Annotated in this window: 47 protein-coding genes, 1 tRNA gene and 1 pseudogene (1 of these 49 running past the window's edge); 13 read left to right on the top strand and 36 right to left on the bottom strand. The window is 64.0% G+C overall.

The features are described 5' to 3' along the window. The 5 genes in view from ureE to AC07OK_RS20890 are tightly spaced (at most 20 nt apart) and all read right to left on the bottom strand, a layout consistent with a single transcriptional unit that may run on beyond the window. Positions 1 to 346, bottom strand: the 5' portion of a protein-coding gene (ureE, locus tag AC07OK_RS20910; RefSeq protein ID WP_494692091.1) for an urease accessory protein UreE. It extends 155 nt beyond the left edge of the window; only the first 346 of its 501 coding nucleotides appear in the window; the start codon lies at positions 344 to 346; its stop codon lies off the left edge, out of view. 6 nt (positions 347 to 352) lie between these two features. Beyond that, on the bottom strand, positions 353 to 2,053 hold the full coding sequence (ureC, locus tag AC07OK_RS20905) for an urease subunit alpha (protein WP_494692090.1): 1,701 nt from the start codon (positions 2,051 to 2,053) through the stop codon (positions 353 to 355). A 1-nt stretch (position 2,054) separates the two neighbouring features. Then, complete coding sequence (locus AC07OK_RS20900) at positions 2,055 to 2,381, bottom strand: urease subunit beta (protein ID WP_217943353.1); 327 nt, start codon at positions 2,379 to 2,381, stop codon at positions 2,055 to 2,057. Between the two features lie 11 nt (positions 2,382 to 2,392). Further along, complete coding sequence (locus AC07OK_RS20895) at positions 2,393 to 2,695, bottom strand: urease subunit gamma (RefSeq protein ID WP_117010090.1); 303 nt, start codon at positions 2,693 to 2,695, stop codon at positions 2,393 to 2,395. 20 nt (positions 2,696 to 2,715) lie between these two features. Next, entirely contained in the window at positions 2,716 to 3,573 is an 858-nt protein-coding gene (locus AC07OK_RS20890; protein WP_494692089.1) for an urease accessory protein UreD, read from the bottom strand. Between the two features lie 185 nt (positions 3,574 to 3,758). Between AC07OK_RS20890 and AC07OK_RS20885 the strand changes: the two genes are divergently transcribed. Together AC07OK_RS20885 and AC07OK_RS20880 are read left to right on the top strand one after the other, a co-directional pair. Continuing rightward, positions 3,759 to 4,454 (top strand): PEP-CTERM sorting domain-containing protein, encoded by a 696-nt coding sequence (locus tag AC07OK_RS20885; protein ID WP_494692088.1) that lies wholly within the window; start codon positions 3,759 to 3,761, stop codon positions 4,452 to 4,454. Positions 4,455 to 4,556: 102 nt separating this feature from the next. After that, positions 4,557 to 5,453, top strand: a complete 897-nt coding sequence (locus AC07OK_RS20880; RefSeq protein WP_494692087.1) for an NAD-dependent epimerase/dehydratase family protein — start codon at positions 4,557 to 4,559, stop codon at positions 5,451 to 5,453. Positions 5,454 to 5,456: 3 nt separating this feature from the next. On the opposite strand, the gene AC07OK_RS20875 is transcribed toward AC07OK_RS20880, so the two are convergent. Then, a complete protein-coding gene (locus AC07OK_RS20875; RefSeq protein ID WP_494692086.1) occupies positions 5,457 to 6,830 on the bottom strand; it encodes a DUF945 family protein in 1,374 nt (457 codons plus the stop codon). 326 nt (positions 6,831 to 7,156) lie between these two features. On the opposite strand from AC07OK_RS20875, the gene AC07OK_RS20870 reads away from it, so the two are divergent. Beyond that, on the top strand, positions 7,157 to 8,290 hold the full coding sequence (locus AC07OK_RS20870) for a reverse transcriptase family protein (protein WP_494692085.1): 1,134 nt from the start codon (positions 7,157 to 7,159) through the stop codon (positions 8,288 to 8,290). 270 nt (positions 8,291 to 8,560) lie between these two features. Here AC07OK_RS20870 and AC07OK_RS20865 read toward each other — a convergent pair. The 5 genes and pseudogenes from AC07OK_RS20865 to AC07OK_RS20845 form a co-directional block, all read right to left on the bottom strand. Further along, a pseudogene (locus tag AC07OK_RS20865) lies at positions 8,561 to 8,719 on the bottom strand (nucleotidyltransferase family protein); the annotation flags it as partial. Between the two features lie 92 nt (positions 8,720 to 8,811). Continuing rightward, on the bottom strand, positions 8,812 to 10,599 hold the full coding sequence (locus tag AC07OK_RS20860) for a DUF885 domain-containing protein (protein WP_494692084.1): 1,788 nt from the start codon (positions 10,597 to 10,599) through the stop codon (positions 8,812 to 8,814). A gap of 22 nt (positions 10,600 to 10,621) precedes the next feature. Then, positions 10,622 to 12,826 (bottom strand): two-component system response regulator, encoded by a 2,205-nt coding sequence (locus AC07OK_RS20855; RefSeq protein WP_494692083.1) that lies wholly within the window; start codon positions 12,824 to 12,826, stop codon positions 10,622 to 10,624. 56 nt (positions 12,827 to 12,882) lie between these two features. Further along, positions 12,883 to 15,417 carry an ATP-binding protein gene (locus tag AC07OK_RS20850; protein WP_494692082.1) on the bottom strand — a complete coding sequence of 845 codons (2,535 nt, stop codon included), beginning with the start codon at positions 15,415 to 15,417 and terminating at the stop codon, positions 12,883 to 12,885. A gap of 184 nt (positions 15,418 to 15,601) precedes the next feature. Further along, positions 15,602 to 17,248: a SulP family inorganic anion transporter gene (locus tag AC07OK_RS20845; RefSeq protein ID WP_494692081.1), complete on the bottom strand. Its 1,647-nt coding sequence runs from the start codon at positions 17,246 to 17,248 to the stop codon at positions 15,602 to 15,604. A 283-nt stretch (positions 17,249 to 17,531) separates the two neighbouring features. Here AC07OK_RS20845 and AC07OK_RS20840 point away from each other — a divergent pair, with 283 nt between their 5' ends. Continuing rightward, on the top strand, positions 17,532 to 18,827 hold the full coding sequence (locus tag AC07OK_RS20840) for a porin (protein WP_494692080.1): 1,296 nt from the start codon (positions 17,532 to 17,534) through the stop codon (positions 18,825 to 18,827). A gap of 29 nt (positions 18,828 to 18,856) precedes the next feature. Here AC07OK_RS20840 and AC07OK_RS20835 read toward each other — a convergent pair whose 3' ends face one another. Beyond that, complete coding sequence (locus AC07OK_RS20835) at positions 18,857 to 19,429, bottom strand: TetR/AcrR family transcriptional regulator (protein ID WP_494692079.1); 573 nt, start codon at positions 19,427 to 19,429, stop codon at positions 18,857 to 18,859. 88 nt (positions 19,430 to 19,517) lie between these two features. Here AC07OK_RS20835 and AC07OK_RS20830 point away from each other — a divergent pair, with 88 nt between their 5' ends. Together AC07OK_RS20830 and AC07OK_RS20825 are read left to right on the top strand one after the other, a co-directional pair. Then, a complete protein-coding gene (locus tag AC07OK_RS20830; RefSeq protein WP_494692078.1) occupies positions 19,518 to 20,666 on the top strand; it encodes a thiolase family protein in 1,149 nt (382 codons plus the stop codon). A gap of 225 nt (positions 20,667 to 20,891) precedes the next feature. Further along, positions 20,892 to 22,382, top strand: a complete 1,491-nt coding sequence (locus AC07OK_RS20825) for an FAD-dependent monooxygenase (protein ID WP_494692077.1) — start codon at positions 20,892 to 20,894, stop codon at positions 22,380 to 22,382. 2 nt (positions 22,383 to 22,384) lie between these two features. Here AC07OK_RS20825 and AC07OK_RS20820 read toward each other — a convergent pair whose 3' ends face one another. After that, positions 22,385 to 23,854: a GGDEF domain-containing protein gene (locus AC07OK_RS20820; protein ID WP_494692076.1), complete on the bottom strand. Its 1,470-nt coding sequence runs from the start codon at positions 23,852 to 23,854 to the stop codon at positions 22,385 to 22,387. A 209-nt stretch (positions 23,855 to 24,063) separates the two neighbouring features. Between AC07OK_RS20820 and AC07OK_RS20815 the strand changes: the two genes are divergently transcribed. After that, positions 24,064 to 25,068 carry an SDR family oxidoreductase gene (locus AC07OK_RS20815; protein ID WP_494692075.1) on the top strand — a complete coding sequence of 335 codons (1,005 nt, stop codon included), beginning with the start codon at positions 24,064 to 24,066 and terminating at the stop codon, positions 25,066 to 25,068. Positions 25,069 to 25,071: 3 nt separating this feature from the next. Continuing rightward, the gene (gene ku / locus AC07OK_RS20810) at positions 25,072 to 25,965 is read left to right on the top strand and encodes a non-homologous end joining protein Ku (protein ID WP_494692074.1); all 894 of its coding nucleotides are present in this window, start codon (positions 25,072 to 25,074) and stop codon (positions 25,963 to 25,965) included. On the opposite strand, the gene AC07OK_RS20805 is transcribed toward ku, so the two are convergent. Together AC07OK_RS20805 and ligD are read right to left on the bottom strand one after the other, a co-directional pair. Next, positions 25,962 to 26,651, bottom strand: coding sequence for a PEP-CTERM sorting domain-containing protein (locus AC07OK_RS20805; RefSeq protein ID WP_494692073.1), 690 nt, complete (start codon positions 26,649 to 26,651; stop codon positions 25,962 to 25,964). The two genes, ku and AC07OK_RS20805, sit on opposite strands and share 4 nt — an antisense overlap. An 89-nt stretch (positions 26,652 to 26,740) precedes the next feature. Continuing rightward, complete coding sequence (gene ligD, locus AC07OK_RS20800) at positions 26,741 to 29,176, bottom strand: DNA ligase D (protein WP_494692072.1); 2,436 nt, start codon at positions 29,174 to 29,176, stop codon at positions 26,741 to 26,743. A 176-nt stretch (positions 29,177 to 29,352) separates the two neighbouring features. Between ligD and AC07OK_RS20795 the strand changes: the two genes are divergently transcribed. Continuing rightward, entirely contained in the window at positions 29,353 to 29,709 is a 357-nt protein-coding gene (locus tag AC07OK_RS20795; RefSeq protein WP_494692071.1) for a hypothetical protein, read from the top strand. Between the two features lie 112 nt (positions 29,710 to 29,821). Here the strand turns inward: AC07OK_RS20795 and AC07OK_RS20790 are convergent, their stop codons facing one another. The 5 genes from AC07OK_RS20790 to AC07OK_RS20770 all read right to left on the bottom strand — a co-directional run bounded on the left by AC07OK_RS20790 (position 29,822) and on the right by AC07OK_RS20770 (position 36,973). Beyond that, positions 29,822 to 31,315 carry an efflux transporter outer membrane subunit gene (locus AC07OK_RS20790; RefSeq protein WP_494692070.1) on the bottom strand — a complete coding sequence of 498 codons (1,494 nt, stop codon included), beginning with the start codon at positions 31,313 to 31,315 and terminating at the stop codon, positions 29,822 to 29,824. 1 nt (position 31,316) lies between these two features. Further along, on the bottom strand, positions 31,317 to 34,505 hold the full coding sequence (locus tag AC07OK_RS20785; protein ID WP_494692069.1) for an efflux RND transporter permease subunit: 3,189 nt from the start codon (positions 34,503 to 34,505) through the stop codon (positions 31,317 to 31,319). A 6-nt stretch (positions 34,506 to 34,511) separates the two neighbouring features. Continuing rightward, entirely contained in the window at positions 34,512 to 35,756 is a 1,245-nt protein-coding gene (locus tag AC07OK_RS20780) for an efflux RND transporter periplasmic adaptor subunit (RefSeq protein WP_494692068.1), read from the bottom strand. Between the two features lie 144 nt (positions 35,757 to 35,900). After that, positions 35,901 to 36,767, bottom strand: coding sequence for an alpha/beta hydrolase (locus AC07OK_RS20775; RefSeq protein WP_494692067.1), 867 nt, complete (start codon positions 36,765 to 36,767; stop codon positions 35,901 to 35,903). Further along, the gene (locus AC07OK_RS20770; RefSeq protein WP_494692066.1) at positions 36,764 to 36,973 is read right to left on the bottom strand and encodes a hypothetical protein; all 210 of its coding nucleotides are present in this window, start codon (positions 36,971 to 36,973) and stop codon (positions 36,764 to 36,766) included. Before AC07OK_RS20770 ends, AC07OK_RS20775 begins: the two co-directional genes overlap by 4 nt. A 125-nt stretch (positions 36,974 to 37,098) precedes the next feature. On the opposite strand from AC07OK_RS20770, the gene AC07OK_RS20765 reads away from it, so the two are divergent. Both AC07OK_RS20765 and AC07OK_RS20760 read left to right on the top strand, forming a co-directional pair. Continuing rightward, complete coding sequence (locus tag AC07OK_RS20765; protein ID WP_494692065.1) at positions 37,099 to 38,055, top strand: LysR family transcriptional regulator; 957 nt, start codon at positions 37,099 to 37,101, stop codon at positions 38,053 to 38,055. Beyond that, a complete protein-coding gene (locus tag AC07OK_RS20760; protein WP_494692064.1) occupies positions 38,052 to 39,023 on the top strand; it encodes a D-2-hydroxyacid dehydrogenase in 972 nt (323 codons plus the stop codon). The genes AC07OK_RS20765 and AC07OK_RS20760 overlap by 4 nt, the downstream gene beginning before the upstream one ends. A 3-nt stretch (positions 39,024 to 39,026) precedes the next feature. On the opposite strand, the gene AC07OK_RS20755 is transcribed toward AC07OK_RS20760, so the two are convergent. Further along, on the bottom strand, positions 39,027 to 39,713 hold the full coding sequence (locus tag AC07OK_RS20755) for an SDR family NAD(P)-dependent oxidoreductase (RefSeq protein ID WP_494692063.1): 687 nt from the start codon (positions 39,711 to 39,713) through the stop codon (positions 39,027 to 39,029). A 489-nt stretch (positions 39,714 to 40,202) separates the two neighbouring features. Here AC07OK_RS20755 and AC07OK_RS20750 point away from each other — a divergent pair, with 489 nt between their 5' ends. Further along, complete coding sequence (locus AC07OK_RS20750) at positions 40,203 to 42,866, top strand: hypothetical protein (protein ID WP_494692062.1); 2,664 nt, start codon at positions 40,203 to 40,205, stop codon at positions 42,864 to 42,866. A gap of 50 nt (positions 42,867 to 42,916) precedes the next feature. Here the strand turns inward: AC07OK_RS20750 and AC07OK_RS20745 are convergent, their stop codons facing one another. From AC07OK_RS20745 to AC07OK_RS20685, 13 genes are all read right to left on the bottom strand, one after another. Further along, positions 42,917 to 44,152: a hypothetical protein gene (locus AC07OK_RS20745; RefSeq protein WP_494692061.1), complete on the bottom strand. Its 1,236-nt coding sequence runs from the start codon at positions 44,150 to 44,152 to the stop codon at positions 42,917 to 42,919. Continuing rightward, positions 44,149 to 44,883, bottom strand: coding sequence for an outer membrane lipoprotein-sorting protein (locus AC07OK_RS20740; RefSeq protein ID WP_494692060.1), 735 nt, complete (start codon positions 44,881 to 44,883; stop codon positions 44,149 to 44,151). The genes AC07OK_RS20745 and AC07OK_RS20740 overlap by 4 nt, the downstream gene beginning before the upstream one ends. A 9-nt stretch (positions 44,884 to 44,892) precedes the next feature. Then, a complete protein-coding gene (locus AC07OK_RS20735; RefSeq protein ID WP_494692059.1) occupies positions 44,893 to 46,125 on the bottom strand; it encodes an ABC transporter permease in 1,233 nt (410 codons plus the stop codon). Continuing rightward, positions 46,122 to 46,796 carry an ABC transporter ATP-binding protein gene (locus AC07OK_RS20730; RefSeq protein ID WP_494692058.1) on the bottom strand — a complete coding sequence of 225 codons (675 nt, stop codon included), beginning with the start codon at positions 46,794 to 46,796 and terminating at the stop codon, positions 46,122 to 46,124. Before AC07OK_RS20730 ends, AC07OK_RS20735 begins: the two co-directional genes overlap by 4 nt. Beyond that, positions 46,796 to 47,323, bottom strand: a complete 528-nt coding sequence (locus AC07OK_RS20725; RefSeq protein WP_494692057.1) for a DUF2141 domain-containing protein — start codon at positions 47,321 to 47,323, stop codon at positions 46,796 to 46,798. Before AC07OK_RS20725 ends, AC07OK_RS20730 begins: the two co-directional genes overlap by 1 nt. Positions 47,324 to 47,338: 15 nt before the next feature. After that, positions 47,339 to 48,451: an ABC transporter permease gene (locus tag AC07OK_RS20720; protein WP_494692056.1), complete on the bottom strand. Its 1,113-nt coding sequence runs from the start codon at positions 48,449 to 48,451 to the stop codon at positions 47,339 to 47,341. Further along, on the bottom strand, positions 48,448 to 50,799 hold the full coding sequence (locus AC07OK_RS20715) for an ATP-binding cassette domain-containing protein (protein ID WP_494692055.1): 2,352 nt from the start codon (positions 50,797 to 50,799) through the stop codon (positions 48,448 to 48,450). The genes AC07OK_RS20720 and AC07OK_RS20715 overlap by 4 nt, the downstream gene beginning before the upstream one ends. Next, positions 50,796 to 51,644, bottom strand: coding sequence for a SagB/ThcOx family dehydrogenase (locus AC07OK_RS20710; RefSeq protein WP_494692054.1), 849 nt, complete (start codon positions 51,642 to 51,644; stop codon positions 50,796 to 50,798). Before AC07OK_RS20710 ends, AC07OK_RS20715 begins: the two co-directional genes overlap by 4 nt. Before the next feature lie 12 nt (positions 51,645 to 51,656). Beyond that, positions 51,657 to 52,988, bottom strand: a complete 1,332-nt coding sequence (locus AC07OK_RS20705; RefSeq protein ID WP_494692053.1) for a YcaO-like family protein — start codon at positions 52,986 to 52,988, stop codon at positions 51,657 to 51,659. A gap of 3 nt (positions 52,989 to 52,991) precedes the next feature. Beyond that, positions 52,992 to 53,975 carry a TOMM precursor leader peptide-binding protein gene (locus AC07OK_RS20700; RefSeq protein WP_494692052.1) on the bottom strand — a complete coding sequence of 328 codons (984 nt, stop codon included), beginning with the start codon at positions 53,973 to 53,975 and terminating at the stop codon, positions 52,992 to 52,994. Between the two features lie 92 nt (positions 53,976 to 54,067). After that, positions 54,068 to 54,205 (bottom strand): hypothetical protein, encoded by a 138-nt coding sequence (locus tag AC07OK_RS20695; RefSeq protein ID WP_158567992.1) that lies wholly within the window; start codon positions 54,203 to 54,205, stop codon positions 54,068 to 54,070. Between the two features lie 158 nt (positions 54,206 to 54,363). Continuing rightward, the gene (locus AC07OK_RS20690; protein ID WP_494692051.1) at positions 54,364 to 55,242 is read right to left on the bottom strand and encodes a class I SAM-dependent methyltransferase; all 879 of its coding nucleotides are present in this window, start codon (positions 55,240 to 55,242) and stop codon (positions 54,364 to 54,366) included. Continuing rightward, positions 55,239 to 56,387 (bottom strand): alpha-hydroxy acid oxidase, encoded by a 1,149-nt coding sequence (locus AC07OK_RS20685; RefSeq protein WP_494692050.1) that lies wholly within the window; start codon positions 56,385 to 56,387, stop codon positions 55,239 to 55,241. The genes AC07OK_RS20690 and AC07OK_RS20685 overlap by 4 nt, the downstream gene beginning before the upstream one ends. An 84-nt stretch (positions 56,388 to 56,471) precedes the next feature. Here AC07OK_RS20685 and AC07OK_RS20680 point away from each other — a divergent pair, with 84 nt between their 5' ends. Continuing rightward, positions 56,472 to 56,672 carry an entry exclusion lipoprotein TrbK gene (locus AC07OK_RS20680; RefSeq protein WP_494692049.1) on the top strand — a complete coding sequence of 67 codons (201 nt, stop codon included), beginning with the start codon at positions 56,472 to 56,474 and terminating at the stop codon, positions 56,670 to 56,672. Positions 56,673 to 56,719: 47 nt separating this feature from the next. Here the strand turns inward: AC07OK_RS20680 and AC07OK_RS20675 are convergent. Further along, positions 56,720 to 56,796: transfer RNA gene (locus AC07OK_RS20675), tRNA-Arg, on the bottom strand. A gap of 70 nt (positions 56,797 to 56,866) precedes the next feature. Next, positions 56,867 to 57,118 (bottom strand): hypothetical protein, encoded by a 252-nt coding sequence (locus tag AC07OK_RS20670; RefSeq protein WP_494692048.1) that lies wholly within the window; start codon positions 57,116 to 57,118, stop codon positions 56,867 to 56,869. Positions 57,119 to 57,331: the final 213 nt, after the last annotated feature.

Raw genomic sequence — 57,331 nt, 5'->3', positions numbered from 1 at the left:
TCTCCTTCAGCACCGCGTCCGCGCGGATGCGCAGGTAGCCGTCGCCGACCTGCGCCTGCGTGTGGCGGTTCCCCAGATGGAAAGCGCAGCGCAGCAAGGTGTGCGCATCGGCGCAGGTAACCTTGTAGGTCGGCTCCGGCGCGGCCACCACCTTGATCACGCGCTTGTCTTCGCCGGTCAGCAGGTCGCCGTCGCGCAGCACGGTGCCGCGCACGGTGAACACGGCGACCTCCTCGCCGGTATCGAGCGTGGCCCGCAAGCGGCACTTCTCGCGCAGTTCGTAAGGCAGCACCAGCTGCGCGGCGATGATGTCGGCGCTCTGAATTTTAGTGTGCAGTGTCAGCATGATTGTTCAGAATAAGAAGTAGCGCTGCGCCATCGGCAGCGTGGCTGCGGCTTCGCAGACCAGCAACTCGCCATCGGCGCGCACTTCATAGGTTTCGGGATCGACACTCATCTTCGGCGTGGCGCCGTTGTGGACCATGTCGGACTTGCGCAGCGCGCGCATATTCTTGGCGACGATCAGCGTCTTGTTCAACTTGAGCTGGTCGCCGATGCCGGCGTCAAACGCCGCCTGCGAAACAAAGGTGAACGACTTCTTCAAGCCGCCGCCGAAAGCGCCGAACATCATCCGGTAATGCACCGGCTGCGGCGTCGGGATCGAGGCGTTCGGATCGCCCATCTGCGCGGCGGCGATCATGCCGCCCTTTAAAATCGTCTGCGGCTTGACGCCGAAGAAGGCCGGTTTCCACAGCACCAGGTCGGCGATCTTGCCCACTTCCAGCGAGCCCACCGCGTGCGCGATGCCGTGCGTGATGGCCGGGTTGATCGTGTACTTGGCGATGTAGCGCTTGACGCGGAAATTGTCGTTGCGCGAGGAATCCGGCGCCAGCGGCCCGCGCTGCACCTTCATCTTGTGCGCGGTCTGCCAGGTGCGCATCACCACCTCGCCGACCCGGCCCATGGCCTGCGAATCGGACGACATCATCGAGATCGCGCCGATGTCGTGCAGGATGTCCTCGGCCGCGATGGTCTCGCGGCGGATGCGCGATTCGGCGAAGGCCACGTCCTCGGCGATGGCGGCGTCGAGGTGATGGCACACCATCAGCATGTCCAGGTGCTCGTCCAGCGTATTGACGGTGAACGGGCGGGTGGGATTGGTCGACGACGGCAGCACGTTCGATTCGCCCACCGCCGCGATGATGTCCGGCGCATGGCCGCCGCCCGCGCCTTCGGTGTGGAAGGTGTGGATGGTGCGGTCCTTGAACGCGGCCAGCGTATCGGCCAGGTAGCCGCCTTCGTTGAGGGTATCGCTGTGGATGGCGACCTGCACGTCCATGCGGTCGGCCACGGACAGGCAGTTGTCGATCGCGGCCGGCGTGCTGCCCCAGTCCTCGTGCAGCTTCAGGCCGATGGCGCCGGCGCGCACCTGCTCTTCCAGCGGCTCCGGCAGCGACACATTGCCCTTGCCCAGGAAGCCCAGGTTCATCGGGAAGGCGTCGGCCGCGCCCAGCATCGCGTGCAGGTGCCACGGCCCCGGCGTGCAGGTGGTGGCCGAGGTGCCGGCCGAGGGCCCGGTGCCGCCGCCTATCATGGTGGTCACGCCGCTCATCAGCGCTTCCTCGATCTGCTGCGGGCAGATGAAGTGGATGTGCGTGTCGACCCCGCCGGCGGTGACGATCATGCCTTCGCCGGCGATGATCTCGGTGGCGCCGCCGATGGCCATCGTCACATTCGGCTGGATGTCCGGATTGCCGGCCTTGCCGATGGCGGCGATCATGCCGTTTTTCAGGCCGATGTCGGCCTTGACGATGCCCCAGTGGTCGACGATCACGGCGTTGGTGATCACCGTGTCCATCACGTCGGCGGCCACGCGCTGCGACTGGCCCATGCCGTCGCGGATCACTTTGCCGCCGCCAAATTTGACTTCTTCGCCGTAGGTGGCGTAATCGTGTTCGATTTCGATAAACAGTTCGGTGTCCGCCAGGCGGATGCGGTCCCCCTTGGTGGGGCCGAACATTTCCGAGTAGGCGCGGCGCGAGATTGTAGCCATGTCAGCCCTTCGGTGGATTGGGATCGAGCTTGCCCATGACTTTGCCATTGAAGCCGTAGACCTTTTGGTCGCCGCCCAGCTTCACCAGTTCCACCGTGCGCTGCTGGCCCGGTTCGAAGCGCACGGCGGTGCCAGCGGCGATATTGAGCCGCATGCCGTAGGCCTGCCAGCGCTCGAACTTGAGCACCGTGTTAACTTCAAAAAAATGGAAATGCGAGCCGACCTGCACCGGCCGGTCGCCCTGGTTGGTCACCACGACGGTCGCGGTGGCGCGGCCTTCATTGAGGCCGATCTCGCCCTCTTCGAGTATGTATTCGCCTGGGATCATGATGACCTCCTTTAGGGGATGGGGTTATGGACGGTCACCAGCTTGCTCCCATCGGGGAACGTGGCTTCGACCTGGATGTCGGGGATCATTTCGGGTATGCCTTCCATGACGTCGGCACGCGTGAGGATGCGGGTGCCGTCGGACATCAGCTGCGCCACGGTCTTGCCGTCGCGCGCACCTTCCATGATGGCGCAGGTGATCAGCGCCACCGCTTCCGGATAGTTCAGCTTCAGGCCGCGCGCGAGGCGGCGTTCCGCCACGATGCCGGCGGTGAAAATCAGCAGCTTGTCTTTTTCTCTTGGTGTCAGGTCCATGGTATTTCTCAGGTTTATCTTCAGGTTTGCCAGATGCGCGGCGTGACGGCCGCGCGCCCCAGCAGGTGCGGGCGCAAACGGCGCCAGACGGTCAGCATCAGGCGGCGCGCGGTTTCGCTGTCGTCGCCCAGGTGGCGCGCGACCAGCACACCCTTGGTTTGGGTGACGCCGAATACGTGTTCGCCGTCGCAAGCAATGTCAGCGCGGATCTCGGACAGCACGGCGGCGGGCAGCGGCTTGCCGGCCGCGATCAAGGTGGCGCAGACGGTCTTGCCGCCCAGCGCCAGCGGGCTGTCGAGGCGACCGCCCAGCATCGCGCCCTGCTCCCACCAGATCAACCGCCCCTCGCGGCGGATGCTGCTGCGCTGGGTCACGGTGCCGGTGTTGAAGGTTTCGCCGGAGCCGCGCCGCCCCATGCAGAGGATCTCGCAGCCGATGTAGGTGGCGCCGGCGGCCAGTTCGACGTGCTGCTCCAGCACCACGTTAGCGGTATCAAAAAAGATGGTTTCTTGCGGCAGCCATTCGAGTGCGGCGTCCGCGCCCACGGTCAGGCGCACGCTCTGGCGCGACACCTTGCCGTTGGCCTTGTACCACTTGGCCGCGCCGGGCGTGGTGAGGAAGGCATGCGCCTGCGCGCCGACGCCCACTTCGATGGCCAACTGGTCGCCGCCCACCACGCCGCCCGGCGGATGGACCACGATGGCGTGGCACACTTTGGCGTCTTCCGGGTACAGCGCCTTTTGCACGCGCAGCGGGCCATAGTGGCGATTGTCGAACAGCCGCGTGACGCCGCCATCGTCGGCAAAACCGAGGGCGAGGCTGGCCTGCCATGCGCTGTGGCTGGCGGCGAGTTCTCTGGATGCGGTGGTATCGGGCATGCCTGACGTAATGCAAGCGTCATGCCAGCTGAATCACAGGCTACATCCGCCGTAAAGACATTTTTCGCACCAAAGCGCGTCTTCCGCACCATGATGGTGCGCCCGGCGCCGGCGCAGTGTTTTACTTTTGCCAAGTTTGCTTGTAAAATAATCACCTTTTTTCCATTTTCGTTTAAGGACAAGCAATGCGCTTCTCGACTTTTGCAGCCGCTGCGGCGGTTGCCCTGGCACTGGCTCCGGCCGCACACGCCGCCGCCTTCGGCGCCAACCTGATCGCCAACGGCAATGCCGAATCCGGCAACACCTTGGGCTGGAACACCTCGTCGGCATTCACCGTCGTGCAATACGGCGCCAGCGGCGGCTTCCCCTTCCCTGCCGATCCGGGTCCGTCCGACCGCGGCACCTACTTCTTCGCCGGCGGCGACAGCAACGCGCTGTCGACTGCGACCCAGACCATCGACCTGACGTCGTTGAGCGCCGCGATTAACACCGGCGCCTCCCGCTACGACCTGTCGGCCTGGCTGGGCGGCTATGCATCGCAGAACGACAACGCCAAGCTGACCGCCACCTTCTTCGGCAGCGGCGGCGCGGAGCTGTCCAGCGCCAGCATCGGTCCTGTCTCCAATACCGAGCGCGCCAACCAGACCGGCCTGCTGCTGCGCGACGCGCAAGGCTACATCCCGGTCGGCGCGCTCAACGTCGGCATCACGCTGACCATGACCCGCAAAGCCGGCGCCTACAACGACGGCTACGCCGACAACCTGTCCTTCGCCGTGGCCGCCGCACCAGTGCCGGAAGCGGATGCCTACGCCATGCTGCTGGGTGGCCTGGCCTTGCTGGGCGTGGTCGCCAAGCGCAAACAGCGCAAGGCTCAAGCCTGATCATTGCGCCGTAATCAAGGGAGCTTTGCGCCGCGCGGCCTGTTTGCGCGCTGTGCTCGTCCCCATACTGCTAGCTCCCCTATTTGATTAAGTGAGCACAGTATGAAAGTATTCGTCACCGGCGCAGCAGGATACATCGGCGGTTCCATCGCGGCAGGCCTGGTACGCGCGGGCCATCAGGTAACAGGCCTGGTGCGCAAGCCGGAACAGCTGGAGGAACTGGCCAAGATCGGCGTGACCGGCGTGGTCGGAACCCTCGACGACCGCGATCTGCTGATCACCCAGGCGCAGGCGGCCGACGCCGTCATCAACGCCGCCAGCAGCGACAACCGCGCCGCCGTCGTAGCCTTTATCGACGCGCTGGCCGGCTCCGGCAAAGTATTCCTGCACACCAGCGGTTCCAGCATCGTCGGCGACGCCTCCGGCGGCGAAGGCACGGACCGCATCTACTTCGAAGACCAACTCCCCGCCCCCACCGCCGACAAGGCCGCGCGCGTCGCCATCGACGATCTGGTGCTGGCCGCCGCCGGCAAAGGCGTGCGTTCGGCGGTGCTGTGCAATACGCTGATCTACGGCCACGGCGCGCTGCCGCGCGACAGCGTGCAGCTGCCACGCCTGCTCAAGCAGGCCCGCAAGAGCGGCATCGTGCGCCATGTGGGACGCGGTCTGAATATCTGGTCCAACGTCCACATCGACGACGTGGTCGACCTGTATCTGCTGGCCTTGGAGAAGACCGAGGCGGGCGCGTTCTACTTCGTCGAGAGCGGCGAAGCGTCGTTCCGCGACATGAGCGCAGCCATCGCGCGCGCGCTGAACCTGGGCGCGCCGCAGGACTGGCCGCTGGAGCAGGCCAAGGAAGAATGGGGCTACGAAATGGCCTCGTACGGCCTGGGCTCCAACAGCCGCGTGCGCGGCCAACGGGCGCGCACGCAACTGGGCTGGCAGCCGCATCGCCCGCCAGTGCTGGACTGGATCGCGGGCGACATGCTGCGCGCTTAAGCCTTACTGCTGGACCGGGGCTGGTGCGGGGCTAGCCGCAGGCAGCAGCTGCGCGCGCTGATAGAACTGCACCAGATCACCATCCGGCAAGCCTGGCAGCGGCACCGCCTTGCCGTTGAAGGTCAGCTTGCCGCCCTTGATCTCGATGGTCGAACGCAGTTCGCCCTTCTCCATCACGGCAAAGCCCTCGTTCACCAGTTTGCCGATGACCAGGCCGGCGATGTTCTTGGCGCCCACATCGATTTGTCCGGCGACGTCGGGCGCCGCAGGGTCCACCTGCTTGGCCGCCACCATGCGCGACACGTCGTTCACCATGGCGACAGGCAGGCGCACCTCGAAACGGGCGATCAGCTTCTTGAGCAGTGCTATCGGCGCGCTGAAATCGGCGTCCACCACTTTGTCGAAATCGACGCGGCCCTTGATCGAGGCCGTGTTGCCATGATAGCTGGCGCTGATATCGTCGATCACTACCCTGGCGCCGGCCGCCAGTACGTTCTTGCCGAACGCCTTCATGGTCGTCAACACCACCTCGGCCTGGGCGTCCGGCGCCAGACCGCTGCCCTGCGCATGCCGCAAATCGCGATCCAGATCGGCCATCGCTTGTGCGGGCATGTTCACCATGCGCACGCCGAGGTTGACGCGCTCGACGCGGTCATCGCCAAAAATGATAGTCTTGATCGATACGCCGGAAGACATGTCGACCAGCTTGCCGCGCAGCGTGGTGCTGGCGCCGGTGGCGAAACCTTCGACCCGGAACAGTTCCTTGGCTCCCACCGTGCCAGGCGTGACGGAGCGCATCACCAGGGAGCCGTTCTTGATTCCGCCCGCGCCGTACCAAAGGCCGTTCTTCGCGCGCGTGTGCTTGAAGTCCATGCTGGTTTTTTCAATCGTGCAGCTGACCGTGGTGCCGACGATGGACAACAAAGGCCAGGTCCCGCTGGTATCGACCACGGTGCCGCCTTTGCTGACAACACTCTTGACGTCAAGGTCGGCCCACGAAAACGCCGTGGCGTTTTCATCGAGGTAGCCGTGCGCCTTCAATTTCGCCGCATAGGCGACTTGGCCCTTCGGGCCGTTGATGCGCTGGACCGGGAACGGCCGTTCGGTGCCGAAGATGTCTTTCAGCTTGAGCCGCATCGCAGGCGAGAATTCAAACTTCGAATAGATCTCCAACTGCTTCGCCATGTCGTGCTGCCGGCCCATCGCTTCGGTCAACTCGCCGGCTGCTTCAGCGATGGTCGTGATGAAGGAGGATTTGACCGGCGCGGCCGGCGCTGGCGATACGGCCTGGGAAGGCGGCGCCTGCTCGACGGCGTGGATGGACGTATGCGCCAGCAAGACGCCGGCGATGGCTACTGCGAGTATCGATTTTTTCAACGTGCTGCCTGAGGAAGGTGGTGATTGTAGGGCCGCGATTCTACACACTCGATGTCGTGCGGAAATACACGCATTGTCACCTTCGGATTACAGATTGGTTAGCTCGCGTCTGCTGTTGATTTTTAATTAAAACTCCGCTACCGTGTGGGCGGGGCGGATCCTTCAAGCCGGCCTGTCTTTGCCGCGTGCAGGGACAGCCTCTACGGGGCTACCCCGTGGGATTTTAGATGTTCAGCACTTCGCCGCATGAGCCGCATTGCGCTACCACGCAAGATAGCTCACGCATCACGAGACTCGTTGAAGGCTCTCCGCCCCTTTCACTACGCATGGATATTGAAAAACTTACCGTGTTGGCGCTGGCCGATACGATGCTGGCATCGGACGCCAATCAGGACAGCCTGATCGCGGCATGCGGCCGTGTTTTCGATATGTCGCCGCTCTGGGCGCCCAGGATTTGCGCAGCGCTCGTCGAACGGACGGGCGACAACTTCCATTATTTTAGCCGGCACGAGATCGCCAGGATTCTCGTGCAACTGCTCGAGAACGACGACGCGCCGGACTCCATGTCACTGCCGGAAGTACGGCGCTACTGCACTGATCCGCCTATCCGCCCGCCGTTGGCTGCATGGGTCGCCGCGCTCGCGCTGCCGCAACTGCCCTCGGTCGGCGCCCTGGCAGCCTGGCTGGATGAACCGGTCGGCGCGCTCGCCTGGTTCGCCGACCAATGGCGCCTGGCGGGCGACCAGCAATCGCGCCTGCAGCACTACCACTACCGGTGGGTGCCAAAACGCAGCGGCGGTCAGCGCCTGATCGAGATTCCCAAGGCGCGCCTGCGCGTCTTGCAGCAAAAGATACTGCGCCACCTGCTCGATCGGCTGCCGCCGCACCCCGCCGCCCATGGCTTCCGGCGCGGACATTCCTGCGTCACCCACGCAGCGCTGCACGCCGGCCGGCCTGCCGTCGTCCGCATGGACCTGAAGGATTTTTTCCCGAGCATACAACTTGCGCGCATCCATGCGCTGTTCGAAAAACTGGACTACCCGCCGGCAGTGGCCGGAACGCTGGCACGCATTTGCGTGAACCGCGCACCGCAAGGCGTTTTTCAAGAAGCCGGTTCGCTCCCATGGGCCGAGCGCCAGGCCTTGAGGTCACCCCACCTGCCGCAAGGCTCCCCGTGCTCGCCCGCGCTGGCGAATCTGTGCGCCTACCGTCTCGACCTGCGACTGGAAGCGCTGGCGCAATCGCTGGGCGCGACGTACAGCCGCTACGCCGATGACCTGGCATTTTCCGGCGATCGTGATTTTGCGCGCGCCGCGGAACGCTGCCATATCCAGGTCGCCGCCATTGCGCTCGAAGAGGGCTTCCGCATCAACACCCGCAAGACGCGCCTGATGCGCGAAGGAACCCGCCAGCAGTTGACCGGCGTTGTAGTCAACGCCCCCCCCCAACATCGCGCGTGACGAATACGACAAGTTGAAAGCCATGCTGACGAACTGCGTGCGGCACGGCCCTGCGTCCCAGAACCGCGATCACCATCCCGACTTCCGCGCCCACCTGGCAGGCAGGATTTCGCACGTAAAGATGGTCAACGCGAATCGCGCAGTCAAACTGCAACGGCTTCTGGAAGCCATTGTATGGACAAGGCCCGGACCTGTCCTTATCAGCTGATCACCCGACCCGCATCAGATCCGCAATGACATCGCGGATCTGCCCATTTAACGCTGGAAGATCGTATCCGGCGTTGGATCGATAAGGAGATCCAGGTCACTGTCTTCGGTATCGCAACCTTGAAGCACAGAGCCGAACACCCGGGGATTGCTGGCGCGGTGGCCCAACACAATCCTCCGGATCGCTTCGCGGTGAGTCTGGAATGCAATAGATGGCTTCATGGGCTTAACGTGCAGTATGAATGCAGTTAGCGGAATTGTACCATCGTGAGATATTGCCCTTCCGCCAGCACATTTCCATCGCAATTATCAACCTAGTCCAGGTTCGGATACGGGCTCTTGCCGCCTTCCGCGATGAACAGGTCGATGCGCGCCTCCAGCACCGGCAGCGGCACGGAGCCCAGTTGCAGCACCGTGTCGTGGAAGGCGCGGATGTCGAACTTGGCGCCCAGCGCCGCCTCGGCCTTCTTGCGCGCGTTGATGATGCTCATCTCGCCCAGGTAGTAGGACAGCGCCTGGCCCGGCCACGAAATGTAGCGGTCCACTTCCGTCTCGATCTCGTGGTCGGACAGCGCGGTGTTGTCGTGCAGGTAGTCCTGCGCCTGCTTGCGGGTCCAGCCCTTGCTGTGGATACCCGTGTCGACCACCAGCCGCGATGCGCGCCAGGCTTGGTAGCTCAACATGCCGAACACCTCATACGGCGTTTCGTACATGCCCATCTCCACGCCCAGCCGCTCCGAGTACAGCGCCCAGCCCTCGCCATACGCCGAGATATAGGCGTTGCGGAACGGCGGGCGGCCCTTCTGCTCCATCGCCACCGGCATCTGGAAGGCGTGGCCCGGCGCCGATTCGTGCAGCGTCAGCGCCGGCATCGAGTACAGCGCGCGCGCCGGCAGGTTGTAGGTGTTGACCAGGTAGACGCCCGGACCGCCGCGGCCCGAGGTGTAGAACGGCGCCTGGTCGTCCGGCACCGGGATCACCGCGAAGCGGCGGCGCGGCAGGTAGCCAAAGTATTGGCCGACCTTGGCGTCGAACTTCTTGGCCACCCAGGCGGAGCGCATCAGCAGCTCTTCCGGCGTCTTGGCGTAGAAGCGCGAATCGGTGCGCAGGAACTGCAGGAAGGCCGGCAGGTCGCCTTCAAAGCCGGTCTGCTTGATCACGTCGTGCATCTCGGCGCGGATCTTGGCCATCTCGCTCAGGCCGATCTTGTGGATCTGGTCCGCGCTCATCGTGGTGGTGGTGAACTCGACGATCTTCGACTGGTAGTAAGCCTTACCGTCCGGCAGGCTCTCGGCCGCCAGCGCCTCGCGCGCCTTCGGCACATACTCCTCGCGCATGAACTTGAGCAGCTTGGCATACGACGGCAGCACGTAGGCCTGGATCGCCTTCACGCCTTCCGCGCGCAGCGCTTCCTGCTGCGCCGCCGGCATGGTGGCCGGCATGGTCTTGAACGGCAGGTAGAACACGGTGTCCTGCGGCGTCTTGGCGTCGGTGACGGAGGTGATCGACGCGTCGCGCCCGATCAGCGTGACCTTGGGCGGCGTGAAGCCGCGTGCCAGGCCAGCACGCATATTGTCCATCTCTTCGTTGAAGTAGCGCGGCGTCTCGGCCAGCTGCTTCAGATAGTCCTTGAACTGCTTTTCATTGGTCAGCGGCTTGCGCGCGCCGGACGCCATGTTGGACCAGAAGGCCGAATCGGCGTTGAGCGGCTTCTCGTATTCGCGGAACACCTGGCCGGCGATCAGCGCGGCGATCTGCGCCTTGTAGACCTGGTAGTTGATGCGCTCCGGCGCGGACAGCTTGTCCTGCGAAATGCCGTCCAGCTTCTTCATCACGCCCTGCCAATACGCCAGGCGCTTGGCCTGGGTGGCGGCGTCGATGCGCGGCAGCGACGCGGAGACGCCGTTGTCGTCGTCCTCTTCCTCTTCCTGTTTCTGGCTGATGCGCCACTTCCACTCCTGGGTGTAGATGGCTTTGAACTGCGCGTCGGCGGGACCGGGCTTGATGGCCGGCGCCGGATCGGCATGGGCGGCGGCGGTGACGGTGACTGCGGCTAACAGCATGCATGCGCCGGCGATGGCGGCGCTGAACTTCTTTTCCATAACACTCCAGGGGAAGGGTTGATTACATGTCCAACAAGTTACGGTGCTCGCGCAGCAGCGCGGTGAAGGCCTCGGCGCTGACGGGACGGCTGAAGAAGTAGCCCTGCATCTCGTCGCAACCGCGTTCGGTCAGGAACTGCACCTGCTCGCGGGTCTCCACGCCCTCCGCGATCACGCGCATGTTCAGGTTGTGCGCCAGCGAGATCACCGACAACGCGATGGCCGCGTCGTTGGCGTTGGTGGTCACGTCGTCAACGAAGGACTTGTCGATCTTCAGCACGTCGATCGGGAAGCGCTTCAGATAGCTCAAGCTGGAGTAGCCCGTGCCGAAGTCGTCCAGCGAGACGCTGACGCCGATGTCCTTCAGGCGGCGCAAGGCCGCCACCGCCTTGTCCGGATCGCCCATCACCGTGCCCTCGGTGATTTCCAGGCCCAGGTACGCGGGCGCGACGCCGAACTTGCGCAGCGTGCTTTCCACATACGGCACCGTGGCGTCGTTGGCGAACTGGCCGGCCGCCAGGTTGACCGACACCTTGATGTCGCCCAGCCCCTGGTCGTGCCACACCTTGATCTGCGCACAGACGCTCTCCAACACCCACTCGCCGATCGAATTCACCAGCCCGTATTCCTCGGCCAGCGGGATGAAGCGGTTCGGCGGCACCTTGCCCAGCACCGCGTTATCCCAGCGCAGCAGCGCTTCCGCGCCCAGCATGGCGCCGGTCTTCAAACACATTTGCGGCTGGTAGTGCACCTCGAATTCGTCGCGCGCGATGGCGCCGCGCAGCTGGCCCTGGATCGCCAGCTTGTCGCGGATTTCGGCGTCCATGCGCTCGGTGAAGAAGGCGTAGTTGTCGCGGCCGATCTCCTTGGCGCGGAACAGCGCCGTGTCGCCGTTGCGCACCAGCTCATCGAAGCTGTCGCCGTCGGTCAGGCTGACGGCGATGCCGATGCTGGAGGTGACGGTGATCTGCTGGCCGTCGATCATCAGCTCCTTGCGCAGGCCGCCCAGGATCTTCTGCGCCAGCGCCATCGTCGCGCCCAGCTGGGCGTCGTCCGGCACGATGATCTGGAATTCGTCGCCGCCCTGGCGGGTGACGATGTCGCCCTCGCGCACGGTCTCGGTCAGGAACTTCGACACCACCTGCAGCGCCTTGTCGCCGACGTCGTGGCCGTAGGAGTCGTTGATGCTCTTGAAGCGGTCCAGGTCCAGGCACATGACGGCCACGCAGCGGTGCTCGCGCTTGGCCGCGGCCAGCGTCTGCTCGAAGCGCTCGCGCGCCAGCAGGCGGTTCGGCAGGCCGGTCAGCGCGTCGTGGTTGGACAGGAAATCGATCAGGTGCTGCTCGGCCTTGCGCTCGGTAAGGTCCATGAACACCGCCACGTGGTTGATCACGTGGCCTTGCTCGTCCTTGACCACCGAGGCGCTCAGCAGGCCGGGATAGGTGTCGCCGTTCTTGCGGCGCGCCAGGATCTCGCCCGACCAGTGGCCGGTCTTGACGATCGACTGCGCCATCAACTCGAAGGACTTGGCGTCCGGCTCGCCGGCGTGCAGCAGCGCCACGCTCTGCCCCACCACCTCCTCCGCGCTGTAGCCGGAGATCTGGGTGAAGGCGGGATTGGTGGCGACGATGCGCGCATCGCGGTCGGTGACGACGATGGCGTCCTGGGTCGCCTCGAACACCTGGCTGGAGAGGCGCATGAATTCTTCGTTGGCGCGGCGCTGTTCGACTTCCTTTTCCAGCGACGCGGCCAGCGCCGCCAGCTCGGTGGTGCGCTCGATCACCCGCTCCTCCAGCAAGGCGCGTTCGGCCGCCAGCGCATGCTGGGCGCGGCCCAGCCGCACATGGGCGTCGGTGCGCGCCAGGATTTCCTCGGCCTGGAACGGCTTGGCGATGAAGTCGACCGCGCCCAGCGCGAAGCCGCGCACCTTGTCGTCGGTGTCATGCTGGGCCGACAGGAAGATCACCGGCACCTGGCTCAGTTCCGGCGACGCCTTCAGGCGGCGGCACACCTCGAAGCCGTCGATGCCGGGCATGCGCACGTCGAGCAGTATCAGTTCCGGCGGGCGTGACTGCGCGGTCCACAGGGCCAGCTCGCCGTTGGGCGCCTGGCGCACGTAGTAGCCGGCTTCCGTCAGCAGGTCGCTCAGCAGTTTAAGCGAGGCCGGCGTGTCCTCCACGATCAGCACTTCGCCCTTGGTGTGTTGTTCCGACAAATCCCGATGCATGTAGTGCTCTTTCGCCTGGTTTGCTGCCATATTTGACTGCCACTATGATATACCCGTCAGGCTTGTGCTTCCAACTCATTCCCCGCCTCGTCCAGCAAACCGCACAGCTGCGGATACTGGTGCAACCGTATCATGTGCTCGATGCGTTCCACCACTTCACCCAGTTCCAGCGGCAAAGGCGCCAACAACAGCGCCACGCGCCCCAGGTTCAGCTCTTGCAGGGCGGTTTTCAGCTGGTGGCGCAGCGCCGGTTCCAGCAAGCCCAGGTCGTCGCGCGACAGCGGCGGCGGCAAAGGCAGGCGCGCGCTGTGGTGGCGGCGCTGGAACTGCACGCCCAGCTGCTGCTCCAGCACCGCGTACAACTGGTCCTGCTCCACCGGCTTGCGCATGAATTCATCGGCGCCCGCGCCCAGCGCCTCTTCCCGTTCCTCGGCAAAGGCGGACGCGGTCAGCACCACCACCTTCGGCTGCGGGCCGGCGGCGTTGGCGCGGATCTGGCGCGTCGCGCTCAGGCCATCGAGCGCCGGCATGCGCCAGTCCATGAACACCAGGTCGGGACGCCAGACGTCGACCATCGCCAGCGCCTGGGCGCCGTCACCCACCACCGCCACGTCGAAGCCCAACGGCTTGAGCAGGTTCTCCAGCAGCGCGCAGCCGTCGGCGTTGTCGTCGGCCACCAGGATGCGGCGGCCGCGCTGCGGCGGCGCCAGCGCCGTCACTTCATCGTCTTCGCCGTCGAGCGGCGCACCGTCGGCCACCTGCACCGCGATGGCGAAACGGAAGGTGGCGCCGGTGCCGGGTGTCGATTGCACCGTCAGCTCGCCACCCATCAGCTGCACGAACTCGCGCGAAATGGTCAGGCCCAGGCCGGTGCCTTCATGCGCGCCGGGTCCCTCGGCCTGGATAAACGGCTCGAAAATGCGCGCCTGGTCGACCGGCGAGATGCCGGGGCCATTGTCGATGACGGCGAATTCCAGCTCGCAGCGGCCGCCGTTGGGGATATTGCGCATGGCGCCGCGCACCCGCAGCGTGACCTTGCCCTGCCCCGTGAACTTGACCGCGTTCGACATCAGGTTGAGCAGCACCTGGCGCAGCTTGGTGCCGTCCACGCGGGCGCCGGCGGGCAGGCCGGCGGCGTCCAGTTCCAGCTCGGCGCCGGTCTGGCCGGCGCGCATGCTGACCATGTCCATCACTTCCTGCAGCATGTCGTCCAGGCCCACCACCTCGGTTTGCAGCACGGCGCGGCCGGCCTCGATCTTGGACAGTTCCAGGATGTCGTTGATCAGCGTGAGCAGGTGCTGGCCGGAGCGGTGGATGATGGCCAGGTTGCGCTTCTCTTCCGGCAGCATGTTCTTGGAGTCCGCCATCAGGCGCGAGAAGCCGATCACAGAGTTGAGCGGCGTGCGCAGCTCGTGGCTCATATTGGCCAGGAAGATGCTCTTGGCCTGGTTGGCGGCCTGCGCCTGCAGCACCGCGACCGACAGCGCGTTGGTGCGCTCGGCCACCAGGTCTTCCAGGTGGATGCGGTGGCGCCGCAGCTCCTGCTCGGCCACGCGGCTGGCGGTGACGTCGTAGTTGACGCCGACCATGCGCGCCGGCTGGCCGTCGGCGTCGCGGAAGATCATGGCGTCGCCCTTGATATGGTGCACCGAGCCGTCGGCCCAGACCACGCGGAACTCGACGTCGAACTCGGCCCGGCCGTCCAGCGCCTGGCGCAGCAGCGCCTCGGTGGGGATGGCGTCGTCCGGATGCATCATGCTGCGCCACAGTTCGAACGGCCGCGCCACCTTGCGTCCCTCGATGCCGTGCAGGCGGTACATCTGCTCGTCCCATACCACTTCGTCGCTGGGGATGTTCCAGTCCCAGATGCCGATCGCCGCCGCGCTGCTGGCGATCTGCAGCCGCTCCTCGCTGGCGTGCATGGCGACGAAGCGGCTGTCCATTAGGCGCACCATCTCGCGGATCGAGCCGTTCAGGGTTTTGAGCTCGCCGAAGAACCAGTCGCTGGGCGGCAAGGCGCCCGGATTCTGGCCGGCCTTGACGTTGGCGGCGTAGCGTTCGATGGTGGTCAGCGGCTTGAGGATCAGCTGCCACAGCAGCAGGTACAGGCTCAATACCAGCGTCACGTCCAGCACGAAGATCATGCCGCCGATGGTGTACAGGCGCTGGCGCAGCTGCTCGATCAGGCCGGCCGGCGAGGCGTACACGGTGATGACGCCGATGTTCTGGCCGCCGGCGACGATGGCGCGCCGCTCCGACAGCAGCTCGGGATTGTCCGGCATGCGGCTGGTGGCGATCAGCTGCGCCTGGTCGTTGCGGGTGATGATGAAGGGATGGTTGCTGGCCACCGGCGCGACCGCGCTGGCATACAGGTCGCGGTTGCTCAAGCCGCTCTTCATGATGGTGACGATCTGGGTTTCGTCGAAGTTCCAGGCCGGCAGCGCCACGGCGGCGGCCAGTTCCTCGGCGCTGTTGGCCAGCGTCTTGTGCAGCTGCTCCCAGCGTTGGGCGCGCTCGACCTGGTAGAAATACAGCGCGAACGTGGTCAATACCACCGTCACCACGGCGGTCAGCGTGACGCTGACGAACACGGCAATTGATACTCTTCCTGCACGGCGAGCAAGTCGGTCCAACATCGGAAAACCATTCTTTGGGGTTAGTCTGCGCTTGGAACTTTACATCTTCGACTTAAATCATAGGAGCAAACCGACCGGAAGTCCACGCATTTTATTGCCCAAAAGGATTTAATTACAGGACCAGCAAGTTTTTACACATTCAAGCAACATCCTTGACGGTATGTAAATGGTCGCAGGCGATGGCCGTGCTCAGGAACAGCTGGCCGTTCAGCTCGCGCAGCAGCGCGCTGTTGCGCAGGCGGTCCAGCACCGGCCCCTTCACTTCGGCCAGGTGCAGGCCGATGGCGCGCCGTTTCAGCCCCTGGTTCAACTCCGACAGCGCGTACAGCGCGGTGGTGTCGATCGAGCTGACCGCCGTCATCACCAGCACCAGGTGGCGCGCGCTGGCGTGGGTGGACAGTTCGCACTCGATGCGCTCGACCACCGCCTCCATATTGCCAAAGAACAGATTGGCGTCGATGCGCAGCATGAGCAGTTCCGGCTGGGTTTCGGCCGGATAGCGTTCGATATTGCGGAAATGTTCGGTGCCGGCGATGCGGCCCAGCACCGCGATGTGCGGCCGGCTGGCGCGCCAGATCAGGGTGCCCATCGACAGCGCCACGCCGATCACCACGCCCGCCTCCACGCCCAGCACCAGCACGCCCAGGCAGGTCGCGCCCCAGGCCAGCACGTCGCCGCGGTCGTACTGCCAGGCGGTGCGCACGATGTCCAGTTCCAGCAGGCCGAGCACGGCGACGATGATGGTCGCGGCCAGCACCGGCAGCGGCAGCAGCGCCAGCCAGCCGGTGGGCGCCAGCAGCGCGCAGGCCAGCAGCGCGGCGGTGATCAGGCTGGCCAGCGGCGTGTTGGCGCCGGCGGCGAAGTTGACGGCGGAGCGCGACAGGCTGCCGGTGACGGGGAAGCCGCCGGTCAGCGCGCTGGCGACGTTGGCCGCGCCCAGGCCGATCAGCTCATGGTTGCTGACCAGCTTCTCGTTGCGCTTGAGCGCCAGCGACTGCGCCGCCGACATCGACATCAGGAAAATGATAAAGCCGATCAGCATACCCGGCTGCAGCAGCGGCTTCCAATGCGCGCTGGAGCTGGCCAGGTTCAAGTGCGGCAGGCCGCCGGGGATGGCGCCGGTGGTGCGCACGCCCATGTCGGCCAGGCCGGTGGTGGCCATCAGCACGATGCCGGCCAATACCACCACCATCGGCGCCAGCTTGGCGGCGATATCGGCCACCGCCGGGCGCATGCCGCAGCGCTTCAGCAGGCCGGCCAGGTACTGCTTGGACAGCACCAGCACCAGCAGCGCCCCCACGCCCATCACGGCGCTCGGCATATGCACGTGCGGCAGTTCGGCGCCGAGCAGCGTATGCAGCTGGTCGTAGGCGATCACCAGCGCCGAGCCGACGGTAAAGCCGCTCATCACGGGACGGGAAAAGAAGTTGGCCAGGAAGCCCATGCGCAGCACGCCGCACAGCAGCAGCGCCGCGCCGGAGATCAGCGCCAGCTGCGCCGCCAGCACCGCGGCCAGCGAGGAGCCGGCCGGCGCCAGCGGGCCGATGACGGTGGCCGTCATCAGCGAGATGATGGCCATCGGCCCCACCGACTGCGTCATGCTGCTGCCGAACAGCGCGTAAATAATCGGTGGCAGGATGCTGGCGTAAATCCCGACCACCGGCGGCAGGCCCGCCACCAGTGCATAGGCGGTGCCCTGCGGGATCATCATCATCGCCACCACCAGGCCGGCGGAGATGTCGCCGGCCAGCAGTTCGCGCCGGTAGTTCTTCAACCAATGCAGCATGTGTTCGTCCACGAAACTAGAAATACCGCCAGTCTACGTCATCGGCCATGGCGCGGCCCAGCCTTAGACGTTTTTTATTCTTTCATATACGAAAATCGCATAAGACCAAGCGCAGTCACGATCGCAAAACACGCTTGTGTCTCTTTTGCAACTCCAAATTTCTCGCAACGCGCGGCGTCCTGTACAAGTGCCGACAGCACTGGCATATTGAGGAAACGTTCTAAATAGCACGAACGTTCGATCTTAAAGATCAAGTACAAAAACAAACAACTATTGGAGACTTATGAAAACAAAATTACTAGCCGGCATGATCGCGGCATGTTGCGCCGCCCCCGCCCTGGCCCAGTCATCCGTGGTGATCTACGGGATTGCCGATGCCGGCTTAATGTACGTCAATAACGGCGGCAACGACGCCCGGACCAAAGTGGTCAGCGGCATCGCCGACGGCTCCCGCCTGGGATTCAAGGGTACGGAAGACATGGGCGGCGGCTACAAGGCCGTCTTCAACCTCGAGATGCGCGTCCAGCTCGACAATGGCAGCAATCAGGCGGGCAATTTGTCCAGCAACCAGGGTTACGCCCTGACCAAGGGCTTGAACTTCCCCGTACCGGCCGCCGCCGGCGGCGCAGCCACCGCGGCCAAGTTGCTGGCTGGCGTGCGAGGCGCGCTACAGCCCGCGGTCAACGTCAACCTCAACGGCGCCATCTTCGACCGCACGTCGATGGTGGGCCTGGTGACGCCGGTCGGCGCCGTACTGCTTGGACGGATGTACACACCCGACTACGAAGTGCTGGCCAACGCCGACGTCTTCGAAACCGGCACAGCCGGCGGCTGGGGCGGCATCGTCGGCGGCAGCGGCGGCTTGTTGACGGCGGGCGTGGCGATCCGTTCCGACAAATCGATACAATACCGGGTGCAATCGCCGAACGGCGTCAGTGCCGCGCTGATGTACGGCACCGAGAACTCGGGCTACATCGGCATGGACAAGCGCTCCTGGGGCGCCAACCTGTTCTATAAGGCGAAGGGGCTGGATGTCGGCCTCGGCTACAACCATGGCACCGATCAACTCGGCAATCCCGGCCTGATCACCACCACGCTGGGCGGTTCCTACAAGCTCGGCGACTGGAAACTGTTCGCCGGCTACCACCAGCAGCGCAACGAAAACTCGGTGATCATCCTGTACGCCGACGCCGCCCTGGCCCCGACCTTCGCCGCCTTCGGCCCGGCCCTCGGTCCGGTGCTGGCGGGCGAACTGCACCGCACGCTCGCACGCACCTTCTACCTCGACGCCGCCAGCACCCAGATCGGCCTCCACTACCAGATCGGCGCCGGGCGTATCATGGCTTCGGTGGCGCGCCAGCACGACAGGACCGCGTCCGGCAGCGACGCCACCCAGTTCGCCTTGGGCTACGACCACAACCTGTCCAAGCGCACCGATTTGTACATGGTGGCGGCCTACATCAGGAATCAGGGCGATGGCCAGTACGCGATCGGCGCCGCCAGCGCCTCGGGCGGATTCACCTCCAAGCCGGGCGAGGCCAGCAAAGGCATCCAGGTCGGCATGCGCCACCGCTTCTGACGCGGCGGCCCTGGCGACGCAGGGTCAAGCTACGCTCCTGCAGGCAGCGATTGCTGCACTGCCTGCAGGATTTCCGCAGACAGCGCTTGGTCGTCGACGGCGCGCGCCAGCACGATGGCGCCGACCATCGAGGCATAAGTGGCCAGCGCCAGCCTGCGCCGTGCCGCCGGATCGTCGCCCGGCATCAGCTCTTGCAGCACCGCCATCTGCCCGATTGCGCCCTCGGTCAGCGCGTGGCGCACCTTGGGACCGAGGCGCGCGATGTCGGCGCCCAGCGCGGTGACCGAGCAGCCCTTCTCCGGATGCTCGCAATGCTGCCTGGTCAGGTAGCCGTCGCTGATTTTCTCCAGCGCCGTGTCGCGCCCTTCGGCCAGATATCCTTCCCAGCGCTGCACCGATTTTTTCAGCGCATGCGCGGCGGCCTCGGCCAGCAAGTCTTCCTTGGAGGCGAAATGGCCGTAGAAGCCGCCGTGCGTCAGGCCGGCGCTCTTCATCAGATCGGCCACGCCGATGCCGTCGTAGCCTTTTTCGCGGAACAGTCGCGCCGCCGTTTCAACGATGCGCTCGCGGTTGAGCGCTACCTGTTCCCTGCTGACTTTCATGGCGATCTCCTTCTCAAATCCTATTGACATCATACATGACGAGCGTAATATATCAATCATTACGATCATCATCAAAAGGAGTTCCACCATGAAAGCAGTGATTAGCGCCTATGCCCGTTCCCCCTTCCACTTCTCCCGCAAGGGCAAGCTGGCCGAAGTCCGTCCCGACGACCTGGGCGCCCAGGTGGTGCGGGGCCTGATGCAGCGCACCGGCCTGGACCCGAAGTTGCTGGACGACGTGATCCTCGGCTGCGCCTACCCGGAATCCTCGCAGGGCAACAACCTGGCGCGCATCGTCTCGCTGCTGGCCGGTTTTCCGCATGAGGTGCCGGGCATGACGATCAACCGCTTCTGCGGCTCGTCAATGTCGGCCATCCACATCGCCGCCGCGCAGATCGAGGCCGGCCTGGGCGAGGCCTATCTGTGCGTCGGCGTCGAATCGATGACGATGGTGCCACAGGGCGGCTACAACTTCTCGCCCAACCCGCGGCTGCTGGCGGAAACCGACGCCTACATCAGCATGGGCGACACCGCCGAAAACGTCGCCCGCAAATACGAGGTGTCGCGCGCCGACCAGGAACTGCTGGCCTTCCAGTCGCACCAGAAGGCGACCAGCGCCCGCGCCGCCGGTTTGCTGCAGGATGAAATCGTGCCGGTCACCACCACCGCCGGCGAGGTGGTGGCCGAAGACGGCTGCATCCGCCCCGCCACCACCGTCGAAGCGTTGGCCGCATTGAAGCCGGTGTTCGATCCCGAGCATGGCGTGGTCACGGCCGGCACCTCGTCGCCGCTGACCGACGGTGCTTCGGCGGTGCTGGTCACCACCGAGGAATTCGCCCGCAGGCACGGCCTGAAGCCCAGCGCGCGCATCGTCTCGATGGCGGCGGTGGGCTGCGATCCGGCGCTGATGGGCATCGGTCCGATTCCGGCGACGCGCAAGGCGTTGAAGCTGGCCGGCCTGCAAGCGAGCGATATCGACGTGGCGGAGATCAACGAAGCCTTCGCCTCGCAGGCGCTGGCCTGCGTGCGCGAGCTGGGGATACGGCCGGAGGTGTTGAATATCGACGGCGGCGGCATGGCGATCGGCCATCCGCTGGGCGCCACCGGCGCGCGCATCACCGGCAAAGCGGCGGCGCTGCTGGCGCGCACCGGCGGCCGCTACGCACTGGCCGCCCAGTGCATCGGTGGCGGCCAAGGCATCGCGACGGTGCTGGAAAAGTTCACGCCGGCGGCTTGACACCCGGCGGTTTTTTATCCAGTATCGCGCTGGTGCAATCAGCACCGCCACCAATTGAGGTTGCCCTCCCCCACTGCTCACACCTTGAGCCTACCCGCTAGACACAACGCCGCCGCAAGGGCGGCGAGCCGTTCCGTGTCCGGCGGGTTGATTGACACTGATCGCCAGTGTCCCCCTTCTTTTTTTGTTTGACCAATTTGGCGCCTTTGCGCCGAAGGAGTTCCTATGATTTATGACGTCGTCATTGCCGGCGCGGGTCCTGTCGGCCTGTTCCTCGCCTGCGAGCTTGGTCTCGCCGGTATCCCTGTGTTGGTGCTGGAGCGAGCCACAGACCCGCGCAATCCCTTGAAGCGGCTCCCGTTCGGCATGCGCGGCCTGTCAGTGCCCAGCGTCGAAGCCTTCTATCGCCGTGGCCTGCTGGCGGACATCGCGGCGATAGCATCCGGCGCGCCGCAGCCGCGCCGCCAGGCCGGCCATTTCGCCGGCATCCCGTTCGACGACGCCAACATCGATACGTCGCAATGGCCGTATCGCCTGCCAGGTCCGGCCGACACCACTATGGCGGCCGAGATGGAACAGATCGAATCCACCCTCGCCGCGCGCGCCGCCACATTGGGCGTCGAGATCAGGCGCGGCATCGGCGTCGACCAAGTCGGGCAGTCGGAAGATGTAGTGACCATCCAGGCCGGCGGCGAAACCATCCAAGCGCGCTGGCTGGTCGCTTGCGATGGCGGCCGCAGCACGGTGCGCAAGGCGCTGGGCTTTGAGTTCACCGGCACCGATCCCGAGCTCACCGGCTATTCGGTGCAGGTCGACATCGCCGATCCCGAGCTGCTAAGCGCCGGCCGCCACTACACGCCCACGGGCATGTATTTTCAGTCGCGGCCCGGCACGATAGCGATGGTCGAATTCGACGGCGGCGCCTTCCACCGCACGCAGCCGATCACACTGGAGCAGGTGCAGGCGGTCTTGCGCCGCGTCTCCGGTACCGACGTCACGCTGACGGGGCTGGAACTGGCCACCACCTGGACCGACCGCGCCTGCCAGGCGAGCGCCTACCGCAAAGGACGGGTTTTGCTGGCCGGCGACGCCGCCCACATCCACTCGCCGCTGGGCGGCCAGGGGCTCAACCTGGGACTGGGCGACGCCATGAACCTGGGCTGGAAGCTTGCAGCCACCATACGCGGCGACGCGCCGGCCGGCCTGCTCGACAGCTATACCAGCGAGCGGCATCCGGTCGGTGCGCAGGTGCTGGACTGGTCGCGCGCGCAGGTAGCGCTGATGCGGCCAAGCCCGCACGCACGCGCGCTCGAGGCCATCATCCGGGACCTGATCGGTACGCGCGACGGCGCGACCTATTTCGCCGAGCGCGTGTGGGGCGTCTCGCTGCGCTACGACATGGGCGGCAGCCATCCGCTGGTGGGCCGCAGCGCTCCCGATTTCGAGCTGGTCGACGGCAGGAAGCTGGGGGAACTGCTAGGCAAGGGCCATGGCCTGCTGCTGGACTTTGATGACATCCGCCAGCCTTGGCAGGCACTGGCCGGCCGCTGGAGCGACCGTGTCTCCTATGTCGCCGCCCAGGTCAAGGACAGCCTGGGCTTGAGCGCGATCCTGGTGCGGCCGGACGGCTTTGTCGCCTGGGCCGGCGAAACGTCCGCCGTCGAAGCGAAAGCCGCCCAAGCCACAACGCGCTGGTTCGGCCAGCCGCCGCGCTAGACTTATTGCGCGGCGTCGATGCAGTTGCGGCCCGCCCGCTTGGCGCGGTGCAGCGACGCGTCCAGCCGGTCAAGGACGGTGGCGCCGCCCTCGTCCGCCCCCACCTGGGCCACGCCCAGGCTGATCACCACGTCGCCGCTGCCCGGCAGATCCGCTTCGGCGATCGCGCCGCGCAGTTTTTCCGCCAGCCGCATGGCGTCGGCCGCTGCGGTGTGGGTGGCGATGATCAGGAACTCTTCGCCGCGCATGCGCGCCAGCAGGTCCGAGGTGCGCAGCCGGCCTTTGACCACGTCGGCCACCGCGCGCAGCGTTGGGGTGCCGACCGGCGAACCGTATAAATCGTTTTCAGACTGGAAGCTGGCGACATCGAACGACAGCACCGCCAACGGCAGGCCGTAACGGCGCGCGCGGCGGATTTCGTTGTCCAGCATGTCCTCGCCGGCGCGGCGGTTGGCGGCGCCGGTGACGCTGTCGATGGTGCTCATCAACGTGATCTGGTCGGACAGTTCTTCATTCCGGTGCTTCAATTCGCTCATGCCCAGGCCAAAGCTGACAAACTGCGCCAGGCTGGCGAAGCAGGCGAACTGCTCGCGCGAGAAGGTGATGTGACGGTCGAACATCAGGCAGATCGCGCCCAGTTCGGCGCCGCCCGGTTCGGCGCGCAACGGCAGCGCCAGCACCATGCGCACGCAGCGGTCGTGCAGCAGCATCGCCAGTTCCGGGTCGCCGGCTTTTTCCGGCGCGTCCAGCAGCACCATTTCACCGCGCGCTACCGCCAGCAGCGGCGGGAACACCTCGCGCAGCGGCGATTGCAGCAGGCGGTCGCGCCGTTGCAGCAGGCGCGCCAGGTCCAGGTGGTTGCGCGATTCCTGCGCCACCAGTTGCAGGTCGCCCCGCTCCTTCATGTGCAGCACGGCGGTATGGCGCACGCCGGGGAAATTACACAGCGCCAGGCAGATCTGCGCCGACATCGATTCGATGGTGTCGATGCCGCTCAGCGCGCGTTGCAGGCTGCGCTGCACGCCCAGCAGGTCGCGCAACTCCTTTTCCTTGTCCAGCAAGGCTTGCTGCAAGGCGGCGGCGGCGTCGGCCGGCACCGCCAGCGCCTGTTGCACGGCCTGCTGCAACTCGTCGCTGAGCACCGGGCAGATGCGGTAGTCGAACTGGCCGTAGGTCATCAACTCCGGCAGCCACCCGCTGTGCTCGTAGGCGCACAGCACCAGCACCGGCGCACCGGCGCGGCCCCGTATCAACGCGCCGACGCCGACCAGCTCGCTCAACTGTTCGTAGCCGTTCAGGTCCAGCACCAGCAGGTCCACGTGGCGTTTGCCAAGGGCCGCAGCCGTGGCGTCGACGTGCTCGGTCATGGTCAGCTGGGAGAACAGCTCGCCGCAGCAAGCCTGGAACTCCGCGCGCCGCTCGCCTTGGGCGTTGAAAAAGACACCTACGCTAGTGGTCCGGTCCGCCATCATATTGCTCCTACGCATGCTTTTGAGTGTGAAAAAATGTATCCCGGTACTAGTGTGACATAAAGTTCATAATTAGCAATATTTTTTGTATTAAAGACTAGACTATTTCCCAAGGTAACTAATCGGCGTCGCGGTTTTGCCGCATATGTGTGAACGAACGCACCGTCACAGGACACATAGCCGCAAATACTGTGTACTCCAAGGAGGATGCCATGGCAAACGACAAGAATCAATCGGATCCGGACGCAGCCAGCATGCAGCGCGAGATCCAGCAACGCCAGGACCAGTCGGATGAGCACAGCAAGCAGGAAACGCGCGCCAGCCAGATTGGCGACCGCCAGGGTCCGGTGCAAACGACCCAGCACGACTATCCCGGCACACCGCTGCCGGCCCAGCATCTGGAAAAGCCGGGGCTGGAGGCCGAGATGCAGCGCAAGCCGGAATTCCTCGCGCCCGACTACTGCGGCAGCGGCAAGCTGGCCGGCATGGTGGCCATCGTCACCGGTGGCGACTCCGGTATCGGCCGCGCGGTGGCGGTGCTGTACGCGCGCGAAGGGGCCGACGTGGCCATCATCTACCTCAATGAGCATGAAGACGCCAACGACACCAAGCGCTATGTGGAGGCGGAAGGCCAGAGCTGCATGCTGCTGCCGGGCGATGTGCGCGACGCCGCCTTCTGCCGCAGCGCCGTCGAGCAAGTGCACGAGCGCTTCGGCCGGCTCGACATCCTGGTCAACAACGCCGCCTTCCAGGAGCACGCCGAAAAGCTGAGCGACCTGACCGAAGAGCGCTTCGACCTGACCATGAAGACCAACGTCTACGGCTACTTCCACATGGCCAAGGCGGTGCTGCCCTACCTCAAGCGCGGTGCGGCCATCATCAATACCGGCTCGGTCACAGGCCTGAAAGGCTCGAAGCACCTGCTGGACTATTCGACCACCAAGGGCGCGATCCATGCGTTCACGATGTCGCTGGCGTCCAACCTGCTGGAACACGGCATCCGCGTCAACGCCATCGCGCCCGGACCGGTATGGACGCCGCTGAATCCCGCCGATGCGCCGGCCGATCAGGTGGCGCAGTTCGGCGCCAGCACCGACATGCAGCGGCCCGCGCAACCGCAGGAGCTGTCCCCGGCCTATGTGTTCCTGGCGGCGCCCTGCTGCTCCAGCTACATCACCGGCATCGTGCTGCCGGTGACCGGCAGCGTTGGCGAGTAGGCCATGGCGGCGCGCGCATTGTGGAAAGGGGCGATCAGCTTCGGGCTGGTGCACATTCCGGTCGAGATGTATTCGGCCGTGCAGGAGCACGAGCTGGACCTGACGATGCTGGACCGGCGCGACTTCTCGCCGGTCGGCTACCGGCGCTACAACAAGAACACCGGCAAGGAAGTGAGCTGGGACGATATCGTCAAAGGCTATGAATACGAGGACCACGAGTATGTGGTGCTGTCCGACGAGGACCTGAAGCGAGCCAATCCCGAGGCCACCGGGACGATCGACATCCAGGCCTTCGTCGACGCCGCCGAGGTGCCGCTGACCTACTACGAACAGCCCTACTATCTGGCGCCGTCGCGCGGCGGCGCCAAGGTGTATGCGCTGCTGCGCGAGACGCTGCGCAAGGCCGGCAAGATCGGCATCGCCACGGTGGTGATCCGCACCAAGCAGCACTTGTGCGCCCTGGTCTGCGTCGACGACAAGATCGTCTTGAACACGCTGCGCTATGCGGCCGAGATCCGCAGCGCGGAAGAATTGAAGCTGCCGCCAGCCACCATGAAGGCGGCCGGCATCAGCGACAAGGAGCTGCAGATGGCGCTGTCGCTAGTCGAAGGCATGAGCGAGGAATGGAGACCGGAGCAGTACCACGACACCTACAAGGACGACGTGCTGGCACTGGTGAAGAAGAAGGTGAAGGCGGGCCAGACCAAGATCATCACCGCCGCCGAGCCGGAGGCCAGGTCGGCGAAGTCGTCGAACGTGGTGGATCTGGTGGCGCTGTTGCAGGACAGCCTGGGCAAGCGGCCGGCGAAACCCAGCCGTACGCCCAAGACTAAGACGACGGCCAGGCGCCCTGCCGCGCGCAGCCCATCCCGCGCGCGCGCCGGCGCGGCGCATTAACGGCGGCGCGTTTTCCAGGCCAGTGCCGCCAGGCCGGCCAGCAGCATGGCGTAGGTTTCCGGCTCAGGCACGGGAGTCGGCATCGGCGTGACCGTCACCGACGTCAGGGCGCCGTTCGCGCCCATCATCGCGTGGGTCGCGTTGGAGGAATAGGTGTAGTAAAAGCTCGACTGGCCAAAGCTGGCGAAGTCCAGCTGGCCCGGCATGGTCGACGCGCTCAGGGCCAGGCCGGATTTGTCGAAGAAGCTCACCGCCATCATCTGCGATGCGTAGGCATTGGCCGACACGTTGGCGATGCCGAAGCTGTCCGCGCCACCCAGGGCCGCGGCGTTGTTGGCGACCTGCACATTGGTGCTGCTGTAGTTCGCGTTGCCCAGGCCGATGCTGGCGCCGCCGATGCTGACGTCCAGGCTATTCTGGGCCGCGGGCGCGGCATACATGGTGCTGCCGCCGAAGTGGCTGAACACGCCGGTCGCGGTGTCGTAGCTGAAATGACCGGTGAGCTGATCGCCCACCGACACGGTGCTGCCCGACAGGCTGCTGGAGGCAACCGGGCCGCCGCTGAACGTCTGCGGCGAAAATTCGACCATTTCCTGGATTTTGGCTGTGAAATCAAATTGATAGACGGTCGCTTGGGCGGCATTGAACAAGGTCATACCGGTTAGCAAAATGGACAGCTTTTTCATCTGGGGGCCTGAATTGAGTATCAAGCCGCCATTAAAACATTCGCAACACCTGTTGTCAATAGCAAATTATTATTCCACCAAGAAAACATTCAAAAAGCACCGGGCTTGAAACCCAGGACTTTCATCGCCGAGGCCAGCCCCTTGGCGGAGTGCTGATAGGCGTCCCAAGGCGCGTTGCCGGCATCGAGCCGCGAGTGCACGTTGGCGACGCTCCACTGGTCGGCGCCGCGCAAGCCGTCCAGCTCCTCCCACGCCAGCGGCACGGAAATGCCCAGGCCGGGCCGGCTACGCGCCGACCACGCGGCCACCGTGGTGGCGCCCCGCCCGTTCCGCAGATAATCGATGAAGATCCTGCCGACGCGGTTGCGCGGCCCGCTCTTCAAGACGAAGCGCTCGGGGATATGCTCCGCCATGTGGGCGACGATAGCCTGTGAAAACGCCTTGACCTCGTCCCAGCCATACGCCGGCCGCACCGGCACCACCACGTGCAGTCCCTTGCCGCCGCTGGTTTTCAGGAAGGCCGGCAGGCCCAGATGATCGAGGAAGGCGCGCATCAGCTGCGCCGCCTCCTGCACTTGCGGCCAGGTGACGCCCTTGCCGGGGTCGAGATCGAACACCATGCGGTTGGGCTTTGCGTAGCTGGACGCGTTGGCGTTTTGCGTGTGCAGCTCCACCACGTTCCACTGCGCGGCCGACAGCAAGCCCCGTTCGCTGGCAATTTCCAGCATCGGCGGGTGATCGGGATCGAGCGATGGCGCCAGATGTTTAACGCCGGGCAGCTTGCCGGTCTCGGCGTGCTTCTGGAAGAACAACTCGCCGCCCACGCCAGCCGGCGCGCGCACCAGCGAGACGGGGCGGCCCTTCAGGTGCGGCAGTATCAACGCGCCGACCAGCGCGTAGTAGCGCACCAGCGTGATCTTGGTGGCGCCGCTTTGCTGGTCAATCACGCGCTCGGGATTGCTGATCTTGAGTGTGGCGGGCAGCTTGCCCTGCACTGTGCTTGCTGGCTGCATGGTTGCTTGCTCCTTGAGATGGGCCGGCACTTCGCGCACGATGGCGTCTGCCTTCTTGTCTTTGCGTAGGCCTTTGAAGACGGCGTGCCGGATCGAGCCCGCATGCGTCCAACCACCGAAGCTCACTTCCGCCACCAGCGCCGGCTTGAGCCAGTGGGCTTTCTTGTCGATCTCGCGATTGGGCGCGAACGGGCTTTTGTCCGCCGCCAGTTTATCCATTTTGTTTTTGATGTCTTGCAGCCTGCCGGCGTTGAAGCCGCTGCCGACGTTGCCCGCATATTGCAGCTTGCCGTGCTTGTCGTAAGTACCCAGCAGCAGTGAGCCGAAGCCGCTGCGCGAGCCCTGCGGATCGGTGTAGCCGCCGATGACGAACTCCTGCCGCTGGCCGCATTTAAGCTTGATCCAGCTGCCGCTGCGGCGCGAGGTGTAGCCGCTGTCGCGGCGCTTGCCGATGATGCCCTCCAGGCCCATGCTGCATGCGGCCGCGATCATCTGCTGCGGCGTGGCGTCCAGCGCGGCGCTGAAGCGGATGGTGTCGGACGGCTTGTTGTCGAGCAGCGCTTGCAGCATGGCGCGGCGCTGCTCCAGCGGCGCCTGGCGCAGGTCGCGGCCGTCGTGGAACGGGATGTCGAACAGGAAGTAGACGATGTCGGCGAAGTTGTTTTCGTCGAAGGCGTTTTGCAGCAGGCCGAAGTCCGGACGGCCGTTGTCGTCGTGGACCACGATTTCGCCGTCGTACCAGCCGGGCGGCAGTTTTAATTTGGCGAGGGCGTCACGCAGCGGTTGCAGGCGGTGCGTCCAGTCGTTGCCGTTGCGCGTGAACAGGCGGATATCCTTGCCATCGATACGCGCCAGCAGACGGTAGCCGTCGAACTTGATTTCGAATAGCCAGTCTTCGGGCGAGGACGGCGGCGCATCCACCAGCGTGGCCAGTTGCGGCGACAGCGTTTCCGGCAAGGCGGCCATCGGCAGCGCCTTGACGCTATCCGGCATCTCATCCACCACGCTGAACTCATCGGCGGGCCGCGCGTAGTCGTCCTTCTCCTTGATGAGCAGCCACGGCTCCTGCTTCTCACCCTTGCCCTTCATGCGTACCAGCGCCCAGCGGCCGTGCATCTTGTGCCCGACCAGTTCAAACTTCAGGCTCCCCTCCGCCAGCGCCTTGTGCGGATCGCCCAGCGGCCGCCACACGCCGCGATCCCAGATGATCACCTTGCCCGCGCCGTATTGTTTGGGCGGGATCGTGCCTTCGAAATCGTTGTAGGAAATCGGATGGTCTTCCACATGCACGGCCATGCGCTTGTCGTGCGTGTCGTAGCTGGGGCCCTTTGGCACGGCCCAACTCAACATGACGCCATCGAGCTCCAGCCGGAAATCGTAATGCAGGCGGCTGGTCCAGTGCTTTTGAATGACGAAGGCCAGCGCTTCCCCTCCCTCCTCGCCGCCTTCGACCGGTTCGGGGGTGATCGCGAAGTTGCGCTTGGACTTGTAGGTTTTAAGAGCGTCTCCCATTCGAACAGATTATGCCCACGCGACCCGCGATTCCGTGCGCTAGCCAACATGTAAGCAATCTGGAGAGCTTGTAAGCGAATGTAAAGCCCGTCAACGACAGCGCTCCGGGCCGCGTTTTTTGCTCAGTGACACGGGAATTGTCCCGGCTCCAAATCAACCTGAATGAGGATTTCATCATGAACAAACTTATCGCTACCCTGATCGCCGGCCTGTTCGCTACCGCAGCTTTTGCACAGACCCCAGCCACCAAGCCAGTCGCTCCAGCCGCTCCGGCAGCTGTGAAAGCCGAAGCCAAGGAAGCCAAGACCGACGCCAAAGCCACCGCTAAAGAAACCAAGACTGAAGTCAAAGCCGAAGCCAAGACCGCCAAGGTAGAAGCCGAAGCCAAAAAAGACGTCGCAGTCGCCAAGGCTGACGAAAAAGCCGACAAGGCCGACGCCCACGCCAAAGCTCACAAAACCAAAGCCAAGGCCCACGCCAAGGCCGTGAAAGCCGAAGCAGCAGCTGCACCAGCTCCTGTCGTCACCAAGTAATTTCGCAGCACGCGGCGGCCCCCAGCCCGCCGCTGACGTAAAAAACCCCGCCAGCCTGAACGCGCTCAAAGTCGCGTTCAGTGCCGGCGGGGTTTTTCATTGGTCGTTCAGCTTATTGCTGCGCGACCTTGGGTGTAGCGTTGACGCCATCCCAGCCGCCGCCCAGGGCGCGAATCAGCGCCACGGTGGTGACTGCGCGATTGCCACGCAACTGCACCGCGGTGCGTTCCACCGTCGCCAGGTTGCGCTGCGCATCCAGCAGATCGAGGTAGCTCGAACGGCCGGCCGCGTACAGCTTCTGCGCCAGGTCGGCGGAGCGGCGTGCAGATACCACCGCATCTTCGATCTGCGCGGTCTGGCCAGCCAGGATGCGCAGGCCCGCCAGGTTGTCTTCCACTTCAGCGAAAGCCACCAGCACGCTCTGGCGATAGGTGCCGACCGATTCCTCAAGCGCCGCTTCGCTGCGCGTGATGTTGGCCTTGTTGCGGCCACCGTCGATCAGCGGCATCGACATCAACGCGCCCAGCACCCACGAACGGCTGCTCCACTTGAACACGTCGGCGACGGTATTGCTCGAAATGCCGCCGGCGTTGGCGTTCAGGGTCAGCGCCGGGAACATCGCCGACTTGGCGACGCCGATGCGGGCGTTGGCCGCTTCCATCGTGCGCTGCGCCGAAGCGATGTCGGGACGACGCTCCAGCAGCGACGACGGCAAGCCTGCCGGGATCACCGGCAGCAGCGAGGTATCGAGCAGCGGGCTGGCACCGGCCGTGTAACTGGCCGCCGGTTTGCCCAGCAGGACCGCCAGTGCATGCTCGGTCGTCACGCGCTGGCGTTGCAGGCCGATGGCTTCGGCACGCGAGGTGGCCAGTTCGGTCTTGGCGCGCGACAGGTCGAATTCGCCGATGTCGCCCAAGTCGAAGCGACGCTGATTGACCTTGACGTTTTCTTCGCGGGTTTGCACCGTGCGGTTCAGCGTTTCCAGTTCGGCGTCGGTGGCGCGCAGACGGAAGTAAGTCTGCGCGACATCGGCCTGCACCGACAGCAGCACCGAACGATAAGTAGCCTCCACGGAAGCTGCGTCGTTGCGGGCGGCGCTGACGTTGGACGACACGCGGCCGAACAGATCGACCTCGTAGCTGGCCGTCAGGTTGGCGCTGAAGGCGTTGCCCGCAGCGACCGGCGTACCGGCCGGCAGGCCAAGCGCCACGTCGGACTGGCGCTGGCGCTGCGCGCCAACGTTGACGCCAACCTGCGGAATGCGATCCGCCTCGGCGATGCCGGCGATGGCGCGGGCCTGCTTGACGCGGGCTGCGGCCACGGCCAGGTTGGCGTTGGCCTTGGTGGCTTCGGCGATCAACTCATTGAGAGCCGTATCGTTGAAAGCCAGCCACCACTCGCCGCGCGGTTGCGCTTCGGCGGCCTGCGCCTGCTTCCAGGTGCTGCCGTCGGCGGCGACCTTCACCGGCGCAGGCAGTTGCGATTCCTTGAACGCGACCGGCACGTCCATCGCAGGCTGCTTGAATTCCGGCGCGGCGCATGCGGTCATCAGCAAGGCCGCCAATACAGGCGCCACACCTTTAGCGATCATATGCAGCTTGTTCATATTAGTGAGTCCCTTCCAGTTTTACCGCAGCGGCATCGCCGGCCACGGCAGGTTTTTTCTTCTCCAGGCGCACGGCCAGCTTGCGCAGCAGGACGTAGAACACCGGCGTCAGGAACAGGCCGAAGAAGGTCACGCCCAGCATGCCGGCAAACACCGCCACACCCATCGCATGACGCATTTCCGAACCGGCGCCGTGCGAGAACACCAGCGGCAGCACGCCCATGATGAATGCGATCGACGTCATCAGAATCGGACGCAGACGCTGACGCGATGCTTCCAGCGCCGCTTCGACGATGGTGCGGCCATGGTGTTCCAGTTCACGCGCAAACTCCACGATCAGAATCGCATTCTTGGACGCCAGGCCCACCAGCACGAACAGCGCAATCTGGGTGAAGACGTTGTTGTCGCCGTGGGTCAGCTTCACGCCGAGCAGTGCGCACAGGATCGACATCGGCACGATCAGGATCACCGCCAGCGGCAGGGTCCAGCTTTCGTACTGGGCTGCCAGCACCAGGAACACCAGCAGTACGCACAGCGGGAACACATACATCATCGTGTTACCGGACAGGATGTCCTGATAAACCAGCTCGGTCCACTCGTAGCCAATACCTTTCGGCAGGACTTCGTTGACGATCTTGGTCATTTCGGCCTGCGCTTCACCGGTCGATACGCCAGGAGCGGCGCCGCCATTGATTTCCGCAGCGACGTAGGCGTTGTAGCGCTGTACGCGATCCGGGCCATAACTATCCTTGACGCGCATCAGCGACGACAGCGGAATCATCTCGCCCTTGTTGTTGCGGACTTTCAGCTGGGCGATGTCTTCAGCGTGCGAACGGAACTGCTTGTCCGCCTGGACGCGCACCTGGTAGGTACGGCCAAACTGGTTGAAGTCATTCACATACAGCGAACCCAGATTGATCTGCAAGGTCTGGTAGATCGTCTGCAGCGGCACGCCCAGCTGCTTGGCCTTGGCGCGGTCGATGTCGGCGAACAGCTGCGGCACGTTGATCTGGTAGCTCGAGAAGACGCCGGCCAGTTTCGGGTTCTGCCATGCCTTCATCTGCACCGCTTGCACCGCCTTGTACAAGGCGTCGTAACCCAGGTTGTCGCGGTCTTCGATCATCAGCTTGAAGCCGCCGGTGGTACCCAGGCCGCTGACAGGAGGCGGCGACAGCACCAGCACGAAGGCGCCTTCGATGGAGCCCATGCGCTTGTTGATTTCACCGGCGATCGCTTCGGCCGATTCGCTGGCCTTGGTGCGCTGGTCGAACGGCTTCAGGCCGACGAACACGATACCGGCGTTAGGCGCGTTGGTGAAGCCATTGATCGACAGGCCAGGGAACGAGATCGAGTTGTCGACGCCAGGGATGTCCTTGGCGATGTCCGACATCTTGCGGATCACGGCGTCGGTACGGTCCAGCGAAGCGGCGTCCGGCAGTTGCGCGAAGCCGATCAGATAGCCCTTGTCCTGCGGCGGCACGAAACCTGGTGGCACCAGCTTGAACATGAAGCCGGCGGCAACCGCCAGCACGGCATACACGACCAGCGAACCGCCCTTGCGTTTCAATGCGCCTCTCACGCCGCCTTCGTAGTTCTCCGAAGCGCGGTTGAAGAAGCGGTTGAACCAGTTGAAGAAGCCGCCGAATACCTTGTCCATGCCGCGGGTCAGCGCGTCCTTCGGTGCATCGTGCGAACGCAGCAGGGTCGCGGCCAGGGCCGGCGCCAGGGTCAGCGAGCTGAATGCCGAGATCACGGTCGAGATGGCGATGGTCAGCGCGAACTGCTTGTAGAACTGGCCGGACAGGCCCGACACAAACGCGATCGGCACGAACACGGCGCACAGCACCAGGGCGATGGCGATAATCGGACCGCTCACCTCTTTCATCGCCTGGATCGTCGCGTCATGCGGCGTCAGGCCGTTGGAGATATTGCGCTCGACGTTTTCCACCACCACGATCGCATCATCGACCACGATACCGATGGCCAGCACAAGACCGAACAGCGACAGCGTGTTGATCGAGAAGCCGAAGCCCAGCATCACGGCGAAAGTACCAACCACCGACACCGGCACCGCCAGCAACGGGATCAGCGAAGCGCGCCAGGTTTGCAGGAAGACGATCACCACCAGCGCCACCAGGATCACCGCTTCGATCAGGGTGTGGATCACGGCGTCGATCGACTCGCGCACAAATTGGGTCGGGTCATATACAACGCTGTACGTGACGCCTTCCGGGAAATCTTTCGACAGGCGGGCCATCGTCGCGCGGACGTCGGTCGACAGTTGCAGCGCGTTGGCGTTCGGCGCTTCGAAAATAGGAATCGCCACCGCCGACTTGTTGTTCAGCAGCGAGCGCAGGGCGTACGAGTTCGAACCCATTTCAAGACGGGCGACATCCTTCAGCAGCGTGACCGCGCCGTCGGCGTTGGTCTTGAGGATGATGTTGCCGAATTCCTCAGGGCTCTTCAAACGACCTTGCGTGTTGACGGTCAGCTGGAAGTCCGCGCCCTGGCTTGGGCCCTGGCCGATCACACCGGCGGCGACCTGCACGTTCTGCTCACGCACCGCGTCGACGACGTCGCCGGCGGTCAGGCCGCGCTGCGCCACCTTCTGCGGATCGAGCCATACGCGCATCGCGTAGTCGCCCGAACCGAACAGCTGCACCTCGCCCATGCCGGGCAGGCGGGCCAGTTGGTCCTTGATGTTCAGCACCGCGTAGTTACGCAGATACAGGTCGTCGTAACGGCCGTTCGGCGATTGCAGGTGGACCACCATGGTCAGGTTGGGCGAGGACTTGACGGTCGTCACGCCGATCTGGCGCACTTCTTCCGGCAGGCGCGGCAGAGCGCGTTGGACGCGGTTCTGCACTTGCGTTTCGGCCTGCTCGACGTTGGTGCCGATCTTGAAGGTGACGGTCAGCGCCAGCGCGCCGTCCGAGGTGTTTTGCGAGGACATGTAGAGCATGTTCTCGACGCCGTTGATCTGTTCCTCAAGCGGCGCGGCCACGGTTTCGGCGATGATCTTCGGATTCGCGCCCGGATACTGGGCCCGCACCACGATCGATGGCGGCACCACGTCCGGGTACTCCGAGATCGGCAGCTTGAAGATAGCGATCAAGCCGGCGACGAAGATAATGATCGACAGTACAGCCGCAAAAATCGGCTTGTCGACAAAAAATCGAGAGATATTCATATTGTTTTATTCCTTGGAAGTGCCGGTCTTCGCAACGACCGCGGCTACTTTTTCATCTTTTTTGACTTCAGGTTTCGCCACGTTGGCGGCCAGCGGATCGGAATCCATGGCGACCACGGTCGGCGTGATCGGCGCGCCGGGACGTACCCGCTGCAGGCCGTTGACGACGATTTTCTCGCCGGCTTTCAAACCGTCGCGCACCACGCGCAGGCCGTCGATCGCAGGTCCCAGGGTCACAGGGCGGTACTCGGCCTTGTTGTCCTTGTCGACCACGAACACGAACTTGCGGTCCTGGTCGGTGCTGATGGCGCGGTCGTTGATCATCAGCGCCGACTTGGCGCCGGTGGAACCGGCCAGCTGCACGCGGGCGAACAGGCCAGGCACCAGCATGCCGTCGGTGTTGGTGAAGGTGGCGCGCATGCGCACCGAACCGCTGCGTGGATCGAGCTGGTTGTCGACGAATTCCAGCTTGCCCTCGTGCGGGAAGCCGGTTTCATTGGCCAGGCCGATCTTGACGGTGGCCGGCTTGCCCTGGTGGGCGGCGGCGCCAACGCGCAGATAGGTCTCTTCGTCGCCGTCGAAGGAGGCGTAGATGCGCTCCAGCGAGACCACGGAAGTCAATACCGCCGAAGCGTCGACCAGGTTGCCGAGCGTGATTTCCGCTTTCGACACACGGCCGTTGATCGGCGACGTCACCTGGGTGTAGCTCAGGTTCAGTTTGGCCGCTTCGTACTGCGCTTGCGCGGCGCGGGTGTCGGCGTCCAGCTGTTTCAGGCTCGAGGCCAGGGCGTCGTATTCGCGCTGGGCGATGGCTTTGTCGGCCAGCAGTTTCTCGGCGCGGGCCAGCTCCAGCTTGGCCAGGTCGGCCTTGGCGCGGGCCGAACCGGCTGCCGCTTCGGCGCGGTTGGCTTCCGCCTGGAACGGACGTGGATCGATGACGAACAACACTTCGCCCTTCTTCACTTCGCTGCCCGGCTTGAAGTTGATGGCGGTGATGAAGCCACCGACGCGCGGACGAATCTGCACTTGCTCGATCGCTTCCAGGCGGCCCGAGAACTCCTGGGTCTCGGTGATGGTTTTCTCGACGACCACTGCGGCCGAAATCGGAGGACCGCCGGCTGCTGCCGGTGCTTCAGCCGTCTTGCCGGTAGCGTCTTCGCAACCGGAGAGGCCCAAAGCGGCCAGTCCCGCCAGCGCCATAGCGGCGGCCAGCGGCCGGGCTACGACGGTGAGTTGTTTAATGGTTTTCATGTTTATTCCCTTTTATATGAAAATAATTAATAGAAATGGCGGCACCGGTTGCCCTCAACGAATTGCGAGAAAACACGGTACTAGCGCCCCTCCGGCAAGCCAGTGGGGACGTGATTGCAGATACTGCTTAAAGGTTGGGGAACCCTATTCGGCTGGCGGTGTCTCGGACCGTTCCAGGCCAGCGATGAAACTGGCGATTTCTCCCAGCGCGTAACACTTGCACGCGCATTCGTTGCGCGCCCCGGCTTCGTTCAGGGGCGACGGTGGCATTCGATTGACGGTGGTCTTGACGCCGCAGGCGATCAATTTGGCACCGTATTGTTCCGCTTCATCCCGCAGCGGGTCGTCTTCGGCCGACAGGATCAGTGCCGGCGGCAGGTTCTTCAAACGGCTCGACTGCAAGGGCGAGGCGTAGGGGTGGGTACGATCGGCGGCGTTCGGCAGGTAGCCGCGGTAGGCCGCCGCGCAGGCGTCGGCCACGTCCAGCAGCTCCGGCGCGTCCTGCATCTCGCGCATCGAGCAGGTGCTCAGGCCCGGATCGAGCATGGGCATGACCAGCACCTGGCCGGCCAGCGCCGGGCCGCCACGGTCGCGCGACATCAGCGCGCAGACGGCCGCCAGGTTGGCGCCGGCTTCAATACCCGCCACCACCAGGCGCTTGCCGGTCCAAGCCAGTTTGGCCTTGTTCTTCTTGGCCCAGATCAGCACCGCGTGGGCGTCTTCGACGGCGGCCGGGAAAGGCTGCACCGTCGCCAGCGTGTAGGCCGTGGCCAGTACCGCGCTGCCCTGGTTGTCGTCGGCCATGTGGCGCAGAAAGATGTCGGCGTCTTCCAGGTCGCCGCCAGTGAAGCCGCCGGCGTGGAAGAACACGATCAGCGTGTCGCGCTTGATGGCGGCCTCGCCGCTGGTGTACAGGCGGGCGGCCAAGGGGCCTTCCGCGCCGCGCACTTCCAGGGAGCGGACCTTGATCAGCTCCGACAGCTGCGGCAATGGCTCGACGGCTGCGCTCATCGCTGCACCGTATCCGATGGGCTGGACAACATCGCGGTGTCGGCGCAGGCGATGGTTTCGCCGGCGGCCGCCTCGGTCAGGGCACGAACGCCGGTCGCTTCGGCCTTGGCCGCCTGCGAGTAGGCATCGGTATAGACCACGCTTGCCAGGGCGACCGAAGTCAGCGCCAGTGCGAGCGTTGCAAAAATTCCATTCCGATATTTCATGTTGACCCCCTTTCCTTCCAAGTACTTTCTTTGTGCAGTACAGCAATCATAAACTTGATCTACAATCTGATAAATACTGCAATGTCGAATTGATTGTTCAGAATTCCGAACAATGGGATGAAAAGATGAATAAACTGCAAGCAATGGAAGTATTCGTCCAGGTGGTCGACGCCGGCGGCTTCACGCGCGCGGCCGACAATATGCAGCTGCCCAAGGCCACCGTCTCGACGCTGATCCAGGCGCTGGAGGCCGCGCTGTCGGTCAAGCTGCTGCACCGGACCACGCGCCAGGTCAGCGTGACAGCCGACGGCGCCGCCTATTATGAGCGCTGCCTGCGCATCTTGTCGGACGTGCGCGAGGCCGAGGAATCGCTGTCGCGCACGCGGCTCAGCCCCAGCGGACGGCTGCGGGTGGACGCGCCCACCGGCCTGGCCAGCGACGTGCTGATCCCCGCCCTGCCCGACTTCTTCACGCGCTACCCGGACATCCAGCTGGAGCTGGGCTGCAGCGACCGCACCATCGACCTGATCGAGGAAGGCGTGGACTGCGCGGTGCGCGGCGGGGTGCTGGGCGATTCCAACCTGATCGCGCGGCGGGTGGGCATCCTGCAGTTCGTCACCTGCGCCACGCCGGATTACCTGGACCGCTACGGCCGGCCCAAGCACCCCGATGAACTGATGCGCCATCGCTGCGTGAACTATTTTTCCTCCCGCACCGGCAAGCTGTTCGACTGGGACTTCTCGCGCGACGGCCACCGGATACAGGTCGCCCTGCCCGGTCACATCGCCGTCAACGACACCAACGCCTACATCGCGGCCGGCCTGGCGGGACTGGGCATCCTGCAGATGCCGAACTTTATGCTGGAGCCCATGCTCAAGGACGGCCGCTTCGAACAGCTGCTGGCCGACTGGAGCACCGATCCGCTGCCGATCCACGTGGTCTATCCGCAGAACCGCCACCTGTCGGCCAAGGTGCGGGTGTTTGTCGAATGGGTCGCCGAGCTGTTTTCCAACCATCCGGGCATGCGCCTGCCGAAAGCCCCGCCGCCGGCGCGCCCGATTCCATTTGAGGTTGCACTATGACTGATATCCACCGTATCGTTTTCCTCGACCGCGACAGCGTGATCGCCAATATCCGCAAGCCTTCGTTCGCGCATGAGTGGACCGAGTATCCGGCCACCGCCGCGGCCGACGCCATGCAGCGCCTGCGCGACGCGCGCGCCACCATCGCCATCACCAACAAGGTGCCCTTGCGCGCGGCCGACCTGGCGCAGCTGCCGGACCTGAAGATGATCGCGGTGGCCGCCACCGGCACCGACATCGTCGACCTGGCGGCCGCCCGCGAGCGCGGCATCGTGGTCTCCAACATCCGCAACTACGCGGTGCACACGCTGCCCGAGCACACCTTCGCATTGATATTGGCGCTGCGCCGCCAGCTGGTGGCCTACCGCGCCGATATCGAGGCGGGACTGTGGCAGAAGTCGGACCGTTTCTGCCTGTTCGGCCATCCGATTTCCGACCTAGCGGGCAGCCGACTGGGCCTGTTCGGCTACGGCGCGCTGGGACGTTCGGTGGCGCAGATCGCCCGTGCGTTCGGCATGGAGGTGATCGTGCATACGCGCTCGCCGCTGCCGGACGCCAAGGCCGACGGCGTGCGCGAAGCGGGCTTCGACGAAGTACTGGAAACCTCGGACATCATCAGCCTGCACCTGCCGCTGAATGACAAGACGCGCAATATGATCAGCACCAAAGAGCTGATCCGCATGAAGCGCAGCGCCCTGCTGATCAACACCGCGCGCGGTGGACTGGTGGATGAAACCGCGCTGGCCGATGCGCTGCGCAGCGGCGTGATCGCCGGCGCCGGCTTCGACGTGCTGGTGAAGGAGCCGCCGCCGGAGGACAACGTGCTGCTCAATCTGCGGCTGCCCAATTTCATCCTGACGCCGCATTCGGCCTGGGCGAGTACGCAGGCGATGCAGGTGCTGGTGGATCAGCTGATCGACAACGTCGAGGCGTGGGTGGCGGGCGCGCCCAGGAACGTGGTTGGCTGACAGCTATCGATAATTAGTGCCGTTGTTCATATCGATAACGTCACCGTTAATGAACGCCGGTGCGTCGGTGGCAAGCCAGCTGACCGTTTCCGCAACCTCCTCCGCCAGGCAGAACCGCTGGCTAATGGTCGCGGCCTTCAAGCGGTCCTTTCTGTCTTGCGGAATGTTTTTCATCATGTCCGTTTCGACGGGACCCGGCGCGACCGAGTTAGCAATCACGCCACTAGCGCCGTAGGTTCGTGCGAGCGAACGCATGGCATTCATGAGCCCCGCTTTTGAAATGCCATACCAGATGTCCGGATGACCGATTTCGCCTGCAATCGAACCCATACTGACGATGCGACCGCCTCCCTTCCTCGCCATCCGTTCCGCCATATGAACACTCAGCCGCACGGCGGAGATCAGGTTCATGTTGAGCATATGGAGAATTGCCTCGCTGTCGTAATCGCTTGCAGTCTTCGCGTTCATCATTCCCGCGTTGTTGATGAAGACGTCTGGCGTCCCGATCTCCGCTACAATCTGCAGCGACTGCTCATAGTCAGAAACGTCCGCTGTCCACGAGGTTAATCCATCCATGACGGCAGAGACGCCGGAGCGGGACAAGACGTGCACTTCAAATCCCTTGTTCAAAAGCTTCTTCGATATTTCGAGCCCGATACCTCGGTTGCCGCCAGTAATAATTGCTTTCATTTTTATCCACAGTCATTTAGTTGCTAAAAATAATAGAGTATATTATGTAAATATTTAATACAAGCCTGCCTTAAAACAGTCGGAGCACCTTAACGTGCCGCTCAATCTGCAGCTGAAAAATTTTGTCCTGACGCCACGTTCAGCTTGGGGACAGCTTGCAGGCGATGCAGGCGCTGGTTGTTCAGTTGATCAGTAACCTCGAGACGGGTAGCTGGAGCGCAGCAGAACCTGGTTGTTTAATAAGTGCCTGCGCTGACTGGGTAGCTTATAAAGTTTTCCGAAGCGATATATCGGAGTGCAGTGCGAATAGGGATAGAAATGGGACCAGGCTCAGCCTTATTTCAATGCACGGACCACTCATCGTTTATGCTGTCCACCCAATCAGCTTGCCAATTTTAGATACTTTTTATACAACACCATAGTACAATGCCGCAACTCTTGGCCTGCTTACGCTATTTGCAGTCTTCCCCAATCCCAGCGAATGTGTACATGAGATCCAAATCACAAACGATGTTACAACGCATACAATTTCAGCTACCGCCCCTTAGCGCAGTGCTTCGATCACCCGTTGCGGCACTGATCGTCAGCGCGACGTTTCTACTAGGCGGCTGCGGTGGCGGTGGCGGCGGCGGCGGAAGTGCCCCGGTTATGCCCGTTGAAACGGCCACGTTTTCGGTAAGTGGAACCGTCTCGGGACTCGTGGCCGGCACGTCAGTGAGCATAGTAGTCAACGGTGGGGCGCCTTTTCAACTTGGCGCCAATGGCGGATTTACGCTTCCGCAGAAATTTCAGATGAACGCAGCATATTCGGTTTCTATCGGAGCACAGCCAGCAGGACTGATTTGTTCGATTTTAAACGGTAGCGCTACGGTCAACAGCAACGTGACTAATCTGCTTGTCAACTGCCTTACGCCTCCTCCGCCAGAAACCAAACTGACGATCGGCGGTAGTATTTCTGGAATGACCGCCGGCGCACAGATCGGACTACTGAACAATGGGGTTGGCCTGATTAACGTGAATGCCAATGCCGCATTCTCATTTGCCTCAACATCCGGAGCTCCGTACTCCATATCCATCGCAAACAATCCCGCTGGACAGCTATGCGGAGTCACCAATTCCACCGGAGTTGCCACGACAAGTCAGTCGGATATCGCCATTACTTGCCGTACTGCACAACTCTCGATCGTGACCGGTTCGGGAGGAGGACCGGGGCGCTCCGATGGCACCGGCACAAACGCCAGGTTTAACCGTCCACAAGGCAATGCAATCGACTCGGCCGGTAATGTCTACGTGGCGGACTGGTATAACCAGATCATCCGAAAAATCACGCCTGCAGGTATTGTGACTACCTTAGCCGGCACTTATGGGGTAACTGGCGCAACTGACGGCACGGGTGCCGCTGCACAGTTTTGCCACCCCCTTGCGCTCGCAATCGACAAATCCGGCTTTTTGTATGTGACAGACAGTTGCAACGAAACGATTCGAAAAATATCGCCTTTGGGCGTCGTTTCTACCCTGGCGGGAAAAGCTGGGGAAGTCGGCTCTGCGGACGGCACGGGTGCCCAGGCGCGTTTCGGCATGTTGTCTGGCATCTCCATTGATGCCTCCGGAACTCTATACGTCTCGGACTTCGGCAACAGCACGATACGTAAGGTATCGCCTGACGGTGTAGTGACCACTTTCGCCGGTCGTGCTGGGGTCTCCGGTTACGCTGATGGCACTAGTAGCGCCGCCATGTTTTTCGGCCCCAACGGTATTGCCATTGACGGCCAAGGCATTGTTTATGTTACGGACAGCTACAATCATCTTGTCAGAAGAATTACTCCGACGGGTACTGTCAGCACGCTGGCAGGAACATTGCGCACGCGCGGCAACCTGGACGGACAGGGTTCTGCCGCGGCCTTCAGCCTTGCCACACCTCAAACCGACGATCTCGGCATGCCACCGCTGTCGGGACTGGCGGTCAACGGCGCCGGAACTTTGTTCCTGACCGATTACTTTAACAATACCGTCCGTACTGTTTCTCCAAGCGGTTTAGTCACGACCGTCGTTGGTGGATCATTAGGTTACCTAGATGGTCAGGGGACTGCGGCAAGGCTCAGGACGCCTAGCGGAATCTCCGCCGACGCCGCTGGAAACATCTATGTGTCTGAGGACAGCAACTGGACTGTCCGCAAGATTTCTCCGTCAATGCTGACATCCACACTAGCGGGTCGGCCGTTGATCCAAGGCTCGACGGATGGCGCAAAAGGTTCCGCATCGTTTCACTCACTTTCTTCCGTGGCGGCGGATGCCGCTGGTAATCTTTACGTTGCCGATTCAAACAACAATGTTGTCCGCAAAGTGTCGAAGTCTGGCGTAACAACGACCTTTGCCGGAACGGCTGGCATGATAGGTACCACAGATGGCATGGGAGCCGATGCCCGGTTTTACAGCCCTAGCGGTATTGCTGTCGATGGCGCAGGAACGGTTTACGTGTCTGACTCCCAAGCCAACACCATCCGAAAAATCACTCCTGATGGTTTGGTCTCCACGTTGGCAGGCGACTCCTTCTCACTGGCCGCTTATGCCGACGGCGTCGGTAAGGAGGCAAAGTTTTTTGTGCCAATGGGGTTGGCAGTCGATGCCAAAGGCAATGTATATGTCGCCGATGAATTTAATAGCGCCGTTCGCAAAATAACCCCCGCTGGTGTGGTCACCACAATAGGAGACGGCAGAACAGCAACCGGCGCTAACGGTGTGGCTGTGGATGCCGCCGGAAATGTCTACTTCTCCAGCGCCACACACGCTCATATTAAAAAAATTAGAACAGACGGTACGGTGACAGTCTTGGCTGGATCAGCTAACATGAATCAGCAAGAAAGTGGATCGGCAGATGGCCTAGGTACCGCCGCCCGTTTTTCCTTCCCAGCCAGCATTGCGGTGGATGCCAAGGGAAATGTATATGTAGCAGATAGCGGGAACTGCACGATTCGAATGGTTACGTCAATTGGCGCCGTATCGACGCTGGCCGGGGTTCAGGGTCGATGCGAAGTGCACGAAGGCCCGTTGCCGGCCCTTCTACCGCCATTGGTAGGTCTTACCCTGACGCCGGATGGACAGCAGATGATCATATCCGGGAACAACGCTATTTTGCAAATCTCGGGCTTCTGACCGAATTATTAACTGTGTGCGCAATACTAGAAAAAGTATTCATAAAAGAGCTAAAACAGGCGGCGCACCCTGATGGCGACCGTACTGCCCAATGGCGACAGGCCTCGTTCGGAGCGGGTGTCTCCTGTTTGGTGCAGCGCAGACAGCATCAGCGTGGTGCGCTGCGAGTAATGATAGTCGGCCATGCCGTGCCAGACAGCGCTGCTGTCGTCCCGGCCGGCATAGAGACCGCCGCCCAGTTCCCAGTCGCCCACTGTTTGGGACAACGACACGCTGACATAACGCCAACGCGCGCCCTGGCTGACCAGCATCTGCGCCGCCTGCGCCTGCAGGCCCTTGCGCGCGGCACCTGGCAGCGGCAACGATTGATTGCGATCGATCAGCGCCAGCCAGCGGTCAAACTGGCTGTCGGACATGCCGCGTCCATCATAGGCATATTCAAGCTGGAGTTTCGGCAGGTCCGGCAAGGTGTAAGTCAAGCCGACCGTCGCGCGCTGGTAGCGCCGGCCGTCGTCGCTGCGCAGGAAGGCTGGCGTGGCGTCGCCGCCGCCGGAAAGCACCGCGCCCGCGATGGGGCGTTGCGTACCGCGTGCACTGTAAGCCGATCCATACCACGACAGCTGCTCTCCCACTGCCCCGCTCAGCGTTGCACCAATGCCGTTGGATTCCCCGCTGGCGCGGCGCAGCAGCACGCTGGCGCTCAGGTGCTCAAACTCGTAACCAATTTTGATGATGGATTGTTCGACGCCGCGGTTATAACCATCCGCGTGCCGCGCCGCGTCCTTGCTGTAGATCGCCGTCAGGCTGGCCTGGGAACCGGTCCAGCCCAGCACCGCCATCGGCAAGCCTTCGGACTGCCCCAGTTCATCCAGCGGATCGCTCAGGTCCGTGCGCTTCTGCAGGAAGCCCAGCGGCTGGTTGACGAAGGATGGATCGAGCGCATGCAAGCGTTTTCCAAGCGATAGCGTTACCGCCGGAGTCAATTGAAATACGCGATTCAGTTCCTGAAGCGTCGCGGACGAAGCGCCACGCTGTCCATCGATGTCGCTGCGCCGGGCTTCGAAACGCGCGCGCCAGGTCAGGTCATGGAAGCGGCCTTCGAGCAGCCCCGCCAGCGTCGTTTTATTTGTTGGTATCGCCAGAAAATTATCGACGTTGAGCGGAGTCGCCTGCAAGCGCGTGGCTTCCTGGCTGGCCAACGCGAAGCCGCCTAGCCAATCGTCATCTGCCTGCGCGCCGCCGCACAACATGAACCCCGCCATCAATGCCGGCCAGCGCACACTCATTGTTCCAGGCTACGCGGGTTGAAGGTGCTGGCGGAGAATTCCACCGCCTTGATCTTCTCGTACACCACGCGCGTTTGCTCGGCCGGCAGTTGTGGATCGAAATAGCGTGTGACCGGCGGCAGGCCGCCCGTAGCCGCGTCGAACTCCGCAACCTTCAGCAGCTTGCCGCTGGCGACATACAGCATCGCCTTCTGCGGCACGTACTGGCCGCGCTGCTTCGTCACCAACAGCGTAATGCGCGTATAGGTCGCCGCTTCGTTCTTGCTGCTTAGCGCCAGCGCGATGCAGTCGCCCGTGCAGGACGCGGGAGGCGTTTCCATCGTCACGACGTCATAATCGTTCGTGAAGCTGATCCGCGCCAGGTCGCCGATCGACGCCTTGCCGCGCAGCGTTTGCAGCGGTGTCAGACGGATAGCGCGGCGGGTGCGGGGCGCGTAGAAAAAGATGCCGGCATCGGTGGTCAGGAACTTTTGGCCGCGCTGGTCGATGCTGGTCGCCTCCACCAGCACCTGATTGTGATTCGCGCCACGTATCACGTAGGTGCCAGGCTCCTGCTCCTGGCCGCCCTGCACCGGCACAATGCGCACCGCCGCCTCGAAACTGTCGAACGGCATGCGGTAGCGGTCCACCTGCCGCAGAATCTCCTGCGCCGACGGCGCGGCCATCGCCGGACCGGCGACCAGGATGGCGCAGCTCACAAGCCAGCGGATACGGTCAAATTGAAATGGCATGGAGCTGGCTCACTGTATGGAAAGGGATGACATGATCGGCATGCGACCGATGCGACGGCTGATCACCCATGCAGCCAGCATCGCCACCAGCGGCAAGGCGCAGATAATGGCGGCGCTGTACGACGGCACCCACAGCATTTGCAGCAGCACGCCGGCGTTGCGGCCGGGCGGCGGCGCAAGTTCGATATGTGCGGCGTTGATCAACAGGATGGCGCCAAACGCCAGCAGCGCGCCGGCGCACGCGCCAAACACGCCTTGCAACATGCCCTCCATGACGAACAAACGCCGCACCTGCGCGTGGCCTATGCCCATCGCGCGCATGGTGCCGATCTCCCTGCCCCGCTCATAGATGGTGGTCAGCGTCATCGCCGCCACACCGAGGAAGACGATGATGCAGATCACAACGCCAAACACCAGGAACTGATTGCGGTACAAGGCCAGTACCTGCGAATACAATGGCGCCAGCGCCTGCCAGGTGCGCAGCTCGACATGCGCACCGTCCATGGCCGCACGCAAACGCGCCGATACCGCGTCTGCCTGCGCAGTGTCCTGGTACAGCACGGCGACACTGGATACCTTGGTCGTGCGCAGCAGCTCTTGCGCCGTTTCGAGCGGCATTTGCAGCAGGTACAAATCGGTCTGCGGAACGCCGGTCGCCACCAGACCCGCCACTTCCAGATCCATCGCGTTGACGCTGCCACTGACGGTGGTGGTCATCAGCGTGATCGAATTGCCGGGCTTGACCGACAGGCGCCGCGCCATCTCCTTGCCGATCAGGACTTGATATCGCCCTGCCGGCTTGGCGTTCAGCGGGACGCCGGCAGATAATGCCTGGAAGGCGCCGAACGCCTGGCGCTCGCGGTCCGGCATCACGCCGCTGCCCTCGAAATTGAGCGTGCGTGCGCCGTTCGAAACCAGACCGGCGAACAACAAGCGCGGAACGACGCGACGCACCTGCGGCTCCTGCGCCAACAGCGTTTCAAGCTGCGCCAGCGCCGGCCGATCCAAGCCATATTGCAGCTGCTGTTCGGCGTAGCCGTCAAACTGCCCGGCGCCCGCCAGCTGCGCGTGTCCCAATCCGCTGCGGATCGTGCTCTCGCGCAGGCCATCCAGCGAAGCGGCGATGTATGCCACAAACAGCAGCAGCGCCAGCGTGCCCACGCCTATGGTGCCGCCCAGCAGAAGGGAGCGCCGTCCATTGCGGCGTACGTTGCGCAGCGCGAGCGTCAGCCATTGCATCATGCGACCTGCCTGCCATCCGCCAGCCGCACCACGCTGTGCGCCATGTCCATCACCCGCTGGTCGTGGGTGGCGATAACGAACGTGGTGCCGACCTGGCGATTCAAACTACCGATCAGTTCCAGCAACTGCTGCGCGGTCTTGCCGTCCAGGTTACCGGTCGGCTCGTCGGCGATCACCAGGCTGGGACGATTGACCAGCGCCCGCGCGATGGCGACCCGCTGCTGCTGCCCGCCCGACAGTTCGGACGGTTCGTGCTTGAGGCGATGATCCATGCCGACCATCTGCAGCGCTTCGATGGCGCGGCGGCTACGTTCAGCCGGTGACAGCTTCTGCGGCGCCAGCGCCAGCTCCACGTTCTCCTGCGCCGTCAGCGTGCCGACCAGATTGAATTGCTGGAAAACGAAACCGAGCTTGCGGTTGCGGTACTGGTCCAGCTTCGGTTCCGCGATCTGGTCCAGCCGTTCGCCATCGACGCTGATGCTGCCGCTGTCCGGCCGGTCGAAACGCGCCAGCATGCCGAGCAAGGTACTCTTGCCGCTGCCCGACGGCCCGGCGATGGCCGTCACGCTGGGTTGATCGATGCGAAACGATACCCGGTCCAGCGCCACGATGCGCTCATCGCCGCGCAGATAGTGTTTCGATACCGCGTCTACTTCCAGAATCGCCGCCATCAGTAAACCATGTCGATATCGAACACCGCTTTGCCAGCCTTGACTTCCACCGCCGCATCCTCGAAGGATGGCGGCCCGTACTTGCCCTTGGCGTTGCGCGAGAATGCATAGCCCTCCAGCGGCATGCCGTTGGCCGAGCGGTCGAATTCACCGTTGCCGTTCTCGTCGTGGAACAACATGGCCGCGTACGTGCCGGGCTTGACGCCTTCGAACTTCAAGCTGACGACCGGCGACGCCGCCACCGTCTGCATATACGGGCAGCGCTTGAGAAAGGTCGCCTTGTCACACAGAGCCGCCATGACCATGCCTTTGCTGCCGGCGACACCGGTCAACTTGATGGTGACACTGGCGCCAGCCGCCAGCGACGGCGTTTGCACCGAAGCCGCTTGCGGCGCCCGCGACAACAGCAAAGCCAGCACCACGCCCACACACGCGACAATGCTCATGGTGGCGATTAGCGGAAGGCGGCGCAATTTGCTGCGCGTGTCTTCGTCCCGCTGCAGGTTTGATCGATTTTGTTCGTTCATGTCAGGTCTCATTTTTCAGGAGCGCGGCATCCATGTAAAACGCCGCGCCGACAGCGCCAGGCAGGCTATCAGCATCACCGACAGCAAGGCCACACTGTAGATATCCGTGCTCCACTCCATGCCGCCGGTCAGGCCGCGTCGTATGCTCGACATCATCGCGTTGAGCGGCAAACAATCCAACACCTCGCGGGCCAGCTTGGGCAGACCGCCCAGCGGGACCATGAGATTACCCGAAAACAGCAGCGGGAAATACAGCAGATTGCAGAACATGGTGGCGGCGGCCACGCTGTTGGTCATGGCTGCAATCAGCAATCCCAACGCCAGGAAAGCGCCCGCGCCCAAGGCCAGCATGGCGATGGCGGCGGCTACCTGCATGCCGTCGGCGCTGATGCGTACACCGTAGATCGCCCAGGCGGCGACGAACATCGCCAGGCTGGCCGCCAGCACGATCAACAGCCGCGACACGCACCATGCGGCCACCACGACGCCGGTCGGCATCGGGAACAGCTGGTACATGCGGAACATGCCGCCCTCGCGCGCGGCCACCAGCGGGCCTGCAAATCCCATCAAACTGGTGGACAGTATCACCATGCCGGCCAGGCCGGTGACGAGGAACAGGCGGTAGTCCAGCGTTTGCTCGGCGGCGGGCGGCGGCGGTGGCAGGGCCACACGCGGCGGCGCATTCAGGCCGTTCAGGTTGTAGGCGTCGCTGTAGCCGCGCAGCAGGCCATAGGCGGCATCGAATGCGGCGCCCGCGCCATGGCCGCTGCGCAGCGCCATGTCCGTGGTGCGGCCGGCGGCGACGTTGGCGGCGAAACCGGCCGGTATCGTCAGCACGAAGTCGGCCTGCGCCGCCGCGCCGTCGGCGGGTGTCGTCACGGGAGCGAAATCCACGCTGTGCTGCTGGCGCAGGCCAGACTGCAACTGCCGCAAGTAGGCGCCGCTCTCGGTGCTGCGATCGAGATCGACGATCGCCAGCGACACGGGGCCAAGCTTGACGTCCTGGCCGAACAAGGCCATCTGCATGACCAGCATCAGCAGGGGGAAGGCAAAGGTCCAGAACAGCGCCAGCTTCCCGCGCAAGAACATGGCCAGATCGGCTTTGACCAGATGCAGAAGTATTTTCATGATGACTGCCCCGTTGTGGGCACGATTTGGGTGACGTCGGCGAGGAAGTCCTCGACCGACACGGGCTCCAGGCTGAACGCGCCGATGCGCTGCTGTTCGATAAACTGGCGGAAGGCCTGGTCGAAACCGGCGCCGCCGAACAGTTCCCAGGCGCCGTCGCGTTCACGCGGCGCTTGCACCAGTGCTGGCAGCGCGCGCAGGGCCTGCAACCCCGCCTCCGACAGTTGTTGACGCAGTACGCCTTTGAATTGACCGACTCGTTTTTCCATCAGCGATGCCAGCGTTCCCTCGGCGACGATGCGGCCATCGTCGAGGCAGCAGATGCGGTCCATGCCCAGCAAATCGGACGGCGCGTGCGAGATCACCAGCAGCGTCACCGGCAAGGCGGCCAGCAGCTCGCGCAGCGCGCGGGCGAACCATTCGTCCAGTCCCAGCGACGGTTCGTCGAGGATGGCCAGCTCCGGCACATGGGCCAACGCCATCCACAGCATCACGCGCTGTTTCTGGCCGCGCGACAGCTGCTGCCAGTATCGGTCGCGCAGTTCGTCCAGTCCCAGTGCGCGGGTGACTGCGGCGTCGGTGCGGTGATACATGGCCTGGTGCAGCGCCATCATCTCGCGCACCTTGGTCTGGCCCGGCAAGTCGTAGCCTTGCAACAGGCCGCCGATGCGCTGGCGTGTGGCCGCATCGCGTGGATCGCCCAGGTGCAGCGCGACGGTGCCGCGGTCGGGCTGTCGCAATCCCAGCAGCGTTTCCATCAGCATCGATTTGCCGCTGCCGTTACGGCCGATGAAGGCCACGCGTTCGCCGCGCCGCACCGTCAGCGCACCAGGACGCAGCGTGAAGGAGGACGACAGCCGCAGCTCCACGCCGCTCAGTTCCAGCAGCGCCGGTGCGGGCGCCGATGGTGGCGCGTTCAACGGCTGCGCCGCAGCGGGAACAACAACCTCCTCCACCGGCATCTCGACGCCATATTCCAGCAAGACCTGGCGCGCGTGTTCGCGGTAGACCGGGTCCAACATCGCCTGTCGCAGTTTGCTCACACCCAGGTCGCGGTCACCGCCGTATGCGGGCGGCGCGTGCAGCAGCAACGATGCGTGCTGCACCAGCAGATCGGGATCGTTCGGTATCAGCTGCACGGCCTTATTGAAGGCGTTGATCGCCTGCTGGCCGGCGCTGGCGACTTTGATGATGTTGGGCCGGGCCAGCAAAATCATCAGGATCGCGTGCGTGCCGCGCCATAGCCACAGGCGTCCTTGCGGCAGGCATTCCCCGGCCTTGAGCAGCATGTCCAGCTGCGCCAGTTCGTCGGCTGTCGGCGCGGTCGCGAAATTGACCTGCAATAGCGCGCGGTTGATGCGCGCGCCGAGCAGGCTGTCGAGCAGCGCAGGTTCAGCATAGATTTCGTCCGCCTCCAGGGCGGTGATGGCCTCGTCCAGGTCCGCCGGATGCTTGTTGATCCATGCGGTGAACACGGCCTGGCGCGCGCGTTCGATCAGCGCGGCCTGCTCGGCACTTGGTCCGCCGTTGCGGGCGACAGCGGGAAAACTCTGCCCGCTCGCCTCTTCCACCAGACGCACAACCTGGGCTTCCGAGCCGGCCCGCGCCACGGCGGCGAACAGGCGCGTGATGCGTCCCGCCCCGCCCAGCGAGTAAATCGCTTCCAGCAAATCGGCGCCGACGCGGCAGGCGGACTTGTACACCGCCAGATCGCTATCCACGCTTTCGCCGAACATGCTGTCGGCGCTGCGGCTCAACAGCGTGCGCATCGGCGGCAGCAGATCCATGTCCGCCGCCGGCAGCGTGGCGCCCGCGTGACGGCTGGCGAAGAAATGCGCCAGCCCCTCGTCCAGCAGACGCACGCCGCAGGTCAGGAAGCAGTGCGCCACCTCGTGAAACTGCACCGAGCGCAGATCGTCGGGATAGCCGGGCGACAGCGTGGACAGGCGCAGCACGGCCAGTCCGGGGAAGCTCTCCATCGTCAGGTGCAGGTCTCTGCTCTCGGCGCGGCATTGCAGCAGGATGCACGGCGCCGGCAACTCCAGGAAGCTGGCGCAGCAAGCGATCGCCTCTTCAAAATGGGCCTGCAAGGCTGGCGGCAGCGGCTCGGCGCCAAGCGCGAACAGCGATCCGCTCGGGTGCCAGGCCTGCTTGCCCACCACCATATCGAGCAGCAGCGGATAGGCATGGAAGCGTCCACGCAGCGCGAACAGCTGGTCCAGCTCCGCCAGTGCGGCAGCGCGCTCGCCCGCCGCCGCGTGGCGCAGCAGCGCGAACGCGCCCTGCCGCAGGCTGGCTCCAGCCGCAGGTACTGCATCGCCCAGCACACGGATGGCGTTGTCGTTCATGGCTTGGCGCTCTCCTGCTGTGCCTCGCGTCCCAGCAACATGACCGACACCACGGTCTCGGTCACGCCGTCGATATCGAGCAGCGCCGCCAGTTCGTCGTCATAGTAAGCGCCGTAGACCAGCGATCCCATGCCCAGTCCCTGCGCCGCCAGGCACAGGTTCTGCGACGCGTGGCCGGCTTCGAGCAGCGCCATGCGATAGCCACGGGCGCCGTATTTGGCGGTGGCGCGCTGCGGCACGCTGGTCATCACGCACACCAGCGGCGCCTTGATCGACTGCTCGCCGCCGCGTACTTCGGCGCTGCCGAAGGCGTCGCCATCCTGTGGCTTCAACACCCGCAGGCAGTGCTCGCGCGCGTCGTAGTGGGCGATGCATGGTTCGACACCGACAACCTGGTTCAGGAAGAAGTAAAACTCGGTCGGATACAGGCCGCCCGGCGATGGATAGGCGCGGAACGCCAGCTTGACGTGCGGTGCGGCGTCGCTGCTGCGATAGCGGTTCACACGCACCGCGTGGTGCAGCAGGCTCGAAACCTCGCGCAGGCTGAGTTCCGGCGCGAAGCCGCGCGCGCTGGTGCGCCCCGCCATCGCCGCCGCCAGTTCGCCCAGCGCCAGGTCAGGCTCCGGCAGGTCTATCTTCGGACAGGAGGCGAACACATTGTAGCCGGCCGCGCCGCGCGCGATGAAGGCAGGATGCCGCAGGTAGCGGACGATGTTCTTGACCTGGCCCGCCAGCGTGGCGCGATGGAACTTGGTCTGCTCGTGCAGGATCTCGGCCGGGTCGTCGATGTCGAAATCGCCCGCCATGGCCTGCGGCGGCAGCAGTTCTTGCAAACTATGGTTCATGTGAGGTCCGCATCATGGGAAAGGGTGAGGATAGTCATTCGGCGGCGGCACCTCGGCCAGCCCCCAGTGGCGGGCGATCTGGCGCAGGCGGCGCTCGTCGCGGCTCAACATGCCGTCGCCGAACAGCAGCGGATGCAGGCCGGGGATCAGCGAGCGCACCACGCAGAAGCCCAGGCTGGCGATATCCTCCGACGTCACATCCACCGCCAGCGCCGGCAAGCCCATCGCGCGCAGGCGCGCCAGCAAATCGTCCAGCGTGGCCAGTTGATGCAGGGAGGCGTCGCCGCTGTCGATGGTCGCCGCGTTCGTGAACAGGAAATCCATCGCCTGCTGGCGCGACGGCTCCAGGAAATAGGCGAAATGGTCGCCCGGATTGCGGATCGCCGCGCGCTCCGGCAGCGGCGTGCCGGCGCCGAGGATGGAACTCGCCCAGCAATAACCGTGCAGCGCTTCGATCACCGCCTTGTTGATCGCCTGGCCGACGCCCAACTGCGCGCTGGCGCCCAGCGACATGGTGCCGTCGTTGCGGCTGCGCGCCAGGCACAGCACCACCGGCAGGCCGACATCGGTGGTGATGTCCCACAGCCGCACGTCCAGCGACGGATGGTCCAGCGCGCGCCGCACGCCGGGCAGCAGCGCCGCCCGCGCTTCAGGGCCCACTTCCAGCCGGCGCGGCGCGTAGCGCATCTGCCACATCGCCGCAAAGGCGTCGCGTTCGATCACTTCGCATAAGCCGCTCAGGATGGCGCGCTGTTCGTCCATGCCGCACGCCAGGCCGGTCGATGACGATTGAAAGACGATCTCGCACTGGTTCTTCACCTGCATGCCGAGGTAGACCATCTGCGCCGGCACATAGCACTCGCGCTGCGGGTCGCACAGGTCGGTCGCGGCAGCCCAGGCGCGGGTGACGTCCGCATCGGGGGCGGAGAATTCAAAGCCCTCAGCCGCGTACTGCTCCGGCGAGAACAACACAAACTGTTCCAGACCCACGGCCGCCGCGCCCAATTGGGCCTGGCTGGCGTAGTGCAGCTGGTCGTCGAAATGCACGGCGGCCGAGTAGCGCTCGATCGCCTCGCCGAACGCCGCCCACAGGGCCGAGGTGCGGTCGAACGCGGCGCCGGAACCGGCCAGGCTGGCGCGGTCGCTGGTCGGGTTGTTAGGTTTGGCGCGCGACGGATCGATCATCATCGCCTTGACGTCGACCATCAGCGCGTTGAAGACGAAGAGGCCGCGCGCATCGGGATGCTCGGTCTCTTCCAGCAAGGTGGTGATGATGCCGTGGCGGCGGTGCACCAGGGCTTCGTGGATCAGCGCCAGGCGCGCAGCGTCGGAAAGTCGTTCCATGGCTTAGGCCCGGCGACGCAGCAGCGATTGCTGGAACACGGTACCGACCGGCCGCGCCGTGCTGGCGTTGCCACAACACGCGCAACGCGGCAGGCGCAGGATGCGGCTGCGATGGGTCTCGCCGCTCAGGCTATCGATCTCGCTGAACACGCTGTGGTGCAGGTCGTCCAAGGTGCCGCTCAGGTATTGCAGCACCAGGCGCGAGGCCTCGGCCACGCCGAACTGGATCGCCAGCTTGCTCGGCAGCGCGTGGTACAGGATGTTCTCCGGCTTGCTGCGCACGTCGAATTCGGCGACGAACTTGCGCGTGCTGCGCACCCGGTGAAAATAGCATTCGTAGCAGGCGGTCGCCTTGGGCATCACCAGCGGGCCGCATTGCACCGTGCTCCAGTCGATGCCCAGGTACAGGCTGGCCATGCCGCGTTCGACCGCCTTGGCGTTCATCGCGCGGAAGGACGCGAAGTCCTCGAAATCGGAGCACACCAGCAGCAGCGCGCGTTGCTCGCCGATGGCGTCGGCCGGCGGCAATTCGCCATCGCGGCCGATGCGCCGCAGCGGCACGTTCATCTGGGTCAGCGCCTCGGCCAGCGCGTCGGCGCAGGCGCCCTCGCCGGCCAGCACCAGCAGCCAGTTGGCGCGGTCGTAGGCGGCCAATTGGTCGCGCGGGATCAGCGCATCGAGTTCGCGCCGGTGCTGCAGATGCTGATGGGTGGCGTCGCCGCCGACGCGGGCGTCGTCGCGCACCAGCACACGGGCGTTGACCAGCGCCGTTACCGCCGCCTCGACCGCCTCGGGCGGGAAGCTGTCGGCCATCGCCTCGGTCAGCGCGGCCAGTCGCACGCCTTGCCCGGCCTGGTCCAGGATGCTCTTGAGCATACCGACCTTGTCCTCGACCGTGAACCGGCGGCCGACCACGGACATGGCTATCTTGTCCTCGCCCAGCGTGGTGATTTCCGCCAGCGGCGATACGTAAAGTGACTCATTCATTGTGAAGACCTATCGTCAGAACATTCATCCAACCTCCGGAAAGGCGGGACGGCGGAGCAATACGCACCGCCATCCCGCCCACCAGCTGGCAATTAGCAGCAGCAGGAGCAGGAGCAGGTGCAGCAAGAGACGCTGACGTCAGCCAGGGCGCCGCTCATGTCGTCGTGCAGATATTCCGATTCGGTCGAATCGGTAATCGAGATGAAGGTCGTGTCGATCAGGATTTCCATTTCTTTTTCCTATTATGAAGTGAATGAAAGGCGGCCCCCTCATGCGTTTTGCGCATAAGGAGTCGCCGAAATCGAGATTAGCACGCGACGATTGCCGCACAGAAAGGAATGACTTTAAATACAACAGTACTAGAACATTAACTCTAATTCAGGCAAATTCATTTGACATAAGCCCGCATCAGGCGCGTGCCGCCGCCCAGCCGCAGGCCGTCGTTGCGGCTTGCAAGATAGCGCTGGCGCAGCTGGTCGGCGCCGTGGTCGGAGACGTCGCCGAAGCCGAGCGCCCGCAATTCGCAGGCCAGCACCTCGGGCGCGAAGTAGGAAATCCACGGTTCGCCCTCGGCCTCGTACTTCTTGGCGAAGTAGGCCATGCCCATGCGCTCCATGGGGTTGAGCAGCTCCGGCACCACGCCGTAGTCGAACACGATGCCGCTGCCGGGCGCCAGGCCGGCGACGAAGGCCAGCGTGTCGAACACGGCGTCGCTGCTCAGGTACAGGGTCACGCCCAACCAGGAAAAGAACACCGGCTGGTCCAGGCGGCAGCCGGCGGCGGTCAACGCTTCGGCCAGGTCGTCGCGCTCGAAATCGACCGGCACGTAGCTCATCGATGCCGGCGCGGCGACGCCGGCCCGCTCCAGCAAGCCGCGCTTCCAGCGCTGGGTGGCGGGATGGTCGACCTCGAACACGCGCAGCTCGGCCAGCCGATTGCGGTAGGCGTAGGTATCGAGGCCGGCGCCCAGCAACACGTACTGGCGCACGCCATCGCGCAGCGCCTGCGCCAGCTCGTCCTCGGCGAAGCGGCTGCGTACCGCCATCGCGGCGCGCAGCACGCGCACCACGCCGGTGTCGAATTTTTCCGGAGCGGCGCGCACCGTCGCCTCGTGCTCGGGGCCGAGGACGGACAAGGCCAGCGGATCGTCGAACACCAGCGGCGTATCGATCAACTGGTGCGCGGCGCGCAGCATGGCTACCATCAGCGCACTGCGGCTGGCCACGCCCTGCTGCAACAAACCCTTGTCGCTGCTTGCCTGCTTCATTTAAAGCTACCCGGCAGCAGGATGTTTTTATCGACCTTGGTGACGTCGCGCAGGCCGCAGAAGGCCATCGTCAAATCCAGCTCGTTGCGGATGATGTCCAGGCATTTGCTGACGCCCTGCTCGCCCATCGCGCCCAGGCCATACAGGAAGGGGCGGCCGATGTAGACGCCTTTGGCGCCCAGCGCCAGCGCCTTGATCACGTCCTGGCCGGAGCGCACGCCGCCGTCCATGTGGATTTCGATCTGCCCGCCGACCGCGTCGACAATGGCCGGCAGCGCGCCGATCGACGACTGCGCGCCGTCCAGTTGGCGGCCGCCGTGGTTGGAGACGATCAGCGCGTCGGCGCCGCTTTCCACCGCCAGCCGCGCGTCTTCCGCGTCCATGATGCCCTTGATAATCAGCTTGCCGCCCCAGCGCTGCTTGATCCACTCGACGTCTTTCCACGACAGGCTCAGGTCGAACTGCTGGCTGGTCCACGCCGACAGCGACGACATGTCCGACACCGACGAGGCATGGCCGACGATGTTGCCGAAGCTGCGGCGCTGGGTACCCAGCATGCCCAGCACCCAGCGCGGCTTGCTCGCCATGTTGACGATGTTGGCGATGGTGAGCTTGGGCGGCGCCGACAGGCCGTTGCGCAAGTCCTTGTGGCGCTGGCCCAGCACCTGCAAGTCCAAGGTCAGCACCAGCGCCGAGCAGCGCGCGGCCTTGGCGCGGTCGATCAGGCGATTGATGAATTCGCGGTCCTTCATCACGTACAGCTGGAACCAGAAAGGCTTGCTGGTGTTGGCGGCGATGTCTTCGATCGAGCAGATGCTCATGGTCGACAGGGTGAACGGCACGCCGAATTTTTCCGCCGCCCTGGCGGCGAGGATCTCGCCGTCGGCATGCTGCATGCCGGTCAGGCCGGTCGGCGCCAGCGCCACCGGCATCGCCACCTCTTGCCCGACCATGGTGCTTTTCAGCGTGCGGTTTTCCAGGTTGACGGCCACGCGCTGGCGGAATTTGATGGACTGGAAATCGTCGACGTTGGCGCGATAGGTCGATTCGGTCCACGAGCCGGCATCAGCATAATCGTAGAACATGCGCGGCACGCGCTTCTGGGCCAAGACACGCAGGTCTTCGACGGTAGTGATGATGGTCATGCACGCTCCTCCGGGACTATGATCGGACAATCATCGCACGGGGTCCATGTATCATGGAAGTACTATCAAATAAGGAATGATTTTTTGAAATCCAAAACCAACGTCCTCATCACGCTGGCCGCCGCCGCTTTGCTCGGCGTGTTCGGCTACCGCAGCCTTGCCCGGCAGGTGCAGCCGGTGGCCGTCAGCGCCGCGACCTGCACGCCGGACCACATCCGCGGCGTCGGCGACGCGATGCAGCGGTCCATCCTCTCGGCCCAATGCGATAAAGCCTCGCGCAAATAGAAAAAAGGCCTGAAGATCACTCTTCAGGCCTTTCGTCTTACGAATTTTGGTGCGGCTGGCAGGAATTGAACCCACGACCCCTTGGTTCGTAGCCAAGTACTCTATCCAGCTGAGCTACAGCCGCGAAAGACAACATTATAGCAGGGGAAACTCAAATCAAGAAGAGCCGCGGCAACTTTTTTACGGCGCGCTTTTCAGTGGCGCACGCGGGCATATTTTTCCTCGTATTCCCGGCAGCGGATTTCGTAGCTGCCATATTCCACCGCCATCAATACCGCCGTTTCGCGGTCGGCAAAGCCGAGGATTTGCGGCCGCTTCAACGGCGTGGCGTCGTCGGCATGTTTCAGCACGCGGTATTCGGGTAGCCACTGCCCTTCCTTGTTGTAGGCGGAAGCTTCGATCTGGCTTTCCATGAAGGTGAAGCTGGTGGCGTGTGAGGTGGTCATTGTATTCTCCTGGCTGTTTGAGACAGGATAGCGACAATTGCTGAGTTGCATCGTGCGCTGGCGTACACAGACGGTGGCGCAAGGCAGGCGTAAAGAAAAAAGGCCTGAAGATCACTCTTCAGGCCTTTCCACTTACGAATTTTGGTGCGGCTGGCAGGAATTGAACCCACGACCCCTTGGTTCGTAGCCAAGTACTCTATCCAGCTGAGCTAC

The sequence above is a fragment of the Duganella sp. GW821-FHT07G03 genome (genome assembly GCF_059418605.1).
Note: the sequence above shows the minus strand (reverse complement) of the source record. Positions and strands in the feature narration are given on the sequence as shown.

Excerpts from the sequence above, each read along its gene's own strand:
- AC07OK_RS20825 (WP_494692077.1), top strand. The coding sequence starts at position 20,892 with ATGATTTATGACGTCGTCATTGCCGGCGCGGGTCCTGTCGGCCTGTTC.
- AC07OK_RS20805 (WP_494692073.1), bottom strand. The coding sequence starts at position 26,651 with ATGAAAAAGCTGTCCATTTTGCTAACCGGTATGACCTTGTTCAATGCC.
- AC07OK_RS20705 (WP_494692053.1), bottom strand. The coding sequence starts at position 52,988 with ATGGAACGACTTTCCGACGCTGCGCGCCTGGCGCTGATCCACGAAGCC.
- AC07OK_RS20795 (WP_494692071.1), top strand. The coding sequence starts at position 29,353 with ATGAACAAACTTATCGCTACCCTGATCGCCGGCCTGTTCGCTACCGCA.
- AC07OK_RS20770 (WP_494692066.1), bottom strand. The coding sequence starts at position 36,973 with ATGAAATATCGGAATGGAATTTTTGCAACGCTCGCACTGGCGCTGACT.
- AC07OK_RS20895 (WP_117010090.1), bottom strand. The coding sequence starts at position 2,695 with ATGGACCTGACACCAAGAGAAAAAGACAAGCTGCTGATTTTCACCGCC.
- AC07OK_RS20835 (WP_494692079.1), bottom strand. The coding sequence starts at position 19,429 with ATGAAAGTCAGCAGGGAACAGGTAGCGCTCAACCGCGAGCGCATCGTT.
- AC07OK_RS20710 (WP_494692054.1), bottom strand. The coding sequence starts at position 51,644 with ATGAACCATAGTTTGCAAGAACTGCTGCCGCCGCAGGCCATGGCGGGC.
- ligD (WP_494692072.1), bottom strand. The coding sequence starts at position 29,176 with ATGGGAGACGCTCTTAAAACCTACAAGTCCAAGCGCAACTTCGCGATC.
- AC07OK_RS20780 (WP_494692068.1), bottom strand. The coding sequence starts at position 35,756 with ATGAAAACCATTAAACAACTCACCGTCGTAGCCCGGCCGCTGGCCGCC.
- AC07OK_RS20670 (WP_494692048.1), bottom strand. The coding sequence starts at position 57,118 with ATGACCACCTCACACGCCACCAGCTTCACCTTCATGGAAAGCCAGATC.
- AC07OK_RS20900 (WP_217943353.1), bottom strand. The coding sequence starts at position 2,381 with ATGATCCCAGGCGAATACATACTCGAAGAGGGCGAGATCGGCCTCAAT.
- AC07OK_RS20750 (WP_494692062.1), top strand. The coding sequence starts at position 40,203 with ATGAGATCCAAATCACAAACGATGTTACAACGCATACAATTTCAGCTA.
- AC07OK_RS20745 (WP_494692061.1), bottom strand. The coding sequence starts at position 44,152 with ATGAGTGTGCGCTGGCCGGCATTGATGGCGGGGTTCATGTTGTGCGGC.
- AC07OK_RS20840 (WP_494692080.1), top strand. The coding sequence starts at position 17,532 with ATGAAAACAAAATTACTAGCCGGCATGATCGCGGCATGTTGCGCCGCC.
- AC07OK_RS20855 (WP_494692083.1), bottom strand. The coding sequence starts at position 12,826 with ATGCATCGGGATTTGTCGGAACAACACACCAAGGGCGAAGTGCTGATC.
- AC07OK_RS20775 (WP_494692067.1), bottom strand. The coding sequence starts at position 36,767 with ATGAGCGCAGCCGTCGAGCCATTGCCGCAGCTGTCGGAGCTGATCAAG.
- AC07OK_RS20740 (WP_494692060.1), bottom strand. The coding sequence starts at position 44,883 with ATGCCATTTCAATTTGACCGTATCCGCTGGCTTGTGAGCTGCGCCATC.
- AC07OK_RS20685 (WP_494692050.1), bottom strand. The coding sequence starts at position 56,387 with ATGACCATCATCACTACCGTCGAAGACCTGCGTGTCTTGGCCCAGAAG.
- AC07OK_RS20720 (WP_494692056.1), bottom strand. The coding sequence starts at position 48,451 with ATGAAAATACTTCTGCATCTGGTCAAAGCCGATCTGGCCATGTTCTTG.
- AC07OK_RS20695 (WP_158567992.1), bottom strand. The coding sequence starts at position 54,205 with ATGGAAATCCTGATCGACACGACCTTCATCTCGATTACCGATTCGACC.
- AC07OK_RS20830 (WP_494692078.1), top strand. The coding sequence starts at position 19,518 with ATGAAAGCAGTGATTAGCGCCTATGCCCGTTCCCCCTTCCACTTCTCC.
- ku (WP_494692074.1), top strand. The coding sequence starts at position 25,072 with ATGGCGGCGCGCGCATTGTGGAAAGGGGCGATCAGCTTCGGGCTGGTG.
- AC07OK_RS20760 (WP_494692064.1), top strand. The coding sequence starts at position 38,052 with ATGACTGATATCCACCGTATCGTTTTCCTCGACCGCGACAGCGTGATC.
- AC07OK_RS20725 (WP_494692057.1), bottom strand. The coding sequence starts at position 47,323 with ATGAACGAACAAAATCGATCAAACCTGCAGCGGGACGAAGACACGCGC.
- AC07OK_RS20730 (WP_494692058.1), bottom strand. The coding sequence starts at position 46,796 with ATGGCGGCGATTCTGGAAGTAGACGCGGTATCGAAACACTATCTGCGC.
- AC07OK_RS20790 (WP_494692070.1), bottom strand. The coding sequence starts at position 31,315 with ATGAACAAGCTGCATATGATCGCTAAAGGTGTGGCGCCTGTATTGGCG.
- AC07OK_RS20690 (WP_494692051.1), bottom strand. The coding sequence starts at position 55,242 with ATGAAGCAGGCAAGCAGCGACAAGGGTTTGTTGCAGCAGGGCGTGGCC.
- AC07OK_RS20885 (WP_494692088.1), top strand. The coding sequence starts at position 3,759 with ATGCGCTTCTCGACTTTTGCAGCCGCTGCGGCGGTTGCCCTGGCACTG.
- AC07OK_RS20845 (WP_494692081.1), bottom strand. The coding sequence starts at position 17,248 with ATGCTGCATTGGTTGAAGAACTACCGGCGCGAACTGCTGGCCGGCGAC.
- AC07OK_RS20715 (WP_494692055.1), bottom strand. The coding sequence starts at position 50,799 with ATGAACGACAACGCCATCCGTGTGCTGGGCGATGCAGTACCTGCGGCT.
- AC07OK_RS20755 (WP_494692063.1), bottom strand. The coding sequence starts at position 39,713 with ATGAAAGCAATTATTACTGGCGGCAACCGAGGTATCGGGCTCGAAATA.
- AC07OK_RS20815 (WP_494692075.1), top strand. The coding sequence starts at position 24,064 with ATGGCAAACGACAAGAATCAATCGGATCCGGACGCAGCCAGCATGCAG.
- AC07OK_RS20880 (WP_494692087.1), top strand. The coding sequence starts at position 4,557 with ATGAAAGTATTCGTCACCGGCGCAGCAGGATACATCGGCGGTTCCATC.
- AC07OK_RS20860 (WP_494692084.1), bottom strand. The coding sequence starts at position 10,599 with ATGGAAAAGAAGTTCAGCGCCGCCATCGCCGGCGCATGCATGCTGTTA.
- AC07OK_RS20735 (WP_494692059.1), bottom strand. The coding sequence starts at position 46,125 with ATGATGCAATGGCTGACGCTCGCGCTGCGCAACGTACGCCGCAATGGA.
- ureC (WP_494692090.1), bottom strand. The coding sequence starts at position 2,053 with ATGGCTACAATCTCGCGCCGCGCCTACTCGGAAATGTTCGGCCCCACC.
- AC07OK_RS20765 (WP_494692065.1), top strand. The coding sequence starts at position 37,099 with ATGAATAAACTGCAAGCAATGGAAGTATTCGTCCAGGTGGTCGACGCC.
- AC07OK_RS20870 (WP_494692085.1), top strand. The coding sequence starts at position 7,157 with ATGGATATTGAAAAACTTACCGTGTTGGCGCTGGCCGATACGATGCTG.
- AC07OK_RS20820 (WP_494692076.1), bottom strand. The coding sequence starts at position 23,854 with ATGATGGCGGACCGGACCACTAGCGTAGGTGTCTTTTTCAACGCCCAA.
- AC07OK_RS20700 (WP_494692052.1), bottom strand. The coding sequence starts at position 53,975 with ATGAATGAGTCACTTTACGTATCGCCGCTGGCGGAAATCACCACGCTG.
- AC07OK_RS20890 (WP_494692089.1), bottom strand. The coding sequence starts at position 3,573 with ATGCCCGATACCACCGCATCCAGAGAACTCGCCGCCAGCCACAGCGCA.
- AC07OK_RS20785 (WP_494692069.1), bottom strand. The coding sequence starts at position 34,505 with ATGAATATCTCTCGATTTTTTGTCGACAAGCCGATTTTTGCGGCTGTA.